The sequence below is a fragment of the Pseudomonadota bacterium genome (assembly GCA_016719885.1).
Lineage (GTDB): Bacteria > Pseudomonadota > Gammaproteobacteria.
Window position 1 is genome coordinate 1 of record JADJYF010000011.1, and the last position, 57,671, is coordinate 57,671.

The window sequence follows — 57,671 nt, forward strand, 5'->3', positions numbered from 1 at the left end:
CAGGTGCCGGCCTTGCGTTTGCCGTGGCCGGCGAGTTTCGGTTCACAGGGATTGGTCGGCGGCGGCGGCGGTTCGAGTGGCGCCACGCCGCCGGCGAGCTTGGCGATTTCCTGTTCGAGCTTCAACTTGCGCTGCTTGAGCGCGGCATTGTCGGCCCACACCGCGAAGGCACTGTCGAGCTCGCCGCGCGCCGCGACCAGCAGCGCATTGGCCTTGTCCTTGCTGGCGTCCTGCTTGTCGGCCTGCCACGCGGCGACGCCGGCCTTGCCTTCGTTGAAGCGCGCATCGAACTTGCCGACGATCTCCTTGACCTGCTTGACGCGCGCGTTGAACGCACCCTTCAAGGTTACGATCTCGGCATTCTCGGCTTCTTCCTTGGTGGCTTTCAGCAACAGGTCCTTGGCCACCGACAGCATGGCCTTGTCGAGCGCTTTCTTGATGTCGGGTGCGTAGCGCGAGGTGGGCGCGGCGAGCTTGACCGGTTCGATGGCGGCTATCGGCTGGTTGCCGGGGAAAAGATCCTTGGCCTGCTTGATGACCTCGTTGGCCGCCATGCCTTCGCTCTTCTTCAGTGCTTCGATGCGGGTCGCGATGTCTTGCGCCCAGCCGCTCTCGGCCTTGCTGAATTCGCCCGGATCGAGGATCTGCACTTCCGACACCTTGGCCAAGGCCTCGCCGATGTCGAAGTCGGGACGCTTGAGCATCTTCGCCAGTTCCTGCTTGTTGCCGTCGACGGTGTAGTCACGCACTGCGAGTTTGCAGTCCTGGCGTTGCGGCTGCAGATCGGCGCAGGCCTTGGCGAAGCGCAGCGCGGCGGCGTAGTCGTTCTTCGGCACCTGCTGGGTGGCGAGCTTGAGGTAGGCGCTCGCCAGCAAACGCGGCGCTTCGTCGCTGACGTAGGGGTCAGGCGTCTTGTCGGTTTCCTTGCGCAGGCCGTCGAGGGTCTTGGCGGCATTCGCGACATCGCCGGCCTTGGCCTGCGATTCGAAGGTCTGCTTCATGCCATCGATGCGCGCCAGGCGCGCCTGTTCCTGCTGCTCCTGTTCGAAGGCGTCGGTGGCTTCCTGCAAGGCGCCGCGTTCCTCGGCCAGCCCCGGTGCGTCGGGCGCGTAGCGGGCCGCGTCGGCGATCAGGTTGTTGCCCTCGGCGAAGCGTTCCTGCAGGCGCATCTCGCCGGCGCGCTCGACCAGCTTGGCGGCAATCTTGGTGCCGACCTCCTTGATCCACGGATCTTTCGGATCGCCGAACGCGGCGATGTTGCCCATGTGCTTGCGCACGCTGGCGCGCCACGCGCGATCGGCTTCGCTTTCCGCGAGCAGCTTGTCGATGGCGGCCTTGGCATCGGCCACCTGCTGCTTCTCGGCCGCCGCCAGCGCCTGCTTGCGCTTGCTCTCCAGGCTGTCGAGTTTGCCGAGCAGGGGCGCGGCGCGCGGCAGGTCCACCAGGGCGTTCTGGGTCAGCGCCACGGCTTCGTCCCAGCGTTCCGCGCCGGCCCATTGTTCGGCGGTCTTTTCGACCATCGTGGCGAGCTGGTTGGCGGCATCGTTTGTACGCGGATCGTCGGGATGGTCGGCGCGCAGGGCGTCCAAGGCCGCATAGGCGTCGCTGAAACCCTGGGCATCCTTGCCGAGGCCCGCCAGGCGCTTGCCGAATTCCGGCAGCGCCGCCTCGAAGCGCGCATGGCGCTTGGCCAGGGCCTCGGCGCGCGCCGCATCGTCGCCATTGCGCAAGGCCTCGGCCAGCGCGGCTTCCGCATCGAGCAGCGGCGCGACGCGGGCGCTAGGCGTGTAGGCGCGCGCGGCCTTCAGCGCGACGGCCGCGCCGTCGAACTCGCCCTTGTCGCGCAGGCTGCGCGCTTCGTGCAAACGCGCCAGCGCGAGCTGGTCGCGGGCGTTGGCGGTGGTGGCGTGACGCGCGGCGATTTCGCCGAGTTGCCTGAGCTGATCGTCGCCGTCGGGGTCGAGCTTGTTGCTGGCCACCGCCTGCGTGATGCCGTCGCGCAGGGTCGTCAACTGGGCGTTGAATTCATTGGCCAGGGTGCCGATGCGATCGTTGAGATCGCGCATGCCGAGCACGCGCAGCATGCCGCTGTAGTCACCGAGCATGAGGTCGCTGGCGTTCCAGTTGCGCGAACTCTCGAGCGCGGCGAGATCGCGCATGGCGCGCGGCTCGATATCCTTGCGCAGCTTGTCGAGCAGCTCGTTGCCGGGATCGAGGCGCGCGAGGTCGACCACCTCGTTCTGCACGGCAAGGTAGGCGGGCAGGCCACCCTTGCTGTCCAGCGCCTTCTGCACCGCGTCGACCGCGGCCAGCAGGCGTGCGGTGGTTTCGGCGCGTTCGCGCGCGCCGCCGATCTTGTCGGCGAGGTCGTTCAGGTACTTGTTGTCGAGGCCGAGCAGCTCGCGGCTCTGGTTGCTGAGCGCCTCGCCGTAATCGAAATGGTTGTCGGCCAGCGCCTTGTTGATGGCGTTGGCAAACGCGCCCGGCAGCCGCCGGTCTTTCAGCATCGGGTGCTTGGGATCGATCTTGGCGACCACCGCCATGGCATCGTAGATGTCGTCGCCATTGTCGCTGGGCAAGAGGCTGCCGTTTTCGAGCGCGGTGTTGAACTTGTCGAACTGCTCGGCCAGCACGCGGTTCTCGGCTTCGTCGATTTGCTCCTTCAATTGATTGAGGCTCGACGAATCGTGGTAGACGCTGTAGCCCTGCGCCTTGTCGAGGACCTGGCGCGCGCCAATGAAATCGTACTTGCCGGCGGCGACGTCGATGCGCGAGCGCACGCCGTTCTCGAAGTAGGCGAGGATCGCTTCCTTGGCCTCGGTGAGTATGCGGTCGCGCTTGCCGGAATCGAAGTCCGGCGCGTCGACGCCGGCCAGCACCTGCTCGATGTTGGCGGCACTGCCGCTTTTCGCCAGCTCGATGCGCTGATCGGTGTCGCGCTTGTCGAGCATGTTCATCATCGGCACCACGCCGACCGCGGCCAGCAGCACGGCGGCGGCCGGCACCATGACCAGCGGGTTCTTCCACGGCGAAGTCGCGCCTTCGAATTCGATCAGGAACTGCGCGGTGGTCTGGCTGCGCTTGTCGCGGGTGAAGGCGAGACCATGCTCGAGGCCGCGCCATTGTTTGCGCGTCAGGCCCTTGATCGGTTCGGCGACCAGTCCAGAGTCGCGGGCCTTGTTGGCCGGGATCTTGTTGAACGGGTGCTTGCCGGTCAGAAGCTCGTAGGCCACGCAGGCCAGCGCGTAGATGTCGTCGCGCGGGTCGGGCTCTTCGCCTTCCAGCATCTCGGTGCTGGCGTAGGCGGGCGTCAGGGCGCCGAGTTTGCCTGGATCGAATATCGTTGTTTCGCCTTCCGCCGCGCCGGGGTTCTTGACCGCGCGCGCGATGCCGAAGTCGAGCACTTTCATCTGCCCTTCCTTGGTCAGGAAGCAGTTGCCCGGTTTGAAATCGGAATGGACGATGTTGCGCTCGTGGGCATACACCAGCGCCGCGCCGAGGCCCTGCACCATCGGCAGCGCTTCGGCAAATGGCAGGCCGCCCTTGGGCCGCACCACTTTCTTGATGTAGTCGTTGAGCGGCTGGCCTTCGAGCAACTCCATGACCAGGAACGCCAGGCCATCCTCGGTCTGGTCGAAATCGTAGACGGTCGCGATATTGGGATGCGCGAGTTTCTGCTGGCGGCTCGCTTCGCGCTGCAGGGCGATGAAGGAATCGGGGTGCTGCTTGAAATCTTCGTTCAGCACTTTCAAAGCCACGCGCGGCTGCTTGTCCTTGGCGCGCACCTTGATGAGATCGCTGCCGAGGAACACCGAGCCCATGCCACCCACGCCCAGCACCGAATCGAGCTTGAAACGCCCGCGCAGCACCGCGCCGGGCTCGATGCGGGTCGGACTGGATGCGCTGCTCGGCGTCGACCAGTCGCCGCCGGTGCCGCCGGTCTGGCTGTCGCTGGTCGGCCACGAGGCCGAGGTCTGCGAACCGGTGTCGCCGGTCGGATCGAAATCGATGCCGGTGGTGGTGGAGGGCTGACTGTGGCCGGTGATCTCGCCGCTGGTGATGTCGAGGATCTCGGTGGCATCGCCCAGCGTCTGGCGCGCCCGCGCCACCATTTCGGTCACTTCGTGGCCGCCGAAGCGGGTGCTCTCGTCGCCGCCGAGGCGCGTCGCGTCGTCGTCGTGGCCGTCTTGCGCGACGGCGTCGTGCTGGGCCAGCGGCGCCGTTTCGATGCCCACCGTTACGCGGCTCTTCAGCGCCGCATAGGTGTCGGCGTCGATGATGCCGTCGACCACCGCCTGCTTGAGCTGGTCCATGATCGCGACCACCGCCTGCGGGCGTTTGGCCAGCAGCTTGTCGATGTTCCTGGCGACCGCATCGAAGTCGATTTCGCCGCGCGCCAGGCGCTCGAGGGTGGTCTTGAAATCAGCCATTGCCGCGATCTCCAGGCACGCACGGAACAGGCAAAGCAAACAGTGGATTCATGCGCTCACGTTTCCAGGGCTTGCGGCGCCGGCGGTTTCGTCGCCGTCGCGCCGCGCATCAATTTTCGGTGACCTTCACCACGCACACGCTGACATTATCCATGGCGCCTCGCGCCAGCGTCTGATCAATGAGCACGCGCGCCACGGTCTGTGGATCGGCGCCCGCCAGGTGCCGCGCGATCTCGTCATCGCCGAGGTGCTTGTCCAGTCCGTCGGAACACAACAGGAAACTGTCACCGTCTTCAATCTCGAGCAGATCCATTTCCAGCAGCAGGCTGTCGGTCACGCCCACCGCACGCGTCACCATGTTGCCGGACGGATGACCGGCCGCTTCGGCGCGCGTCAGCAAACCCTTGGCGATGAACAGCTCGATCTGCGTGTGATCGGTCGTGACCTGGCGCATGCGCCCGTCGCGCAGCAGGTAGCAACGACTGTCGCCCGCCCAGATCACCACCGCGTGACGGCCATGGATGAGCAGCACCACGACCGTGCTGCCACTGGTCTGGTTATGCGCGTTAGCGACCGCGAACAGCCGATCATTGACGTTCCGCACCGCTTCTTCGACGCCATCCACGAAATCCGGCAGCGTGGCGCCGATGTCGAGCTTGGCCAGCGAATTGACGATGAGCTGGCTGGCAAGGTCACCGGCCGAATGCCCACCCATGCCGTCGGCCACCACCCACAGACCGACGTCACCGCGATCGAGAATCGAATCCTCGTTGAGCTTGCGTACCTTGCCGACGTCGGTGATGGCGGCGGAGCGCCAGCGGAACGGCTCACTCATGGCGACTTGCCTGCGTCCGCGCACGGCGCGAAGCGGCGCGGCAGAGGGGGGGACGACCGAGGGGACGACAGTGGCGCACGCCAGGCTCGCGCGCTCACTCGTCGGACTTGAAATGCACGACTTCCTGGGGATTTTCGGAAAACGATCGTCCCAGGCTGATCTTGCCGCTGCCGCTCAAGGGCATTTCTTCGCGTCGCAGGAAGGCTTCGGTGTCGCCGCTCCACACGTAGGTGCCGTTGGTGCTCTGGTCGACGATGAAGAATTTGCCGCGACGAAACTCCAGGCGCACGTGCTGGCGCGAGGCCAGTGCCTCGGCGACCGGGATGTCGGCGGTCTTGCTGCGACCGAGCACCACCTGCGGACGCTCGTCGTTCATCACCACCCGCAGATCGTGGTAGGTGAGATTGAGGCAGGCGCGCTGCATCGGTTCGGGGATGACGCCGGTGGACATGCGCGTGACGTCGTCCTGCTGCCACAGCACCTCGTAGATGTCCATGGTCTCTTTCTTGCCCTTGACCGGCGCCCTGTCGATGAAACGCGTGCTGGCCTTGAGGATGGGCGGCAGTTCGTCGACCGTGGTCTGGGTGGTGATGATCTGGCCGCCATTGGACATCGAGGCCATGCGCGCCGCGACATTGACGGCGTCGCCGAACACGTCACCGGCGTCGAGGATGGTCGGGCCGTGGTGCAGACCGATGCGTACCGCCAGGGACATGCGGCCCTGGTTGGTCTGCACGGTGATCTCGTCTTCGAGCAGCTCATGCATCTCGCAGGCCGCGCTGACCGCCCGTTCCGGGGTGGGAAAGGTGCACATGATCTCATCGCCGATGGTCTTGATGACCGTGCCGCGATGTCGCTCGGTGACGTCCGTCAGCATCTCCAGGCAACTGGCGACCTTGGCCCGCGCCGGCCCATCACCGAGCAGCTCGTAGAGCCGCGTACTGCCGCTGATGTCGGCAAACATGATGGTCAGGTTGGTGGTTTTGGGCGCCATTCGTTGTCGTTGCCGTGGGGCCTTGAGTCCTTGTTGAGGGCACGTCGCGCGCGCCAACCGCGCCTGGGGGCGCTGGTTGAGGGTGCGCCGAAGTTTATGGAATAAGCTACTCAGCATCAACAAAATTTCTGTTTTGAGCAAGCGCCGTCACGGGACCGCCGCGCGCTTCGCCCGCGCGCGAATTGCCGGCTAGAATCCGGGCCCATCGTGGAATCGTCCGCCTATGGGAGCGTGTGACTTGAAAAAAACCTGTCGACCCCCGCCGCGCTGCTGCTCGGCGCCCTGTTGATCGTGGCCGGTGGCCTCGGTCAGCGCTACCTGCTCGGCACGGCGCCGGCTGTGCCCGCGCCCGCGCCCGAGGCCAAGCCGGCCGCGCCGACCGCGACCAAGGACGCCGCCCCTGGCCTGGATGGCAAGCTGCTCGGTGAAGTGCTGGCGATCGTCGACGCGCCGCGGCGCGGTGAAATCCTCGATTCCGCCGAGGTGTTCAAGCGCTTCGTGCACCAGGAGGCGCTCAACCAGGCGGTGCTCAAGGCCGCCTATGCCAACCAGGCCGACGCCAATCCGCAGATCAAGACGCTCATGGAGCGCGCTGGCCAGCGGGTGCTGGTCGAGACCTACCTGAACCAGGTGGTGCGCGCCAACCTCGACGCCAAGTTCCCGAGCGATGCCGAGGTGCGCGAGGCCTACGACAAGAACCCGGACGCGTTCCGCGTGCCGGAGCGGGTGCACTTGTGGCAGATCTTCATCCCGCTGGATGCGCGCGCCGACGACAAGGCGGTCAAGGCGGCGTGGTCGCGCGCCAACCGCGTGGCGGACGAACTGCGCAACAACAAGGGCGACTTCGGTGCGTTGGCCCGGCAGTACTCGGCGCATGAGGCCAGCCGTCTCAACGACGGCTATATGGGCCTGTTGAAGTCGGCCGAGCTGCTGCCGCCCATCGCCGAGGCCCTGAAGAAGCTCAAGCCCGGCCAGGTCAGCGAACCCATCGCTTCCGAGACCGGCCTGCACGTGCTGAAACGCGGTGCGACGGTCGGCGCCGAGATGCTGGACTTCGAGCGTGTGCGTGAACAGCTGCGTCAGCGCATGGTGCAGGAGGCGGTGGCCAAGGTGCGCCAGGCCGCCATCGACAAGATAGAGAAGGAATACCCGATAGATACGCCGGCCGCCGAGACCCTCGAAACCTGGCGCCAGGAGCTCAAGGCGCAGGCGGCGCCGGCCGCCGCCGAGGCGCCGCAGGCGGCCAAACCCTGAGGCGTGGCGGGCGACGGCGGCCGCTGCCCGGTCGTTGCTGCCCTTGAAAGGAGGTTGTTATACTCGGCGAGTCCCAGGGGCGCGGAACTAGGCCCAGTTATTCAGTGCGTTAGCGGGCTTATTGAAAGGTCTTATGCATATAGTGGGCGAGTCGAGGCGAGGGAGGGCGTTACGCTGCCTGCGCGCACTGTGCGTGGCGGGTCTCGTTGCGCGCGCCGGCCTGGCGTCCGCGATCCCCGCCGAGCTCGACGACGACGCACGCACCGCGCGCCCGGGCGCCGTGCGCCCTGCTTTCAATGACGCGTCAAAGTCCTCAACTTCCGACCCGACCGCCGCCGAGCTCGCGGCCGCCATGGCGCCCAACGAGAGCTCCCTCGCAGCGACGGTCAGTCTGCCCGACGCCGCCAAGCCCGGCGCCATTCGACCCGGCGACAAACCACGCGAAGTGCCACAGGCGCCGCCGCCGGAAACCCATTTCGAAGTGCCGGCGCTGGTCGACCGCCCGCTGGAAATCGACGACGGCGACAAGGTCGCCGTCAAACAATTCGTACTCGAAGGTGCCGTCGATCGTGCACGGCACGGCATCGCGGTCGCCGACGTGCAGGCCCTGGTCGATGCCAAGCTTGCCGAGCGGCCCGAGGGCTTCACGGTCGGACGTCTGCAGGAAGTGGCGGATGTCGTCACCAAGTATTACCGCGATCATGGCCTGATCCTGGCGCAGGCCTTCGTGCCGGTGCAGTCGGTCGACAGCGGCGAGGTCAAGATCCAAATCATGGAAGGCCTGCTCGGCGACGTCGTCACCGAAGGCAACAAGATGTACAAGCCCAAGGTGCTGGCCGCGCCGTTCCGCAAGCTCATCGGCCAGCCGGTCACCAAGGAATCGATCGAAACGGCGCTGCTGACGGTGTCCGACAACCCGGGCCTGTCGTCGTTCGGCGTGTTCCAGCCCGGCACGCGCGTCGGCACCGCCGACATCATGCTCAAGGTCCAGGACGAGAAGCGCTTTGAATCGGCGCTGCGCTGGGACAACCATGGCATCCGCGAGACCGGCCTCAACCGCCAACTCGGCCGCTTCGCGGTCAACTCGCCGCTCGGCATCGGCGACAAGTTCACCACCACCATTCAGCGTACCGTCGCGCCGCGCAACACCTGGTTCTACGCGCTCGATTACCAGGTGCCGGTGGTGCGCCTGTACGACACCCTGCTCGGCATCGGCGTGGACCGCAACCAGTTCGATGTCGGCGGTGATTTCCGCGACGCCAACATCCATAGCGACATCCGCAACTACAACATCTCGCTGACCAAGAATTTCGTGCGTAGCCGGCTGATGAATTTCAGCGCCACCTCGCGTCTCGCCAAGAAGCGCAGCGGTACCAAGGCCGACGGTCGCAAGCAGAACATCGACAGCCTGGTGGTGGCCTCGGGCGAATTCAATTTCGACAACGTCGACGCGCGCTTCGGCGGCCTGAACACTGCCAGCCTCGAGATCTCCCACGGCTTCAACGACCTGTTCGGCGCGATGGGCAAGGCCCCGGCGTTCGTGCCGCCGACCCGCCAGGGCGGCAACGGCAAGTTCGCCGAGGGCGATTTCAACAAGGTCACGCTGCGCATGTCGCGTTTCCAGGCGCTGACGCCCTTGTGGGACAAGCTCAAGAACCACAACATCCTGTTCACCACCGAGTTGATGTGGTCGCCGGACCTGCTGGTGCCGCTCGAGCAATACGACGTCGGCGGGCCCGACAACGTGCGCGGTTACCGGCCGACCGAGAAACTGTTCGACCGCGCGGTGTTCGGCTCGGTGGAGTGGATCATCAATGCGCCCTTCGTGTCCGACGTGCCGGCTTTCGGCAATCGCACCTGGGGCGAACTGGTGCAGGTGTCGTTCTTCTACGATGTCGCGTCGGGCTACCTGAACAGCGCGCTGACGCCGACCGAGCGCAAGGCCGAGAATTTCAACTCGGTCGGCATGGCGTTCTCGTTCAACAATCCCAAGGCATTTTCCACCAAGTTCACCATCGCCGCGCCGATCGGCAGCAGCCCGCGCCCCGAGGATACCGGCTGGGGACCGAAGTACTGGCTGGACTTCAACCTGTTCTTTTGACCGGGGGTGGAGCGTGCGGCGTCAGGACGAACGACGTGACTCCAAGCTCGGCAAGGCCGGTACATCGGCGCCGTGCGTGATGCGGGAATATGTAACGGACTGGCCGCCGCGCGTCGCCGACAATGACCGGCGTCGGGGGCCTTTGCAGGTGCGCGTGCCAGCGACGCGCGACAGACTGATTCAACACCTAAGACACGGCTTGCGCTTGCACGCGGGCCACGGACATTCGATCACGAATGCCGGGGAGGGAGCGACCGCATGAACATGCGCAATCACGATGCCGATATCACCGCGGCACGCTCGCCATTTCGCCTGAAGCCCCTGGTTCACGCCGTGCAGCTCGCCTTGCTGCCGGGCCTGGTCACGGCTTTCGCCAGCATCGACGCCGAGGCCGCGCCGAGCGGTGGCCAGGTGCGCGCCGGCAGCGCGCACATCAGCCACGACGCCGCCCATGGCGTCACCACCGTCAAGCAGAACACGCCGCGCACCGCCATCGACTGGCAGAGCTTCAACGTCGCCAAGGGCGAGCAGGTGCGCTTCAAGCAGCCGAACGCCAAGGCCGTCGCGCTCAATCGCATTTTCGATCAGAAGCCCAGCCAGATCTTCGGCCAGGTCAAAGCCAACGGCCAGGTGGTGCTGCTCAATCCCAACGGCGTGTTCTTCCGGCCCGGCGCGGAAGTGAATGTCGGTGGCCTGATTGCCGGTGCCATGCGCGTCGGCGTCGACGAATTCATGAGCGGCCGCTACGTGCTGAAGGCCGAGGACGGCAGCGACGGTCGTGTGCTCAACCAGGGCAGGATCACGGCCGCCGACGGCGGTGACGTGGCGCTGATCGGCAAGACCGTCGCCAACGAGGGCGCGATCGTCGCCACCGCGGGACGCGTGAACCTGCTGGCCGGCGACCAGACCACGGTCGATTTCGACGGCGATGGCCTGTTGCGTTTCAAAGTCGACAAGGCGGTGGTGGACAACGCCGCCAAGCTCGATGAGCAGATCAGCAACAGCGGTCAGATCAGCGCCGACGGCGGTCAGATCCTGATCACCGCGCGCGCCGCCGCCGGCGTGTTCGACCAGGCCATCAACAACGCCGGCGTGATCAAGGCCGGGCGCATCGAGAAGCGCGGCGGCAAGATCATGCTGGTCGGCAGCGGTCCGACCTCGTCGGTGCTCAATACCGGCAGCATCGATGCCTCCGCCGCCAGCGACACCGATGATGGCGGTCGTATCAGCGTGCGTGCCAACGTGGTCGACAATCGCGGCACGCTGGCCGCTGACGCCACGCACGGCCAGGGCGGCAGCATAGCCGTCGCCGCGGTGTCGAAGGCGAGCTTCAACGCGGGCAGCACGGTCACCGCCACCAGTACGCGCGGCAAGGGCGGAAGCGTGGAGGCGAGCGCCGCGCAGCTGGCATTCAATTTCGACGCGGCGGTCGACGTGTCGGGACACACCGGCGGCGGCACGGCACTGCTGGGCGGCGATCTGCATGGCGCCAATCCCGACATCGACAACGCCGAACGTGTGTTCGTCGGCAGCCAGGCCAGCATCAAGGCCGACGCCAGCGGCCACGGCGACGGCGGCAAGGTGGTGGTGTGGGCCGACGACAGCACGCGCTTCCACGGCAAGATTTCGGCGCGCGGTGGCGCGCGCGGCGGCGACGGCGGCCAGGTCGAAGTGTCCGGCAAACAGACCCTGGATTTCACCGGTGAGGTCGACACCAGCGCGCCGCGCGGCAAGGCCGGTGAACTGCTGCTCGATCCGAGCACCCTCACCATCACCGACGCGAATGCCAACACCGGCTCGCTGGACTCGAACATTTCCAACGCCGATGCGGACATCAGCGGTGACGCCGATGCCGGCGGCAACACCATCAGCTGGGGCAAGATTGACAGTCTCGCCGTCACCACCAACATCATTCTCGAAGCCACGGGCCTCGTCACCATCAACGACGTCACCGGCGGTGCGCCGGCGGTAACGACGACCAACAACGCCGTCCATCTCGATCTCACCACCGGCAGCCTGACCATCCGCTCGACCGGCGGCAACGTGGTGTTTGCCGATCAGAACGACATCATCGAGACCAAGGGCGGCGCGGTGACGCTCAGCGCGGCGAACGGCACGGTCACGGCCGGCGGCATCAAGACCAATGTCAGCGGCGGCAATGGCGCCGTCACCATCATCTCCGGCACCGGCGGCTCGTTCGGCGACATCACGACCGGCGGCGCACTGTTCACGGCCAACGTAGGCGCGGGCACCGCGACCCAGGTGGCCGGCAAGACTCTCATCGGTTCGACGGCGCTGACCAAGACCGGCCTCGGCGCGTTGACGCTCAGCGAAGCCAACAGCCATATCGGCGCGACCACCGTCAGTGCCGGCACCTTGAACGTCACCAACGCCGCCGGCCTCGGCACCACCAATGGTGGTACCACGGTGGCGAGCGGCGCGGTGCTGGTCCTCGACAACGTATCGATAGGCAGCGAAGCGTTGACCTTGGGCGGCGGCACCCTGCGTGCCCTCGGCACCGCCAATGTCGACGGCAACATCACGCTGACCGACAACAGCGCCATCGATGTGCCCGGCTCGGAGCTGATCTTGGGCGGCGTGATCAGCGGCGCGGGTTTCGGCATCGACAAGCAGGGCGCGGGCCGCCTCACGCTCAACAATACGAGTTCCTATTCCGGCACCACCACCATCACCGATGGCAGCATCTTCGCCGGTGTCGACGACGTGTTCGCCAACAGCATCTTGAATATCGCGGGAGCCGCCGCGCGCTTTGAGATGGAGACCACCAACCAGACCGTCGTCGGCCTGGCGGGCAGTGGTGTGGTCAGCAACGACGAGCCGAGCGCGAACGCCGTCACGTTCACCATCAACGGCGGCAGCGGCCAGACTTTCAGCGGCCAGTTCTTCGACAATACCGCCGACGACATCTCGGTGGTGAAGACCGGCGCCGGCACCCAGACCTTCGGCGTCGGCGCCTCCACCTACGCCGGCTCGCTGACCATCGACGACGGCACGCTCAGCATCACCACCGCCAACAGCCTCGGTGACGCGGTCGCGGGCACCACCGTATCGAACAACGGCACGCTGGATCTGAACAACCTCGCGCTCGCCAGCACCGAGGCCATCGACATTTCCGACAGCGGTATTGCCAATGTCGGCGCCCTGACTGCCACCGGCACGTCGAGCATCGCCGCCACCAACATCCTGACCATGGGCGCCGATGCCACCATCGGCGGCAGCGGCACGCTGACCTTGAACACCGCGCTCGACAACGGTGGTTCGCGCGCCTTGACCAAGACCGGCAGCGGTACCTTGGTGCTCGCCGCCGACAACAGCGCGGCCTTCACCAGCGCCACCGGCACCATCACCATCAACGCCGGCGCCATCAAGGTGACCGACGTCGGCGGCCTGGGCGATACCGTGGGCGGCACCACCATCGCCAACGACGCGCAGCTGGAATTCGCGCTGGGCGGCAACGCATCCGTCGCCGAGAATCTCAGCTTCGAAGGCAACGGCGGCGCCAATGGTGCGGCGCTGCTGCATTCGAGCGCCAACGTCCTGACCTTGACCGGCAGCCTCACGCTCACCAATGTCGGTCTGGCCAACGACGCCACCATCAGCGTGTCGAACGCCGGCGGTGTCATGTCGGTCGGCGCGATCAGCGACGGCGCGGCGACCCTGTCGTTGACCAAGGTCGGCAGCGGCGCGCTGCTCATGACCGCCGCCCAGGCCTACAACGGTGTCACCCACGTCAACGCGGGCACACTGCGCGCCGGCCTCGCCGACGTGCTCACGGCCGGCGCCGGTCTCGACCTCGGCGCCACCGGTGTCTTCAATCTCGCCGGATTCGATCAGTCGCTGGCCAAGCTCGACGGCGCGGCCGGCGCGCTGGTCACCAACGACGTCGGCGGCACGGCCGACATCGCGACCCTCACCATCACCGGCGGTGGCGGCAGTTACGCCGGCGACATCACGGAAAACGGCAGCGATACCTTGTCGCTGGTCAAATCCGGCACGGGCACGCAGAGCCTGTCGGTGGCGAGCGGCAGCTATGACGGCGGCACCAGTATCACCGGTGGCACTCTCAGCATTCTCACCGAGGCGAGCCTCGGTACCGGCAGTGGCGCCACCACCGCCAATGGCGGCACCTTGGAATTGAACGGCGTCAGCCTGACCGGCAGCGAAACCATCCACCTCAGCGGCAGCGGCAACGGTGGCGTGGGCGCCTTGACCGGCATCGGTGCGGTGTCGGTGGAAAGCGGCAACAGCGTGGTGCTGGACGCCGATACTTCCGTGGGTGGCGCCGGCACCCTCACCATCAACGCCGTGATCAGCGAGAGCGGTGGCGCGCGCGCGCTCACCAAGCTCGGCGCCGGCACCGTGGTGTTGGGCGGCAACAATAGCTACACCGGCGCAACGACGGTCAACGCCGGCACCCTCGAAGCCGGCGCGGTCGACGTGCTCGACAACAGTAGTGGCGTCAATCTCGCGGTCAGCGGCGCGCGCCTGAATCTCGCCGGTTTCGATCAGACGCTCAAGAAACTCGATGGCGTGACGGGCACGGTGGCGACCAACGACGCCGGTTCGACCGCCGACGTGGCGACGCTCACCATCAATGCCGGCGGCGGCAACTTCGCCGGCAACCTGACGGAAAACGGCAGCGATGCGCTGACCCTGACCAAGTCCGGCAGTGGCACGCAGATCCTGTCGGGCAGCGGCAATACCTACACCGGCAACACCATCGTCAGCGGCGGCACCCTGCAGGCCGGCGCCGACAACGTGCTGGGCGCGGGCGACCTGAATGTTTCGCTTGCCGGCGCGACGTTCAACCTCGCCGGCTTCGATCAAACGGTCGACGAACTCGACGGTATCGCCGGCGCGATCGTCACCAACGATGCCGGCAACACCGCCAATACCGCCACGCTCACCGTGACCGGCAGCGGCACCTACGCCGGCGACATCACCGAGAACGGCAGCGATACCCTGTCGCTGGCCAAGACCACCGGCGGCATCCTGACCTTGTCGGTGGGCACCGGCACGTTCGACGGCGCGGTCACCATCACCGGCGGCGCGATCTCGATCACCACCGCCGCGAGTCTCGGTACGGCCACCGCCGGCACCGTCGTCAACGGCGGCACGCTCAGCCTCGCCAACTTCGCGCTCGCCAGCAGCGAGAGCCTGAGCCTGGCCGGCACCGGCGGCGGTTCCGGCGCATTGCAGAGCGGCGCCGGTGTGTCGTCCATTGCTGCCAGCAATGCCATCACGCTGACCGGCAACGCCACCATCGGCACCGCCGGCGTGTTGACCATCAACAGCGTGATCGCCGAAAGCGGCGGCGCGCGCACGCTGACCAAGAACGGCACCGGCCAACTCACGCTGACCGGCAACAACAGCTACAGCGGCGCGACCACCATCAGCGAAGGCACGCTTGCGGCCGGCGCCGCCGACGTGCTCGACAACAGCAGCGGCGTCAACCTGTCGGTGTCGGGCGCCACGCTCAATCTCGCCGGTTTCAACCAGTCGCTGGCCAAGCTCGACGGCGTGGCCGGTGCGGTCGTCACCAACAACGCCGGCAATAGCGGCGACACCGCGACGCTGACCATCACCGCCGGCGGCGGCAGCTTCAGCGGCGACATCACCCAGACCGGCACCGACGCCCTGTCGCTGGTGAAGTCGGGCACCGGCAGCCAGAGCCTGGCGGTGGTCACCGGCACCTACACCGGCACCACCACCATCAGCGGCGGCACGCTGTCGATTGCCACCGATGCCAGTCTCGGCACCGCGGCCGGCGCCACCACCGCCAATGGCGGTACGCTGAATCTGAATGGCATGGGTGTGACCGGTGGCGAGACCATCAACATCAGCGGCACCGGCAACGGCGGTATCGGTGCCCTGACCAGCACCGGCACGGCGGCCATCGAAGCGAGCGGCAGCCTCAACCTTGCTGGTGACGCCACCATCGGCGGCAGCGGCACCTTGACGCTCAACACCGCCGTCACCGAAAGCGGCGGCGCGCGCAGCCTGACCAAGACCGGCACCAGCAACCTGGTGCTCGGCAATGGCGCGAACAGCTACACCGGCAGCACGACCATCGCCCAGGGCACGGTGACGGCGGCCGCCGTCGACGTGCTCGACAACAGCGCCGGCCTCAATCTCTCGACCTCGGGCGCGAGCTTCAACCTCGCCGGGTTCGACCAGACCCTGACCAAGCTCGACGGCGTGGCCGGCACCACGGTCAGCAACAGCACCGCGGCGGTCACCGATGCCGCGACGCTCACCATCAGCGGCAACGGCGGCGTGTTCGCCGGCAATCTCACCGAGCCCGGCGACGACGTGTTGTCGTTCACCAAGTCCGGCGTTGGCACCCAGACCCTGTCCGGCAGCGGCAATACCTTCAGCGGCCCGGTCACCGTCAGCGGCGGCGTATTGAAGGCCGGCGTTGCCAACGTGTTGGGCTTGAGTTCGGGGCTCAACATCAACAGCGCGGGCGCGACGTTCAATCTTGCCGGCTTCGATCAGTCCCTGCTGAAACTCGACGGCGTGGCGGGTGCGATCCTGACCAACGATGCCGGCAATACCGGTGACGCGGCGACTCTCACCATCACGGGCGGCGGCGGCGTGTTCGCCGGCGACATCACCGAGAACGGCAGCGACACGCTGTCCATCACCAAGTCGACGACCGGCACCCAGACCTTGTCGGTCGGCACCGGCAGCTACGACGGCGTCACCACCGTCAGCGGCGGACGTCTCATCGTCACCAGCGCCGCGAGTCTCGGCAGCAGCAGCGGCGGCCTGGTGATCAACAACGCCGCCAATGCCGGCGCGACCCTGGAACTCGGCACGCCAGGCGGCACCAGTTTTGCCGATACCTTGACCTTCAGCGGCGGCAACAACCCGACCCTGCTGCAATCGACCGGCGGCACCACCACCTTCACCGGTGGCATCGTCATGAGCAGCGACGGTACCGCCGACATCGCCCAGGCCGGCGGCACGCTGGCAGTGACCACGGTCGGCATCTCGGGCGCCGGCACCTTGACCAAGACCGGGCCGGGCACGCTGCAACTCGGCGTCGCCACCACGCTCGGCGGTTTGAACCTCGCCCAGGGCGTGCTCGCCATCGGCCTTGCCAATGCGCTGGCGGCTTCGACCGATCTCACGCTCGCGGCCGGCACAACCTTCAACCTGCACGGCTTCAACCAGACCATCGCATCGTTGTCCGGCAACGGCATCGTCACCAACGACGACACGGTCGGCGGCAGCAACGCCGCCGCGACCCTCACCATCGCCGCCGGCGGTGGTTCTTTCACCGGCACCATCAGCGAGTCCGCTGACGACGTGCTGTCGCTGACCAAGTCCGGCACCGGCACCCAGACGCTCGCCAGCACCAACAGCTACACCGGCCTCACCACGGTGTCCGGCGGCACGCTGGCGGCGGGCGCGGTCGACATCCTGACCAGCACTTCGGGCTTGAGCATCACGGCCGCGGGCGCCAGCTTCAACCTCGCCGGTTTCGACCAGTCCCTGAGCGCGGTCAGCGGTGTGTCCGGCGGCATCGTCACCAACAACTCGACGGCCGCCAACGACAGCGCCACCTTGACCATTACCGGCAACGGCGGCAGCTATGCCGGCAATATCACCGAGTCGGCCGACGACGCGCTGTCGTTCACCAAGTCCGGCAGCGGCACCCAGACCCTGTCCGGCACCAATACCTATACCGGCGCCACCACCGTCAATGCCGGCACCCTGCAGGCCGGCGCGGTCAACATTCTCGGCGCGACCTCGGGCCTGACCTTGAACGGCGCCGCTTCGACCTTCAATCTTGCCGGCTTCGACCAGCAGGTCGGCAAGCTCGACGGCGCGGCCGGCACCATCGTCACCAACAGCGCCGGCAACAGCGGCGACATCGCCACGCTGACCATCACCGGCGGTGGCGGCAGCTTCGCCGGCGACATCACCGAGACCGGCAGCGACACGCTTTCGATCACCAAGTCCGGCAGCGGCACCCAGACCTTGAGCGTGGCGACCGGCAGCTACGACGGCGCCACCAGCGTCAGCGGCGGCACGCTGTTGATCACCACGTCCGCCAGTCTTGGCAGCGCCAGCGGTCAGACCACCGCCAGCACCGGCACCCTCGATCTCGGTGCGCTGGCGCTGGCCAGCAGCGAGACCATCAACCTCACCGGCAGCGGCGCCGGTGGCGTGGGCGCGCTGACCGGCAGCGGCTCGGTGGCCGCCAGCAACGCCATCGTCGTGACCGGCACCGGCGCCATTGGCACCACCGCCACCTTCACCGTCAACGCCGCCATCGGCGGCAGCGGCACGCTGAGCAAGGTCGGCAGCGGCACCCTGGTGTTGAGCGGCAACAACAGCTACAGCGGCGGCACCACGATCGCGGCCGGCACGCTCACCGCCGGCGCCGCCAACGTGCTGGACAACAGCTCGGGCGTCAGCGTCGCGGCCGGCGCCACGCTCAACCTGGCGGGCTTCGACCAGACCGTCACCAAGCTCGACGGCGTGGCCACCAGCGTGGTGACCAATGACGCGGGGGGATTGGGCGACATCGCCACCTTGAGCATCAGCGGCGGCGGCGGCAGCTATGCCGGCAACCTCACCCAGAATGGCATCGACGATTTTTCGGTCACCAAGTCCGGCACCGGCAGCCAGAGCTTCGCGGTGGTGAGCGGTACCTATGCCGGCGCCACCACCATCAGCGGCGGCACGCTCAGCATCAGCACCGCCGCCAGCCTCGGCTCGCTGACGGGCAACACCACCGCCAACGGCGGCACGCTCGACATCAGCGGCTTTACGCTCGCGACCGGCGAGGCCATCAGTCTCAACGGCACCGGCAACGGTGGCGCGGGCGCGCTGACCGGCACCGGCACCGCCGCCATCTCCAATGCCCTGACCCTCACCGGCAACGCCAGCATCGGCGGCACCGGCACCTTCACCGTCAACTCGGTGATCTCGGAAAGCGGCGGCGCGCGCAGCCTGACCAAGAGCGGCGCCGGCACCGTGATCCTGGCCAATGGCGCCAACACCTACAGCGGCGCGACCATCGTCGCGCAAGGCACCCTGCAGGCGGGCGCCGTCGACGTGCTCGCCAACAGCAGCGGCCTCAACCTCAACGCGTCGGGCGCGAGCTTCAATCTCGCCGGCTTTGATCAAAGCATCGCGCGCCTGGATGGCGCGGCGGGCAGCATCGTCACCAACAATGCGGTGGCGGTCGGCGACGCCGCGACCTTGGCCATCTCCGCTGGCGGCGGCAGCTATGCGGGCGACATGACCGAAAGCGGTGGCGACACCCTGGCCCTTACCAAGTCCGGCAGCGGCACCCAGACCCTCAATGTCGGTACCGGCAGCTACAACGGCGTGACCCTGGTCACGGGCGGTACCCTGCGCGTGGCCTCGACCGCCAGCCTCGGCACCACGGTCGGCGCCACCACCGCCAACGGCGGTACGCTGGACGCGGCCTTCAGCGGTTCCTCCAGCGAAAACCTGGTGCTGAACGGCAGCGGCGACGGCGGCGCGGGCGCGCTGATGGGCAGCAACACCGGCACCTTCTCCGGCACGGTCAGCCTGGCCAGCGCGGCCAGCATCAGTGTCGACAACGGCGCGGCCGGCAACATCGACTTCACCTTGAGCGGCAATATCAGCGGCGCGGGCGGCAACACGCTCACCAAGCTCGGCCCCGACACCCTGGTGCTGTCCGGCAACAACAGCTACGCCGGCGACACCCAGATCGATGCCGGCGTGCTGAAGCTCGGCGCCGCGAGCGGCGTGGCGAGCGGCAGCGCGGTGCACATCGCGGTCGGCGCGACCTTTGACGTCAACGACCAGTCGGCCAGCATCGGTTCCCTCGGCGGCGGCAGCGGCACGCTGGATCTCGGCCTCGGCTCGCTGGCGGCGAGCGACGACGTCGACCTGACCGGCATCACCGTGGTGTTTGCCGCGGCCGGCAGCGGCAACCAGACCCTGCGCGCCGGCAGCGACGGTAGCGGCAGCCTGACCGTCGATGCCCTGAGCAAGTCCTCGACCGGCAACCTCACCCTGATCGGGCCGACCCTCATCGACATCAACGGCGACGTGGCGGTCAATGCCGGCAACCTGTCCATCAACAACGCCTTCAGCGCGGCGGGCGATCTGGTCGCCAGCGGCAACGTCTCCCTGAGCGGGCTTGGCAGTCTCGATGGCGCGGCGACGCAGAGCATCGACGCCCAGGGCGGCACGCTCACCACCATCGGCCTGACCAAGACCGTCGGCGGCGCCGGCAATCTCAGCCTCGGCGGTGGCACCGCCATCAGCGCCAGCGGCGACGTGGCGGTGCAGACCGCCGGCGGCGACCTGCTGGTGGCCGACAACATCACCACCGACAGCAACTTGAGCGCCGCTCACGACGTGGTGTTCCAGGGCGCCGGCACCAGCACCTTCAATGCCGCGGGCGTGCAGACCATCACCGCCACCAGTGGCGCCGTGCGCGATACGGCCGGCGCGGTGCTGGCCAAGAGCGGTGGCGCCAACCTGGTGCTCGACGCCGGCAGCGCGGTGGGCGTGAACACTGGCAACGCCTTGGGTGTAGCGCTGACGGGCGGCAGTGGATTGGAACTGGTGTCGGGCGGCGATGTGTTCGTGACCTCGGCGTCCAGTCTCACCATCGCGGGGCTAGCCACCGGCGCCGGCACCGATGACACCGTCGACATCCGCACCAGCGGCGCTAGCGCCGCGCTCACGATGTCCGGACCCTATACCGACGTTGTCAGCGACGACGTCACGCTGGTCGCGGCGCGCGACCTCAATTTCGATACCAACCCCCTGACCGTCGGCACGCTGGACGCGAGCTTCGGCCAGGGCGGCACTTCGTCGGACTTCGACATCGACCAGGCGGTGAGCGCGACCACGCCGGGCGGTTTCAGCGTGAGCGGCGGCGCCGGCGCCAACGACCGTATCGACGCCTCCGACATCGGCGCCGATCTCGGCTTCACGCTGACCGCCCTCGATACCGGCAGCGTCGGCGACGGCTTGGTGATCGATACGTTTTCCGGCGTCGAGAGCCTGCTTGGCGGTGGCGGCAACGACACCTTGGCGGGCAACTTCAGCTTCACCGTCAGCGGCGGGGACTCGGGCACTGCCTCGTCCCTCACCGGCGGCTGGTCGCAGATCGAGAACCTCGCGGGCAGTGCCGGCGCCAATACCTTCAACCTCGCCACCGGCGGCAGCCTGAGCGGTGGCATCGATGGCCTGGGCGGCACCGACACTTTGAGCTACAGCACGCGCGCCGCCGCCATCACCATCGACTTCTCGACACTGACGGCGCCGGACATCGCCGGCGGCTTCGCCAACATCGAAACCTTCGTCGGCGGCAGCGGCACCGGCGATACGCTGGTGGGCGCAAACAACGCCAGCAACTGGGCCGTGACCGGCGCCAACAGCGGCACCATCGACGACACCACCGTCGGCGCGCCGGGCTCGGTGGAGGTGAATTTCTCGAGCTTCGAAAACCTGCAGGGTGGCAGCGCCGCCGACAGCTTCACGCTGGCGGCCGGCGCCGCGGTCAGCGGCGACATCGATGCCGGTGGCGGCATCGATACCTTTGCCTTCGCCAGCCGCGCCTCCGCGGTCACCGTCAACCTGCAGGCCGGTACCGCCGCCGACAGCAGTTCGACCTTCGCCAACTTCGATGGCTTCGAAAGCTTCACCGGCAGCGCGGCGGCGACCGACAAGTTGGTCGGTCGCAACCAGCAATCGGACTGGCAGTTGACCGCGAGCGGCGCCGGCAGCATCGACGACACGCCCAACGGCGCGCCCGACGGCACCCCGGAATTCACGTTCACCGCCTTCGAGAACCTGCAGGGCGGCAGCGCCGTCGACACCTTCACCGCCGCCACCGGCGGTGCGCTGAGCTTCGGCCAGCTGGCCGGCGGCGCCGGCAACGACGTCTACAACATCCTGTCCAACGCCGGCAGCAGCACGGTGCTGACCGCCAACCTCGTCGGCGAGGCCGACAACGACACGGTCAACTTCGGCCTGCACGAAAACGCGCCGCCGACCAACCCCAGCGCCAATGAATTTTCGCGCCTGGTCGGCAGCATCAATCTCGGCGCCGGCACCGATACGCTCGATTACAGCGGCTCGGACCTGGTGCTGGTCAACGCCGTCACCGATAACGATTCGGGCAGCGGCCAGGCCGGTACGGTGCGCGATGCCAGCACCAACAATCCGCCCAACCTCGCCCTCATCAGCGGCAGCTATCTCGATGTCGACGCGGTGGTCGGCAACGGTACGCAACTGCAGGGCGCCGACGTCGAAACGGTGTGGGTGATCACGGGCAACGGCCGCGGCCGTTACGGCAATACCTTCGCCACCGCCACCACCACCTTCGAGAACTTCAGCATTCGCGGCGGCAACAAGCGCGACGTGTTCATCTTCAAGCAGGAAGGGCCGTCCAACACCACGCCGCAGCTGTTCGCCGGCATCGACGGCGGCGACTTCGTGGCCGGCAACGCCACCACCCACAATTTCATGCTCGGCAGCGTCGGCGCCGATCAGTTCGCGGTGACGGGCGCCGACGCGGTTTCCATCACCTTGAGCGGCGGCAGCGGCATTGCCACCACCGACGCCATCAACATCAACAACATCGGCGACGCGGGGCTCGCGCTCACCAGCGGCTTCAACGATACCGGCAACGACACCGTGACGGTGCAGGCCGGCCGCACCTGGGCGGGCAACCTGTTGACCAACGGCGGCAACGACAGCGTGACGCTGGGCGACGGCGCGCGCGTGGCGGGCACGCTCAACCTCGGCGCCGGTAACGACCTCGTCGACGCGAGCGCCTATACCGGCGCCATCACCGCGCAGATCACCGCTGCCACCGCCGCCGGCATGAGCGCTTCGACCAGCACCATCGCCGGCGACTTCTCCGGCGTCGAGACCTTGAACCTCGGCAGCGGCAACGACGTGGTGACCATGGGCGCGGCGCCGACCGGCAGCGCCTCGACCATCAACATGGGCGCGGGCGGCAGCGATGAATTGCGCTCGCAGGTCGACGCCACCTGGGTGCTCAGCGGCGATGGCGCCGGCGAATTGCGCGGCGTGCCGGGCACGGCCAGCGATCAACTGACCTTCAGCGGTGTCGACGATCTCACCACCACCGGTAACGGCGTGCTGAGCGTGCCGGGCGCGGCGGCCTCGGTGAGCGGCAACGTCACGGCCGACAACCTCGGTTTCGGCCAGGCCAGCGTCGATGTCGGCGCGCTCGGCCTGCGCGTGGTCGGCAACATCACTCACAACGGGCCGCTGAGCTTGAGCGCCAGCGGCGGCGGCGATCTCAGCGTGCGCGGCAACGTCAGCGTCGATGGTGCGTTCAGTTCGAGCGTGGCGGGCGGTACCGCCACCTACGGCAGCGTCACCACCAGCGGCGCCGATCAAAGCTACCAGGGCGCCACCGTGGTGCGCGGCGACATCAGCGCCCGTGACATCCGCTTTGCCGACGCCGCCGATCTGCGCGGCGTGGTGAGCGGCCGCAACATGAATTTCGATGGCAACACCACCATCGGCGCCAACCTCAGCGGCCAGGATCTGCATTTCAACGGCCCGCTCACCGTCACCAACGAAGTGGTGCTGCGCTCGTCCAGCAACATCTTCGATTTCAACGACGAAGTGTCGTCCGACACCGGCGTCACGCTCAGTATCGTGCCGACCGCCAACACCGACATGTTCGTTGATCTGGAAGACGGCGCCGGGCATGTCGCCGCCGACCGCTTCGAGAACTTCAAGGGCACGCTGACCATCGGCGGCCAGTTCACCCCGGCCCCGGACGGCGATGTGCTGAACGGTTCCCTGGCTTCGGCGCCGGCCGACTACATCACCGTGTCCGAATCGCTGGTGACGGGCGGCAACCTGGTGCTGGTCGGCAGCACGGTGGATTTTTCCACCGGCAATAATATTTCGGTCGGCACCGCCACGCCGGGCAGTGGCACGATCGTGGTGATGGCGCTGGGCGACAAGGTGCAGGCCGGCAACGACGGTCTGCCGGGCGGCGTCGATCTCGGCAATATCACCGCGCCGACCGGCGGCAACACCGTGACCTTCACCGGCGCGCAGGTGATGCTGGCGGCGACCAACGAGGTGCAGAACTCGACCAACATGATCATGGATCTCGATGGCGGCGAGGTGCTGGTCGCGCAAGGCGCGCGGGCCACCAAGACGCGTATCGATTTCAACGTACGGTCACGCGCGCAAGCGTCCGCCACCAATGTCACCGACACCGGCCTGGTCGCTTCGCTGACCGCGCTCGGCGCGCCCACCAACCTGTTGCAGAACACGCGCGCGTCCTTCCCCAATCCGGCCGCCATTCTCACCATCCTGCAGGCGGTGACCTTCGTCGATTCCTCGCTGTTCGAGGAAGACCTGTCGCTGTTCGGCGTGATCGGTGACGGTATCGCCAAGCGGCTGGACCAGTGCGAAGGCGCCGAGGGCTGCGCGCCCAACGTTACCGAAGAGCAATTGGCGGGGCTGATTGCCGGCCTCGAACAGCGCATCGACGCCATCCGCAAATCCATCGCCAGCGGCGAGACCGCGCAGGCCAAGGGCGAGACCCTGCTCAGCCAATACCAGGCCGAGCTCGCCAGCTACCGCGACTACCAGTCGCAGCTGCACGCCTATCTCGAGAAGCAGCGCAGCGAAGAGCAGGGCGGCGACGAGTTCGAGGACGTGTTCGAGGCCGAGGAGACGCCCGACGCGGCGGGCGACAAGCCGGCCGACGCCGCCGCCACGGAGGCCGCGCCGGCCAGCGACGATGCGCCGTCGCTGGAAGAGGGCAGCGAAGACCTGTTTGCGCCGCTCGAGGACGCACCCGCGCCGGCCCAGGCCGCGCCCGAGGATGCGCCGGCGGACGTCGACGAAGGCTTCGAAACCCTCGACGAAAGCCCGGCGCCGGCCCCCGCGGCCAGCCCGGCTCCCGCGCCTGCCGCGCCGGCTACGCCCGCGCCAGCCAAGGAAGACGCGGCGCCGGCCGATGACTTCGAGGAACTCGAGGAGCTGCCCGAACCGCAACTGCTGAACGAGATGACGGCGCCGGGCGCCGTCAACCAGATTGCCGGACTGGTCAGACTGGACGCCCAGGGCGCCGTGGCCTGGAGCGGCGACGTCATTCTTCCCACCCTTCATCGCCGGTATTGATATGTCCGAACCCTTGCTCCCGCTCCTGTATCGCAACATCACCGCGCTCAACCGCGAGCGCCACGCCGACTGGTACATCGATGCCGACCATGGCTACTCGTTTGCCGCGGGCACCAATTCCATCTACCTCGCCGCCAGTGAATTCGCGGTCGCGGCGCGCGAGTACGCGGTGGTGTTCGCCCGCGACGGCAACGGCGTGGCGGTGCCGACAGTGCTGCTCGGCATCGCCACTGACCAGAATCTCCTGATCGGCGCGGACGGCGCCTGGCTCGGCAACTACGTGCCGGCCTACCTGCGCCGCTACCCCTACATCCTGGCCAATACCGACACCCAGCCCGACCAGTACACGGTCTGCATCGACGAGACCTACAGCGGTTTCAATACCGCCAAGGAGGGCGAGCGCCTGCTGGCGGAGGGCGGTGAGCAGAGCCCCTACCTCGCCAACAGCGTCAAATTCCTGCAGGACTTCCTGCTCGCGACCCAGCTCACCAGCCGTTTCTGTGAAGCGCTCGTCAAGGCCGACCTGCTCGACTCCACGCAGGCGAATATTTCACTAAACTCGGGGGGTACCTACTCGCTGAGCGGCTTTTTCTGCGTCACGCGCGAACGGCTGCTGAAGCTGAGTGGCGAGCAACTGAAGGAATTCATGGACCAGGGCTACCTCGACCTGATTTATCTGCACATGCACTCGCTCTCGAATCTCGACAAGCTCATGCAATTGGTTGACACTCCGAGCGATGCACCCAAGGCCCGCGCCAAGAAGCGCGGCGCCAAGGAATAAACGGCCAGGGAGTCGGGAAAAGCAGCGATGGCTATCGGCGCGGTAAGGCAGAGCGGGGCAGCGGACAGGGCGCTATCGGCGTCCTATCGCCGTTTCACCGCCGATGCGCCGCGCGACGAGCGCGCCAGTCTCAAGTCGAATTTCTACGTGCGGCCGGTCGACGAGGCGGCGCGCGAGCGCTCCCGCACCGGCAATTCGCCGGCCGCCCTGCTCGGCGCTCTCATCGAGCGCATGGGCGGCGCGGTCGACTCGCGCTCCAAGGGTAGCTACGTCAACCTGAGGGTCTGAGCGCGCGCGGCGCTCACTGCGCGCGCGAGGTGCTCTCCGGCACCGTGCCGTACTTGCCGATCAATTCCCGCGACAGTTTGTCCGCCTGCACCAGTTCGTCGTCGCGCATGACCGACTTGGCATGGTCCAGCGCCGCAATCGCCTTGTTGCTGCCGAGGTGCACCGCCACGCTGTACCAGCCGTAGGCGTACTCCATGTCCCTGGGCACGCCCTGGCCGTTCTCGTACATCGAGGCGAGACGGAACTGCGCATCGTTGACGCCTTTCTCGGCGGCCTTGCGATACCACTTGGCGGCGGCCTTGGCATCCTTCTCGACGCCTTCGCCGCGTTCGTACATGCGTCCCAGGAAGTACTGGGCATAGGCATGGTTGTTGGTCTCGGCGAGCGGCACGAAGGTCTTCAGCGCGATATCGAATTTGCCGGCCATGAGCGCCACCACGCCGTCGTTGAAGTCGGCGTGGGCGTCGGCCGCGAACAGCAGCAGCACGGCGGCCAGCAAAGTTTTCCTGCATTGCATCGTGGGTCTCCAGCGCCGTCGAAGTGCGCGGCGCCCCGGCATGTTAGCGAGAAGTCGCGGCCCGCCCAAGCCTTCGCACGCGGGCCCACGAAGCGGGCCCAAGGCGCGGGGCCGATGGTAGACTAGCCGCCCTTCGCAAGCTCGAGCGACTTATCCGATGGCTGGAAAAACCCTTTTCGACAAGCTCTGGCAATCCCATCTCGTGCGTGAATTCGAGGATGGCTCGGCGCTGATCTACATCGACCGCCACATCGCCCACGAGGTCACCACGCCGCAGGCCTTCGAAGGCCTGGAGATGGCCGCCCGCCCGCTGTGGCGCGTGACCGCCACCAAGGCGGTGTCCGATCACAACGTGCCGACCGAGGACGTCACCAACGTCAAGGATCCGATAGCGCGCCTGCAGCTCGACACCTTGTCCAGGAACTGCAAGACCTACGGCATCCTGCATCACGATGTCGGTGACATCCGCCAGGGCATCGTGCACGTCACCGGTCCCGAACAGGGCTGGAGCCTGCCGGGCATGACCATCGTGTGCGGCGATTCGCATACCGCCACCAACGGTGCGCTCGCGACCTTTGCTTTCGGCATCGGCACCTCGGAAGTCGAACACGTGCTCGCCACCCAGTGCCTGGTGTTGCGCAAGGCCCGCAACATGCGCATCACCGTCAATGGCGCGCTGAAGCGCGGCGTGTCGCCCAAGGATCTCATCCTGCACATCATCGGCGTGATCGGCACCGCCGGCGCCACCGGTCACACCATGGAATACGCCGGCCCGGTGATGCGCGCGATGAGCATGGAAGGGCGCATGACGGTGTGCAACATGTCCATCGAAGCGGGCGGACGCGCCGGGCTCGTCGCCTTCGACGACATCACGCGCGATTACGTGAAGGGGCGTCCCTACGCCCCGCAGGGCGCGGAATGGGATGCGGCGCTTGCCCAGTGGCAGGACCTCAAATCCGACGACGATGCGGTGTTCGACAGCGAAATCGTCATCAACGGCGAAGACGTGCAACCGCAGGTGTCGTGGGGCACGTCGCCGGAAATGGTCGTGGCCATCAACGACGTGGTGCCCGATCCCGAGGCGGCCGGCGACGAGACGCGTCGCATCGGCATGCGCAATGCGCTGAAGTACATGGACCTGACCCCCGGCACGCCGATCACGTCGATCCCGGTCGACAAGGTCTTTATCGGCTCGTGCACCAATGCGCGTATCGAAGACTTGCGCGCCGCCGCGGAAGTGGTGAAGGGCAGGAAGCGCGCGGCCAGCGTCAAGGCGGCGCTGGTGGTGCCGGGCTCGGGGCTGGTCAAGCAGCAGGCGGAAGCGGAAGGCCTGGACAAGATCTTTCGCGAGGCCGGTTTCGACTGGCGCGAACCGGGCTGCTCGATGTGCCTGGGCATGAACCCCGATCAACTCGAACCGGGTGAGCGCTGCGCGAGCACCTCCAATCGCAATTTCGAAGGCCGCCAGGGCCGCAATGGCCGCACCCACCTGGTGAGCCCGGCGATGGCCGCGGCCGCTGGTATCGCCGGTCACTTCGTCGACGTCAGGGAGATTTGATCCATGCAGGCATTTACGCAATTGACTGGGCTCGTGGTGCCCATCGACCGACCCAACGTCGACACCGATGCGATCATCCCCAAGCAGTTCCTGAAGTCGATCAAGCGCACCGGCTTCGGCCCCAACCTGTTCGACGAATGGCGCTACCTCGACAAGGGCGAACCGGGTCAGGACAACAGCACGCGTCCCTTGAATCCCGATTTCGCGCTCAACCAGGCGCGCTACCAGGGCGCCGAGATCCTGCTGGCGCGCGACAACTTCGGCTGCGGCTCCTCGCGCGAGCACGCGCCGTGGGCGCTTTACGACTTCGGCATCCGCGCCCTGATCGCGCCGAGCTATGCCGATATCTTCTTCGGCAACGCATGCAAGAATGGCCTGTTGCCGCTGACCTTGCCGGAAGCAGTGGTCGACCAGCTGTTCAATGAAACCGAGGCCAGCGTCGGCTACCGGTTGACGGTGGATCTCGCGGCGCAGACCGTCACCACGCCGGGCGGCCAGGTGTTCAAGTTCGACTTCAAGGCCGATTTGAAAGAGCGCCTGCTGCACGGCCTCGACGACATCGGCATTTCCTTGAAGTACGCCGCCGACATCAAGGCCTACGAGGCGAAGAAGCAAGCCGAGGCGCCCTGGCTGTTCCGCTGAGGTCCAGGCGTCGTCTGTGCGCATGCGCGCCGGCGCCGTTCAGGGCCACTGTGCGGTTGAATTCGCGCCGCCCGCCTGATTCAACCTGCGCTGCGTCGGGTCGCTATACAGGGCAGCAGCCCGTGGCATCCATGGGCACCCCCAAGCCCCGGGCGCGACAGGACAGCATGCCGTTCATCACCCCCCATGTACCGACCTGGCCGGCGGTGCGCAGCTTTCTGATTTCGTGCTGGCGCGATCCGGACGCCGACGAATCCCTGCAGGCGCAGTTCCGCGGTCACCAATTCCAGGCCGCGTCGCGCAGTTGCCGATGTTTTCGCTGGTGCACCTTGCTGCTGGTGGGTGCCGCGCTGGTGGTGTTCGACGAATACGTTGACCATCCGCTGGTGATCGTATGCGCATCCGTCCTGTGCATGCTGGTCGCTTTCATCTACCTGCCACTGTGGCGCGCCTGGCAACAAGCCCGGCGGCACGCCGGTCTCCACGCGTACCGCGTGGGCGCTTGGCGCTGGCCTTGGCGCTGAGCGGCGTTGCGTTTTCCTGTCTGTCCATATACCTGTTCGACCTGGTCGAGGATCAGCGGCGCGTGATGATCGCGGCGGTCGTCGCGGCACTGATTTCGACCTGTGGCTGGATGTTCGCGAGCCTGCCGCTAGCCGCGCTGGCGTGGACAGTGAGTATGAGCACGGTCGTGATCGTCGGAATTGCCACGTTGCAGTGGCAACGCTACGCACCATTGGTGCCGCTCATGGCCCTGTATGCCTTTGCACTTGCCGGCACCATACTTTTGACCTCGCGCCAGTTTCTGCAGCGGCTGCGCGCCGAGCATGCGCTCACCGAGCAGCATCAACTGGTCGGCCTGTTGCTCAACGATTTTGAGGAAAGTGCCAGCGACTGGCTGTGGGAAACCGACAGCGACGGGCGGCTGACGCGGGTCTCGCCGCGCCTCGCGCAAGTGACGGGCCTCGGCACCGATGATTTGCACGGCCGGGTGCTCAGCGACATGCTGGCTACACTGGCGCCGGAGGGAGACGCCGCGCTGCAGGATCGCCACAAACTCCTCGTCGAACACATGAATGGCAGTGTGCTGTTCCGCGACGTCAGCGTGGCGGTGCAATTGCAGGGCAAACGTCGCTGGTGGTCGTTTACCGCCAAACCCCTGCTCGATGCCACCGGTAAGACGTGCGGCTGGCGCGGCGTGGCGTCGGATGTCACCGACCAGCGGGAGCGCAACAACGAACTGGTGCCAGGCCAACCTCGATTCCTTGACCGGTCTTGGCAACCGTCATTTCTTCAATCGTCGCCTGGCGACCTTCTTCGCGACGCCGGGGCACACCAAGCCCTGCGTGCTGTTCGTGCTCGATCTCGACAACTTCAAGACCGTCAATGATTCGCTGGGCCACGCGGCGGGCGACGTGCTGCTGTGCGAAGTCGCGCGCCGTCTGCGCAGCCAGGTGCGTCGGGACGCGGTGCTGGCGCGCCTCGGCGGCGACGAATTCGCCCTGCTGGTGCCGGGCGTGTTCGAGCGCCAGGTCGCGCAGGGCCTCGGCGACCGCTTGCAGCAGGCGCTGATGGCGCCGTGCGTGATCAACGACCATCGCATCGAAGTGCATGCCAGCATTGGCGTCGGCTATGCACCGCAGGATGCGGACAACGCGCAGGACCTGCTCAAGATCGCCGACATGGCGCTGTACGCGGCGAAGGCCGCCGGACGCCGCACGCTGCGCTTTTTCGAACGTCACATGGAGGTCGAGGCGCGCGACAAGCTGGGCCTGTTGGCCGACCTCAGCGACGCGCTGCGCGAAGGGCAACTCGAAGTGCATTACCAGCCGCAGGTGCGGCTGCGTGACGGCGCCCTGATCGGCTTCGAGGCGCTGGTGCGCTGGCGGCATCCGACGCGTGGCATGGTGCCGCCGGTGCAGTTCATCGCGCTCGCGGAAGACAGCGGTCTGATCGTGCCGCTGGGACGCTGGGTGCTGGAGCAGGCCTGCCGCGATGCCGCGCAATGGCCGGGCGACAAGCGCGTGGCGGTGAACGTCTCGGCGGTGGAGTTCGAGCAGGCCGATATCCGCCAGGTGGTGCGCGAAGCGCTGCGAGTGAGCGCGCTGCCGGTCAAACGCCTGGAACTGGAATTGACCGAATCGACCCTGCTCGGCGACAGCGTGGCGGCCATCAAGCTGCTGCAGGATCTGCGCGACGACGGCGTGCGTATCGCGCTGGATGATTTCGGCACCGGCTTTTCGTCGCTCGCCTACCTGCGCAACCTGCCGCTCGACAAGCTCAAGATAGACCGCTCGTTCGTCAGGACGCTCGATGACGACGACAATGCCCAGAGTATCGCCATCGTGCAGGCCATCCACCGGCTGGCCAGCGCCATGGGGCTCGATACCATCGCCGAGGGTGTCGAAACCGAGGCCCAGCGCCTGGCCTTGAAACGCATCGGTTGTGGCCTCGGCCAGGGCTACCTGTTCGCCAAGGCCATGACCGCGGCACAGACCCTGGAATTCATCGAGGCCTACGACAACGACAACGTCGACCTGGCGATGACCATCGCGCATGTGAAAGCGCCGCCGCAGATCCTGGACCAGGACCTGCGGGTGGACGACCTGCGCATGACCATCGGCCGTCGCGGCGTGCCCTTGTCGCACTGGGCGGCGGCGACGGCGGCGCGCGGTTAGCGCACCCCTGTAGGTGCGAATTCATTCGCACATTGAAACTGGGAATGGACGCCGTGCCACGCCATTCAATGTGCGAATGAATTCGCACCTACAGGCACGAATCCGGCGTGGTCCGCTTCCTACGGACTGCCCATCGCCTCGGCATCCTTGCGCAGCTTGAATTTCTGGATCTTGCCGGTCGCGGTCTTCGGCAGATCGCAGAACACGATGGTCTTGGGCGCCTTGAAGTGCGCTAGCTTCTCGCGGCACCAGGCGATGATCTGCTTGTCCGTGACCGGGCCGGCGGTCGGCTTCAAGGTCACGAACGCGCAGGGCGTCTCGCCCCACTTGTCGTCGGGACGCGCCACCACCGCCGCTTCCAGTATGTCGGGATGCTTGTACAGCACTTCCTCGACTTCGATGGAGGAAATGTTCTCGCCGCCGGAAATGATGATGTCCTTGGAGCGATCCTTGATCTGGATGTAACCGTCGGGATACATCACCGCCAGGTCGCCCGAATGGAACCAGCCGTCGGCCAGTGACTCGTCGGTGGCCTTCTTGTTCTTGAGATAGCCGCGCATCACGACATTGCCCTTGAACATCACCTCGCCGAGCGTTTCGCCGTCGCGCGGCACCGGCTGCATGGTCTCGGGGTCCAGCACCTCCAGGTCTTCCAGCACGTGGTAGCGCACGCCCTGGCGGATGAGTTTCTCGGCGTAGGCTTCTTCGTCGAGCGCCGCCCAGTCGTCCTGCGGCGCGTTGAATACCGCCGGCCCATAGACCTCGGTGAGGCCGTAGGTATGGGTGATGTGAAAACCATTGGCTTCCATCGAGCGCAGGATGGCGGCCGGCGGCGCGGCGCCGGCGGTCATGACCTCCACCGTGTGTGGCAGCGGGCGTTTGTCCTCGGGGCGCGCGTGGATGATGAAGTTCAGGACGATGGGCGCGCCGCAGAAATGCGTGACCTTGTGCTCCGCAATCGCGTCGTAGATCGGCTTGGCGGCGATGCGGCGCAGGCAGATGTTGGTGCCGGCGAGGGCGGCGATGGTCCACGGGAAGGTCCAGCCGCAGCAATGGAACATCGGCAAGGTCCACAGGTAGACCGGGTGGTGCGTCATGTTCCAGGCCATCGCGCAACTGATGGCATTGAGATAGGCGCCGCGATGATGATAGACCACGCCCTTGGGGTTGCCGGTGGTGCCCGAGGTGTAGCACAGCGCCATCGCCTGCCACTCGTTGTCGGGCAATAGCCACGGATGATCGGCATCGCCCTCGGCGATGAAGTCTTCGTATTCCATCACGCCGATGCGATCGTGGCAGGGCGCATCGACATCGGCGATGTCGATGACCAGCGGCTTGACCTTGGCCATCGCCAGCGCGTCGCGCGTGACGTGGGCGAACTCGGTATCGACCAGCACCACCTTGGCTTCGCCGTGATCGAGTATGAAGGCGATGGCCTCGGCATCGAGACGGATGTTGATGGGATTGATCACGGCGCCGGCAGCCGGAATGCCGAACAGGCCTTCATAGAAGGCCGGGATGTTGGTCGCGATCACCGCCACCGTGTCGCCCTTGCCGATGCCGCGCTTGGCCAGCGCCGAGGCGAGCCGCCGGCAGCGCGTGAAGGTTTCCATCCAACTGAAGCGACGTTCGCCGTGCACGACGGCCAGGCGCTGCGGATACACCGCCGCCGCGCGCGCCAGCATGCTGAGCGGCGACAGCGGCACGTAGTTGGCCGGGACCTGGTCGAGATCCAGTTCATAGGGATTACGGGCGGCGTCGTTCATGCCGGGAGTTCCTCATGCGATGTTGATGCGCGCACCACGGTCACAGCTTGGGTGCGCGGCAGCGGGTAGTGGGATTCAGCGGTCCTGCCACTTGGGCGGACGCTTCTCGATGAAGGCGTTGAGGCCTTCCACACCGTCGGCGGCGAGCAGGTTGCACACCAGTTCCTCGGCGGTGCCGCGATAGGCGCTGTCGAGACCTTGGTTCACCTGGCGATAGAACGAGGCCTTGCCGAGGCGCACCGCGTATTGCGATTTCTCGGCGATGCGCAGCGCGAGGGCGCGAGTGCGTGCTTCGAGTTCGGCATCATCGACCACGTGGTTGACGAGGCCGATTTCGAAGGCGCGCGTGGCGTCGATGAAGTCACCGGTCAGCAGCATTTCCAGGGCATGCTTGCGCTGCACGACGCGGCTCAAGGCCACCGACGGCGTCGCGCAATAAAGGCCGTTGGCGATGCCGTTGGTGGCGAAGCGTGCGCTGCTGGCGGCCACCGCGAGATCGCAGCTCGCGACCAGCTGACAGCCGGCGGCGGTGGCGATGCCCTGCACCCTGGCGATCACCGGCTGCGGCAGCGCGACGATGGCCTGCATCATGCGCGAGCAGTCGGCCAGCAGGCGACGATAGAACGTCTCGTCGCGATGGGCATTCATTTCCTTCAGATCATGGCCGGTGGAAAAGGCCTTGCCGGTCGACGCCACGATCACGACCCGCACCTCGGCACTGGCGGCGATCGCCGCGAGGTGCTCGTTCATGGCGGCGATGACTTCGCTGGTGAGGGTGTTGTAACGACTGGGACGATCGAGCGTCAGGGTGGCGATGCCGTCGGCGAGCGCATAGCTCACGGCGGATTCGGGCAAGGGCTGCGTATGGCTGGCGGTCATCGTCGTGCTCCGGGGTCAGGCCGGTTATTGTCGAGGCGGGCCGAGGGCTTCGCAAGCGACCGGCGTGGCGATGTTATCCTGCCGCGCGGGCCCGGGCGGCCCGCGGATTTTCACCGGCCGGCGCTTTGCGCCGCCGATCACGCCATGCAGGGGAGACGAGCATGCAGTACCGCGACATTCTCTACCGGGTCGAGGATCCGGTCGCCATCATCACCATGAACCGCCCGGAGCGGCTCAACGCGTTCACGCGCACCATGCTGGCCGAGATCCGCCACGCGGTGGCGGCCGCCGAACGCGACCCGCGCGTGGTCGGCATCATTCTCACCGGCGCGGGCCGTGGTTTCTGTGCGGGCATGGACATGGCGGCGCTCGATGAGATCTCGGCCTCGGCCAGTCTCGACGGCGCCGAGGACCCGGCGCTCGCGGCGGCGCCGGGCGATGTCGCCATGGGCCCCGATTTCAGCATCGCGTATACCTACCTGCTGGCGGTGCGCAAGCCGGTGCTGGCGGCCGTCAATGGTCCCTGCGCGGGGCTCGGTTTCTGTTTCGCGGTGCTGTGCGACATGCGTTTCGTCGAGCGCCAGGCCAAGTTCTCGACCGCCTTCGCCGGCCGTGGCCTGGTCGCCGAGCACGGCGTGTCGTGGCTGCTGCCGCGCCTCATCGGCACGTCGCGATCGCTCGACATCCTGTGGAGCGCGCGGCGCTTCGATGGCGAGGAGGCGGACAAGATGGGCTTGGCCGATCGCCTGTGCGAGACCGGCGGCGCCGTCGAGCAGGCGCGCGAATACATCGTCAACCTGTCGAAGAGCGTGTCGCCGGCGTCGATGATGATCATCAAGCAGCAGGTCTATCGTCATCTCATGGTGACGCTGGGGCCGGCCATGGAAGAGACCAACCGGCTCATGGAAGAGAGTCTCGGACGGCCGGATTTCCGCGAGGGCGTGCGCTCCTTTCTCGAGCAGCGCGAGCCGGCCTTCAAGCGCGTGAGTCTGTAGCGCGACTACCGGATCGGGGGTATTTCTTCGGCGACCAGCGTGTGTCGTGCGCATTTCGCGCACGACACACGGCGCGAGGCTTGAGATGGATCAAGCATCGTTGCCATGATTGTGCGAGCGTCGCCAGAGCCGCGCTGGCCGTGATCATCGTCCGGTCGCGCCGATCTCGGCCATGCCACTCAATCAACGTCAGGGGAGTCACCAGCCATGCGCGTAGGCGCCACGATATTCAATCAAAATTATTCCGACTGGGATCGCTACGAAGCGGAAGAGCGCGGTGAAAAGGTTGCCGCCCGTCCGCAGCAATCCGACCGCGACATCTTCCTGGAAGAGCTCGACATCGCGCGCATCGCCGACGACACCGGCTTCGATGCGCTGTGGACCATCGAGCATCACTTCACGCCCTACACCATGGTCACCAACCCGCTGCAGTACCTGACCTACGTGGCGGGTATCACCAAGCGCGTCGATCTCGGCACCATGGTCACGGTGCTGCCGTGGCACAACCCGGTGCGCGTCGCCGAAGACGTCAACATGCTCGACACCTTCCTCGGGCCCAAGCGCGAGATCATCTGCGGCGTCGGTCGCGGACTCGGGCGTCGTGAATACGAAGGCCTTTCCATCGACCAGGGCGAGGCGCGCGAGCGTTTCGACGAATCGCTGCAGGTCTTGAACATGCTGCTCTCGACCGGCAAGTGCGACTTCGACGGCAAGCATTACAAGATAAAGGGCTTGAAGCTGCGTCCGCAGCCCGACAAGGACTTGAGCCCCAACCTGTGGTGCGCCGGCGGTACCGACGAGACGGTCGAAATCATCGCGCGTCACGGCGTGCGTCCGCTGGTCATTCCGACCACCAGCCTCGGCCTGTCGCTCGAGACCGCGCGCAAGTACGCACGTCTGCATGCCAAGGCCGGTTTCGCGCCGTCCAAGACCAAGCTCGCGCTGTGGACCTATGTCGCCGAGACCGAAGCCGAAGCGAAAGCCGGCGCCGAACAGTACATGGTGCAGTACGCCGATTCGGCGCTGCGTCACTACGAGCTGCGCGGCAGCCACCTCGGCAACATCAAGGGCTACGAGTCCTACGGTGCGATGCAGAAGGCGCTGGCCGCCGACCCGACGCCGTTCCTGCGCGGTTTCGTCGATTCCCATCCGTGGGGCACGCCGGATCAGACCATCAAGCGCGCCAAGGATCTCGCCATGCAGTTCGGCTGCGAGGAGATCATGTTCATCTTCAAGTACGGCGGCATGCCGATGAAGATGGCCGAGAAGAGCATGAAGCTGTTCGCCAAGGAAGTGATGCCGGCGCTGCAGGAATTGAATCCGCAGCCGATCGAAGTGCAGGACGCGGCCTGAGCCGCGTCGTCCTTCGGGGCATCCTTATATTTTGTGGGTCAGGCTTCAGCCTGACATTCAAGTCGCTGCAAAGCAGCAGTCAGACTGAAGTCCGACCCATAATGAATCTGGATTGGTACCCGCCGGGCCAGCGTGTCAGGCCTTGGCCGGCACCCTGCGCGGCGCCGCCTTCTCCAGACCCCGCGATTCCAGGTACTCGTCGTAGGTGCCCTTGAAGTCGATGATGCCCTGGTGGGTCATCTCGATCACCCGTGTCGCCAGCGACGACACGAACTCCCGATCATGGCTGACGAAGATCAGCGTGCCGGGATAATTCTCCAGCGCCTGGTTCAATGACTCGATCGATTCCATGTCGAGGTGGTTGGTCGGCTCGTCGAGCAGCAACACGTTGGGCTTCTCCAGCACCAGCTTGCCGAACAGCATGCGCGCTTCCTCACCGCCCGAAATCACGTGCACCGACTTGTTGCTGTCGTCCTTGGAGAACAGCAGCTGACCCAGTACCGCGCGCACGCGCATGTCGTCGTCACCCTTCTGGCGCCACTGGCTCATCCACTCGAACAGCGTCATGTCCTTGTCGAAGTCGGCGGCGCGGTTCTGGCGCACGTAGCCGACCTCGGCATTCTCGGCCCATTTCACCACGCCCTTGTCTGGCGCGACGTCGCCCGCCAGGCAATGCAGCAGCGTGGTCTTGCCGATACCGTTGGGGCCGATGATGGCGACGCGTTCACCGGCCGCGACCGCGAGATCGAAGCGCTCGAACAACGTCACGCCGTCGTAACCCTTGCCGAGCTTCTCGGCCTCCACCGCCAGGCGATGCAGCTTCTTGTTCTGTTCGAGGCGGATGTAGGGATTGACGCGGCTCGACGGCTTGACGTCCTCGAGCTGGATTTTTTCGATCTGCCGCGCGCGCGAAGTGGCCTGGCGGGCCTTGGAGGCATTGGCCGAGAAGCGGCTGACGAAGTGCTTCAACTCGTCGATCTGGGTCTGCTTCTTGGCGTTGTTGGCCAGCATGCGCTCGCGCACCGCGGTCGAGGCAATCATGTACTCGTCGTAGTTGCCGGGATACACGCGCAGTTCGCCGTAATCGAGATCGGCCATGTGCGTGCACACGCTGTTCAGGAAGTGGCGGTCGTGGGACACGATCACCATCGTGCAGTCACGGGTGTTGAGGATCTCTTCCAGCCAGCGGATGGCGTTGATGTCGAGGTTGTTGGTCGGTTCGTCGAGCAGCAGGATGTGCGGCTCGCCGAACAGGGCCTGGGCCAGCAGCACGCGTAGCTTCCAGCCCGGCGCCACCTGGCTCATGAGGCCTTCGTGCTGCTCGATCGGAATACCGACGCCCATCAACAGTTCGCCGGCGCGGGATTCGCAGGTGTAACCGTCGAGCTCGGCGAAGCGCACTTCGAGCTCCGCCACGCGCATGCCGTCTTCCTCGCTCATGTGTTCCATGGAGTAGATGCGGTCGCGCTCGGACTTCACTTCCCACAGCTGCTCGTGACCCATGATCACGGTGTTCAGCACCGTTGAGTCCTCGAACGCGAACTGGTCCTGGCGGAGCTTGCCGAGGCGTTCACCCGGGTCTATCGAAATATTGCCGTTGGTCGGCGCGAGCTCGCCGCCCAGGATTTTCATGAAGGTCGACTTGCCGCAACCGTTGGCGCCGATCAGGCCGTAGCGATTGCCATTGCCGAATTTGACCGAGACGTTTTCGAACAGCGGCTTGGCGCCGAATTGGATGGTGACGTTGGCAGTTGTGAGCACGATAGGATTCCGAGTGGGGCAAGCGTTGAACGATGGCCCGGCGCGACGCGGACATGGGCGCGGCCGGCGGGGTCCGGGCATTCGCGGCCGGGTCCGAGCGGGGCGCTCGGAGGCTGAATGCGGCGGTGCGACATCATACGCGTTTGAGGCCGCTGACGCTCCCCTTGGCGGCGCCCGGCCGGCGCCCCGCAATCTGACCGTGGTCAGCCGGCCCGCGCCGGGGCCGGCCTACCATGCGACGACCATGGTGGTCCCCAACCTCTCAAACGCCGCGCGCGCCCGGCATCCTGTAGTCCTTGGGCGGCGTCCAGCGCAGCGGTGCGTCGAGGGCCGCCAGCACCGCCGGGTCGCGGCCGTAGACGTCGCGCCGGAATTCCACCGTGCCGTCGGCGGCCGGGAAGGCCGTCAGGTAGAGCAGCATGATGCTCACCTTGCGCGGCAGGTTGATGCGCAGGTTGGCGCCCTTGGCGACGGCCTTGTCGATGGCCGCGCGGTTCCAGCGCGGGTCGTCACGCAGCACCTCCTGCGCCAGTTTCAGCGGGTCCTCGATGCGGATGCAGCCGGAGCTGAAGGCGCGCTCGGCAAGCTGGAACAGGCCACGGGTCGGGGTGTCGTGCAGGTAGACCGAGTGCACGTTGGGGAACATGAAGGCGACGCGTCCCAGCGGATTCTCGGGACCGGCCTCCTGGCGCAGGATCCAGGGAAAGCCGGCGCCGCGCTTGCGCCAGTCGATGGTCGTCGCGTCGACCGGCTTGCCGTCGAAATCGATGAGCCTCAATTTCTTGGTGGCGAGATAGCCCGGGTCGTGGCGCAGCTTGGGCAGGATGTCCTCCTTGAGGATGGTCGGCGGCACGGTCCAGCTCGGGTTCAATTCCACGTAGGACAGATGGTCCTTGAAGATCGGCGTCTTGCGGAATGGCTTGCCGACGATCACGCGCCCCGACCAACGCACTTCGCCGTGGTCGAGGTACATCGCTTCGAAGGCCGCGATATTGACCGACAGCGCCTCGGGCTCGAGATCGCGGAACACCCAGCGCACGCGTTCGAGATTGACACGCAGATCGTTGATGCGCGCGGCCAGCGATACGTTCATCACCGCCAGCGTGCCGCGTCCGATGGCGCCATCGACATCCAGACCGTTACGGCGCTGGAAGGCTCGCACCGCCTCGACCAGGCCCGCGTCGTAGACCGCGTCTTGCGGCGGCGCCACCGCCGCCACGTAATCACCGCTGGCGGCGAGGCGCGCGCGCACTTCGACGATGCGCGCATCGCGCATGTCCGGCTTCAAGGTCGGGCCACTTTTCACGCTCGGCCATTGCTCGCCGCGCTCCTGGCGCGCACGCAGATCGGCCAAGGCTTTTTTCAGCGCGCGGTAGTAGTTATCGGACGGGCGCAGCGCGGCCAGACGCTCGGCGAGCTTGTCGCTCGCGATCGAATCGCGCAGCCACGCCGTCGGATCGGTCTTGCCGAAGCTGCGCGAATAATTCCAGTCCGGATCGAGCGCCTCGGGATTGCATTTGCCGAAGCGCAGCGTGAAAGCGAGACGCGCCAAGGCCTCGGTCGCGATCAGTTCACGCGCGGCGGGCGGCAGGCTGTCGATCGACGCCAGCTTGTCATCGAGAAAATCATGCGGGTCGAGACCATCGCTGAAACTCTCGGCCACCGCCGCGCGCAACACGTCGAGTTGTTTGCGCGTCCATCGCGGCGCTTGGTCGGGCCCGGCATGGAGCGCGCGCAGGAAGGGCGTGGACCACAAGGTTTCGCCGGCGATTTGCACCTGCGGCGCATCGCCGGACAGCGCCAGCGCGATGTCCGACGGCGCGCCCATGGCGTGCGGTGATAACGTGAGAATGACGGCGACGCACAGAACGTAGAGCGCGCGCGTAACGGCGCGCGTGGAGATGGGGGCCTGCATTCGGACTTGATTGCTCCGGGTAAGGTTTGCTAATAGTAGCCCGGTTCGCGACCGAACCGATGAGGGGGAAGGGTGCCGATAGACAAATCGAAAGACGAGATGGGCACCGGGTCGCGCGTGATGTCGCGTCGTGGGTTTTTGCAATGGGGCGCAGGTGCGGCCGTGCTGTGCGCCGCGCCCGCGTGGGCCAAGGTGCCGTCGCGTCGTGCCTTGTCTTTCGAGCATCTGCATACCGGTGAACGCCTGTCCGTCACCTATTACGCCAACGGCGCCTACAACGATCACGCGTTGAAATCGATCAATCACCTGTTGCGCGACTTCCGCACCGCGCAGGTCTTCCCGATCCGTCGCCAATTGCTCGACCAGCTCTACCTCGTGCACGCCGCCATCGGCAGCGATGCGCCGTTCCAGATCATCTGCGGTTACCGTTCGCCGGCCACCAACGAGTTCCTGCGCCGCACCAGCAGCGGCGTCGCCCAGCGCAGCCTGCACATGGATGGCATGGCCATCGACGTACGCCTGCGCGATACCCGCACGCGCCACCTGCGCGATGTCGCGGCGCGCCTGAAGCTCGGCGGCGTCGGCTACTACGCGTCCTCCGATTTCGTGCACCTGGACATCGGCCGCCCGCGCCAGTGGTGATGCGCCCGCTGGTGGCCGTCGGCCACGGCGCGACCGGCCGATAAATCCCCGCACTTTCTCGCGTCGCTGGCCGCGGCGCGGATTCGATACTATCGACGCCTGATCTGCGTAACTCCGTGCGCCGCATGCGCCCCAGGGAGCTGACATGTTCGAAACCTTGCATTACGTGGCCGCGGACGGCGTTGGCGTCATAACGCTCAATCGCCCGGACCGTTTGAACGCGGTCAATGCCGCGATGGCCACCGAACTCGAAGCGCTCGCGCGCCGGCTGCGCGACGACGCCACGCTGCGCGCGGTGATCGTGACCGGCGCCGGCCGCGTGTTCTGCGCCGGCGCCGACATCGCGGCGCTCGACGCGCTGACCAATGCCGATGCCGCCTATCGCTTTCTCGAAGGCCTGCAGGTGGCGTTCAATGCCATCGAGGCCTTGCCCATGCCGACCATCGCGGCGGTGCATGGTCTTGCATTCGGGGGCGGCTGCGAACTGGCGCTGGCCTGTGATTTTCGCCTGCTCGGCCAGGACGCGCGCCTGGGCGTGCCGGAGATCAAGCTCGGTCTCTTGCCCGGCGCCGGCGGCACCCAGCGCCTGTCGCGTCTGCTGCCCGCCGCGATCGCGCGCCAGATGATCTACTTCGGCGAGCCGCTCGATGCCGACACCGCGCTCGCGCACGGCCTGGTCAACGCGGTGGTCGCCAGCGGTGAGGTGCTGGACGAAGCGCGGCGCTGGGCCGCGCGCCTTGCCGCGCTGCCGCCGTTGGCGCTGCGCTCCGCGAAACTCTTGGTGCATGGCGCGGCCTTGCATGGCCTGGCCTCGGGCATCGAAGCGGAACGGCAGGCCGTCAGCTACCTGTTTCAAACGCAGGACGCGCACGAAGGCGTGCGCGCCTTTCTCGAAAAGCGCAGCGCGCGGTTCCAGGGAAACTAGTCATGGATTTCGATTTTGACGACAGTGAACGGGCCTTCCAGGAAACCCTGCGTCGCTACGCGCTGGAAAGACTCGCGCCGGATTACGCGCGCTGGGATCACGGCGAGGCGGTGCCGCGCGAGCGCATCCGAGCCTTCGCCGAACTCGGCGTCACCGGCCTGCGCGTGCCCGAAGCCTATGGCGGCGTCGGCGGCAGCTACGTGATGGCCGGCATCGCCGCCGAGGAAATCGCGCGCGGTGATCACAACTTCACCATGTATTTGCAGCTCGGCGCGATCAGCGCCGACCTCATCGGCCAGTACGCCGAGGAGCGCGTGAAGAGCATGATCCTGCCGGGGATCGCCAGCGGTGAGACCTTGGTATCCTTCGGCCTGACCGAGCCGGGCGCCGGTTCCGACGCCGCCTCGATCAAGACCCGTGCCACGCTGGACGGCGACGAATGGGTGGTGAACGGTGAGAAAGCTTCCATCACCATGGCCGGCTACGCCGATTACTGCGTGGTGTTCGCGCGCATCGGCGCGGCGGGCGCCAAGGGCATAGGCGCGATCGTGGTGCCGCTGAATGCGCCCGGCGTCACGCGCCGCGTTTACGACAGCATGGGCGGTAAGCTCACCGGTCGCGGCTCGTTGTTCTTCGACAACGTGCGCGTGCCGCGCGATCACCAGCTCGGCGCCGACAAGTCGGGTTTCGCGCAGGCCATGGAGGCCTTCGATTACAACCGCGCCATCATCGCGCTGGCCTGCATAGGCACGGCCCAGCAGTCGCTCGATGAAACCGTGGAATTCGCCAAGCAGCGTCACACCTTCGGCAAACCGCTGGCGCGCCATGAAGGCTATGCCTTCCAGATCGCCGAACACAGCACGCAGTTGCATGCCGCGCGCCTGTTGGCCTACCAGACCCTGTGGCTGCGCGATCGCGGGCGACCCCATACCCGCGAGGCTGCGATGGTGAAATGGCTGGCGCCGCACGCGGCGGTGCAGGCCATCCACGGCTGCATGGTGTTGAACGGCTGGATGGGTTACGACAATTCCATGCCCTACGCGCAACGCCTGCGCGACGTGATTGGTCTCGAGATCGGCGACGGCACGCCGGAGATCATGAAGGGCGTGGTGGCGCGCGAGATCTTCGGCCGTGAATACATCTCCTACCGGTAGGCGCGCATGAATGGTTCTGAAGCACGCGCGCCGCGCGTACTGATCACCGGCGGCACGCGCGGCATCGGCTTGGCGGTCGCCGAGCGCTTTGCCGCCGGCGGCGCTGAAGTGCTGCTCAACTATCGACGTGACGACGCCACCGCCGAGGCCGCGGTCAGTGCCATCGTCGCGCGCGGCGGCCGCGCCCAGGCGCTGCGCGCCGACATCGGCGATGCCGATTCGGTCGACGCCATGTTCGAACGCATTCGTCACGACGGCGCGACGCTCGACGTGTTGGTCGCCAATGCCGCCGCCACCGCCTTCAAGCCACTGATGGAGGCCGGCACCCATCACGTGGCGCGCACTTTCGGCATCACCATCAGCGGCTTCCTGGCGCTGGCGCAGGCGGCCGCCGGCATGATGAGGGACGGCGGCGCGATGGTCGCGCTGTCGGGCTTCGACGCGGTACGCGTGATCGAACGACACGGCATACTCGGCCCGGCCAAGGCCGCCATGGAATCCATGGTGCGCTACCTCGCCGTGGAGCTTGCGCCGCGCGGCATCCGCGTCAATGGCGTCAGTCCCGGCTATATCGATACCCACTCGGCGCGTTTCTATGCCGGCGCGAAGTTCGAAAGCGAAATCGCGCCACGCTGGTGCGCGCAAACGCCGCTGGGCCGGCTCGGTCGGCCCGAGGAAGTGGCGACGGTGGTGGAATTCCTGTGCTCGGCGCAGGCGTCCTTCGTCACCGGCCAGACCTTGATCGTGGATGGCGGCCTGACCTTGATTTGAATGGTCGCGCGCCGCGCTTGACCTGTATCAAAGCCGCCCGGACGTTCAGCGTGTGCAATGCGTGCGAGCCTTTCGGAGAGCCGTTCATGACCACCCTCGCCTGGAACCCGACACTCGCTCTCGACGACGTCGTGATGGATCACACTCACGAGGAGTTCGTCGATTTGCTGAACGCGGTGGGGACAGCCGGACCCGCGGACATCGAGGCCACCATGCGCGCCTTCGTCGAGCACACCGAACAGCACTTTGCAGAGGAAGAGCGCTGGATGAAGGAAAGCGGCTTTCCGCCGCTGGGTTGTCACCAGAACCAGCACAACATGGTGCTGCAGGTGGCGCGAGAAGTGTGCGCACGCGTCGCCAAGGGCGAGACCACGCTCGGCGAGCCCTTCGCCAAGGCCGTCGCCGAATGGTTTGGCGATCACGTTTCGGTGATGGATTCCATCCTCAAGCAGTACATGGACATGCAGGGCTACACGCCGGTGATGCAGTCGCTGGCCGAGGAAACGCGCAAGAAAGCCGGGTGACGCCCAGGCCGCTGCGACATTGTGGGTCAGACTTCAGTCTGACTCTTCGTGTCGGTGCCTCGCATGTCAGACTGAAGTCTGACCCACAAGAGATCCCATCCCAGGAACCTCACTGCCGTCAGTCTTCCGGCAACGCAAACGCTATCACCGCATCCCCCAAGGCAAACTTGAACAGTGCGTGGCCGCCGGCCGCCACCGCCACGTATTGGCGGCCCTTGACGCGATAGGTGATGGCTGGCGCGTTGACGCCGGCGCCGGTCGCGAAACGCCACAGGCGTTTGCCGCTCCTGGCATCGAGGGCGATGAAGTCGCCGTTGCTTTCACCCGCGAAAACCAGACCGCCGGCCGTCGCCAGCGCGCCGGACATCACCGGCAGCGTGGTCTTGAGTTGCCAGGCAATCTTGCCGTCGTTCGGATTGATGGCGGACAGCGTGCCGGCGCGTTGCGCGTCGTTCTTGAAGCTCAGCACCGTGACGTCCTTGCCCGCCGCGTTCTTTTCCAACTGGTAGTGGCTGGCGTTGTCGGTGGCCGGCACGTACACGTAGCCGGTTTGCGGACTGTAGGCGCTGGGCGGCCAGTTGGCGCCGCCGGCGGCGCCCGGCAACACGTCGATGCCGGCGGCGGTGGCGCGCCGGAACATCACCTTGTCCTGCGGCACGAAGGCCTCGGAGCGCAACAGCGGTTTGCCGGTCAGGCGATCGAGGACGTACATCCAACCTGACTTGGACGCCGCCGCCAGCGCCGGCAGCGGCTGCTGGTCCGGGCCTTTCAAATCCAGCAACACCGGCGGCGACGAGGCATCGTAGCCCCACAGGTCGTGGGGCACCAACTGGTGATACCAGCGCAGTTTGCCGCTCGCGACATCGAGCGCGATGAGTGACGAAGTGTAGAGATTGTCGCCCGGCCGCTTGTCGTCCTCGTAGCCCGGCGAGGCATTGCCGGTGCCGAAGTAGATGAGACCATGGGCCGTGTCGATGGACGGCGTCGAATAGATAGAACCGCCGCCGGTCTTCCACGCGTCCCGATACCTGGCGGCATTGGCCCGTTCAGCGTCGATGTCGCGCGGCAGCGCATCGCCGAACGCGGTCTTGGCGACGAAGTCGCCTTCCCAGCCGCTCGCCGCCGTCGAATACCAGCGCCACACGAGATCGCCATTGTCGACGCTGTAGGCGCTGAGAAAGGCGCGCAGGCCGTCACGCACGCCGGGCCGCCCCAAGGTCGACGCGCTGTTGTGCTCGGCGTCGCTCAGCACCGCGCTGTAACCGGTGCCGCTGACGCCGACGAACACCTTGCCATCGTGGACCACCGGCGCCATGTTGCCGGCGAAGCGCGTGGCGCGATCGAAAGCCTCGTGATGCGCGGGATCGTAGTGGCGCAGCGCGGCGAGGTCGTCCGGGTTGCCGCTCATCGGGTCGACCACCGGGATGTCCCACACGAGTTTGCCGTCCCTGGCGTCGAGCGCGACGAGACGCGCATCGGCGGTGATCATGAACAGCCGGCCGTCGCTGAAGGCGAGGCCGCGGTTATGCGAGCCGCAGCACAGCTTGTCGGTGACGGCTTTATGCGTGTAGCGCCATTTCTCCGCGCCGCTCGCGGCATCGAGGGCGATGACGTGGTTGAACGGCGTGGTGACATACATCACGCCGTCGGCGACCAGCGGATTGGTGGGGAAGGTGCCGACGATGCCGGTCTGCATGATCCAGGCGGGCGTGAGTTTGGCGACATTGGCGGTCGTGATGTCGGCAAGCTCGCTGTAGCGCTGGTTGCCGAAGCCATGCCCGTAGGTCTGCCAGTTGTCCTGGTCGGGTGCGGCGTGATTCCGGCGCGCGTCGTCGGCCCGTGCATTGGCGCCGCCCAAGGCCACGAAAAGAACGAGCGCCATGCCGCTGAAGAGCTTGAACATCGGGATCCCCACCATGGAAAGACGGTGTGCGCACTCTAGCAGAGCAGGGCGCAAGTGCAGGAGCGGTCGGCCATTCCCCGAAACGGGGGCGGCGCACCGGGCGGCGCGGCGTAAAATGGCTGACGGCCTTACCCTGTAGGTGCGAATGCATTCGCACATTGGATTGGCCGCCCGTCACATTTCCAATGTGCGAATGAATTCGCACCTACAAGGAGAGCGTCATGACTTCATCCCTTGCCGCGCAGACCGCAGGCTCCGCCGACAAGTCCGGCTTCCGCTACGACACCAGCAAGGTCGAGTGGCACAAGTTCTTCACGCCCGGCACTTGGTACCGCATCCTGAATGTCGATGTCGCCGCGCGCACCGCCGACATGCTGGTCAAGTTCGAGGCCAACGGACAATGCATGTATCACCGCCATGGCTGTGCCACCACCACGCTGGTATTGGAAGGCGAGCTGCGCGTGCGCGAGCAGTTGAACGGCGGCGAAGTGCTGAAAGTGAAACCGGCGGGCAGCTATTCCCACGGCGGTTTCGGTGAAGTGCATATCGAAGGTGCGGGTAATGAGGATGCCATCATCTTCTTTGGCATGCGCAGCGACACCGATGTCATCTACGAATTCCTGAACGACGATTTGAGCCTGAAGCGCGCCGTCACCGTCGGCGATTTCCATCACGACTGGGTGACGAAGTGGCCGGGGGATGTGAAAGGATAATCCAGCAACAAGGAATCGTCGGTTGTGGGTCGGACTTCAGCCTGACATTGGACAACAACGCTAGCGCCGGGATGGACCTTGAATGTCAGACTGAAGTCTGACCCACAACGCTGCCTGCTGAACCACACTCCCGGCGACGCATCGCGTCGCCGGGAGTGAATGCCCTCAAGCCCTGACAAACCCCTCGTAGCCCTTGGCCGCTATGTCCGCGCATTTCTGCCGGTAGAGCGGGAAGCCGCCGGCGTAGAGCATGAATTTCTTCTTGCGGCCGGGGATGTTGTCATTGACGCCCATGAACCACGAGTTGACGGTCGGGAACAGGGTCGCGCGCGCGGTTTCGTCGACGTGGTCGGTCCAGGCGTTCTCGGCGGCCTGGGTCGGCTCCACGCGCTTCATGCCCTTGGCCTGCATGTCGGCGATGAGGTCCGTCAGCCACTCGACGTTCTGCTCTATGCAGCGCGGGATGTTGCAGAAAGTGGCGCCGTTGTTGGGTCCGACCAGGGTGAAGAAATTCGGGAAACCGGTGGTCTGCATGCCGAGATAGGTCTGCGGACCGTCCTTCCATTTCTCCTGCAGGCTCTTGCCGCCCACGCCGCGGATGTCGATGCGCGCCAGCGCGCCCGTCACCGCTTCGAAACCGGTGGCGTAGATGATCATGTCGAGCTCGTATTCGGCCGCCTTGGTCTTGATGCCCTTGGCGGTGATGCGCTCGATCGGCGATTCCTTGATGTCGACCAGGTGCACGTTGGGCTGGTTGTAGCACTCGTAGTAATTGGTCTCCATCGGCACGCGGCGCAGACCGAAGCCATGATCGGTCGGGATGAGCTTCTCGGCGAGCTTGGGGTCCTTGACGCGCGAACGGATCTTGCGCGCGATGAAATCGCTCGCGTAGTCATTGGCACGCTGATCGGTCAACACGTCGCGGAAGGTGCCGAGCCAGATGCCGAAGCCCGGCGAGTTGTAGAGCTTCTCGAAGAACGCCTCGCGTTCCGCATCGCTCACTTCCAGCGCCGAGCGCGGATCGTTCTTGTGCAGGAAGTTGCCCATCGACTCGCTGCACTGCTTGAAGATCTGGTCGTAGGTGGCGTGAATGGTCTTCTGCGTGTCGGCGTCGATCTTGCTGTTCAACAGCGGTGCGCACCAGTTGGGCGTGCGCTGGAAGACGAACAGCTCGCCGGCGCTCTTGGCCACTTCCTGGATGACCTGCACACCGGTCGCGCCGGTGCCGAGCACGCCCACGCGTTTGCCGTTGAAGGGAATGTTGGCCGGGCCATGGCCGTTAGGATCGCGCGGCCACATGCCGGTGTGATAAGCCTCGCCCTTGTAGTCGGCGACGCCGGGAATGTTCGGCATCTGCGGCGCCGACAACGGCCCGGTGGCGGAGATCAAAATGCCGGCCGAAGCCTTGCTGCCGTCTTCGAGTTCGATGGTCCAGCGCGTGGCGCTGTCATCGAATACCGCCGACTTGACCCGCGCGTGGAAGGTGATGTCCTTGCGCACGTCGAGCTTGTCGGCGACGAAGTTGAGGTACTTCAAGGTCTCGGGCTGCGGCGCGAAGTGTTCGCTCCAATCCCATTCGTCGAGGATTTCCTTGGAGAACGAGTAACCGTAGGAATAGGACTCCGAATCGAAGCGGCAGCCGGGATAGCGATTCCAGTACCAGGTGCCACCAACGCCGGAGCCGGCTTCGAAAACGCGGACCGAAAGCCCGAGCTTGCGCAGCTTCCAAAGTTGATACATGCCGGATATGCCGGCGCCGATGATGATGACGTCGTATTGCTGGTTGGACATGGCGAAAGACCTCCGTATGAAGCTGGACATCGCGTGCGACTGCCACGCGCGTGGTGTGACGCGGGCGCAGGCGAGGCGCGCCGAGGTCACAACAGTGGCTCGATGGTAGGTGCCGTGCCGCGAGCAGGCTTGACCTGGGTCATGGGAATCTCTTGGCCTGTCATGCCATCGCGCGGCCATTACCCCCGATGGTGGGTGAGATCATGCCTCAGTTCGTTGGCTAACGCGTTTCAACGGACCGTGTAACGATGCAAGGACGCGCACTATCGCCGTGACGACTCGGCAGTGACCTCGAGGCCATGGTGTAATGCGCACCCCGCTGACCAGCGAATCGCCGTTGAAAGGAATGCAAACATGTCGAGACAATTGCTGCGCAAATCCGTGCCCACATTGATGGCGGGCGTTTGCCTCCTTGCCCAAAGCGCGTGGGCCGAGCCCGCCAATCGCGCCAGCGTCGAAGCATGGTTGAGCGCGCCGCCGCCGGCCGACATGCCGGCGCCGGGCACGCAGGTGAGCGGCGCCGACCTGGAAAAGCTGCGCAGCCTGTTGCCGCCGGGCTATTTCGAATTCATCGCCGACGGCGACGTGCCGATCGAGATCGAGGCCAGCGGCGATTACTCGCCGTCGCCCGACTACCAGCAAGTGACCGCCGCCAATGCCGGCAAGACCACGCTGCGCGCCGGCGGTGGCCTGGAAGGTTACGTGGCGGGGCAGCCGTTCAGCAATGAACAGATTGCCGCGGCAACGCCCGATGAAGCCGGCTACATGGTGGCCTGGAACAACGTGCATCGCTGGCAGTATTACGGCTACAAGGTCGACGCCATGGACATGATCTACGTCGACCCGACCGCGCCCGGTGTCAGCGGCACGCGCGTGCCGGGCATGGAGGGCGGCGGCAATGTGCAGCGTTCCATGGTGCAGACCTATCACCGCGTCTATCTCAACGGCCTGGCCATGCTGCCGACCCAGGGTTATCGCGTGAAGGCGGCCGACGCCGACAAGCGCCTGTTCAAGGATTACATCTCCTTCAGCGCACCGTTCGACGTCAAGGGCACGACCTTCGTGGTGGAGCGCTCGCTCGATCCGGCCGAGGAAGACCAAGTGAGTTCCTACCTTCCGAAAGAGCGTCGCGTGCGACGACTGTCGGCGCAGGAGCGCGCGGACAAGTTCATGGGCTCGAACTGGACGCTCGACGACTTCGAGGCGTTCTCAGGGCGAGTGATGGATTACGAATGGGTGTACCGCGGCAAGAAGGCGATTCTGCACGTCACCGATTCACGCGAACCCAAGCTGCGCTTCGGCGGCAAGCAGAGCAACGTGTTCAACGACCGCTGGCAGGTGCGCCAGTGCCACGTGGTGGAATTGAAGCCGCGCTGGAGCGAACATCCGGTCGCGTCGAAATACCTGTTCGTCGACGACCAGACTTTCAATGGCCTGATGTCGATGGTCATCAACCGCAAGGATGAACTGTGGCGCGTGTTCATGCCGGCCTACCAGAAGGCCCCCGCCGACAACAGCACGCCGGCGCTCGTCAACGAGACCTCGGTGCTGCGCTGGCGCGGCGCGATCGGTCTCGACGTGCTCGACAGCTCCACCAGTCTCGCCATCGCGACCACGCCGACCGAGATCCCGACCATGACCGATAAGCAGATCGAGCGGAAGTTCTCGATCTCGAATCTGAGCGGCGGCCGCTGAGGGCGGCAAACCGGGAATGAGCGCTGTAGGTGCGAATTCATTCGCACATTGAAGGGACGCCGCGGCGCTCGGCCACGCCCCTTGATGTGCGAATGAATTCGCACCTACAGGTCGGTATTCAGACCCGGAAGTAGTCGAAGAAACGGATGTTCGGCGGACCGGCCATCATCGCGCCGAATTCCACCATGTCGCCGCGCTCGGTGCGCCACGCCAGGTATTTTTCATAGTCCTGGCGGCTGTCCCACTGTTCGACAATCATGATGCCGGTCGGGTCTTCCTGGTTCTGGATGACGTGCAATGTCACGCAGCCGGGGAATGACCGGGTATCGGGCAACACGCCTTTCAGCCACGCGCGCACTTTCTCCACGCAATCGGGCTTGGCACTGAATTCAAGTATCACCTGGCAGCTCATCGTCGTTCGACCTCTCTGTGTGATGGGATGCGGGGGCGCGGCAGCGCCTATTTCGCCACCATGCGCTTGGCGACTTCTTCCAGCATGACCTCGGTCGCGCCACCGCCTATCGACTGCACGCGCGCATCACGTGTCATGCGTTCGATGGCCGACTCGCGGATGTAACCCATGCCGCCGTGGAACTGCAGGCAGTCGTACATCACCTCGTTGACCAGGGTGCCGGCCAGCGCTTTCACCATCGACACTTCCTTGGTCACCTGCTGGCCTTGCGCGTCGCGCCACGCGGTGTTGAAGATGAGGGCGCGGCAGGCTTCGACCTGGGCGCTGCGCATGGCGAGGCGCTGACGGATGGCCTGCTTGTCCCACAGCGGCGCACCGAAGGCCTGGCGCTGGGTGGTCCATTCCAGCGCGAGTTCAATCGCGCGCGCCGCTTCGCCCATGGATTGCGCGCCGAGCACGATGCGTTCGTTCTGCAGGTTCTTCATGAGCGAGTAGAAGCCGCGGTTCTCCTCGCCGAGCAGGTTGTCGAGCGGGATGCGGCAATTGTCGAAATGCAGTTCCGCGGTGTCGCTGGACAACCAGCCATGCTTCTTGAGCGGCCGCGCGACTGTGAAACCGGGTGTGCCCTTCTCGACGATGAACATCGAGATGTCGCGGTTGCGCCCCGGCGCGCCGGTCTTGGCGGCGACGAAATAGATGTCGCCGTGCACCCCGTTGGTGATGAACATCTTGGCGCCGTTCAATACCCACTCGTTGCCCTCGCGGCGGGCGCTGGTGCGCATGCCGGCGAGGTCCGAGCCCGCATCGGCCTCGGTCATGGCCACCGCGGCCACGCGTTTGCCGGCGATGATGTCGGGCATGTAGCGTTCCAGCTGCGCCTTGCTGCCGGCATGATGCAGATGCGGGCTCGCCATGTCGGTATGCACCAGCACCGTCACCGCGTAGCCGCCGTAGCTCGAGCGCCCGAGCTCTTCGGCCAGCAGCGCCGTGGCCAGCGTATCCATCTCGCTGCCGCCGTATTGCGCGGCGTAGCGAATGCCGAGCAAGCCCAGGCTGCCCATCTCGCGCATGATTTCGCGCGGCACCATGCCGGCTTCTTCCCAGGCGTCGGCCTGCGGCAATACGCGGTCGGCGATGAAGCGGCGCAGGGTGGTGCGCAGCATCTCGTGTTCTTCAGTGAAATAGGGCCAGGCGGCGTTGCTGAGATCGGCGCTCATCGAAAACTCCAAGACTTGCAATTCGTAAAAACGTCGGGCAGTGTCCGGGCGCATTCACCTCCGTGTCAATCGCAGCCCCGCCTCGACCATGAAGAGCCGCATCGACCTTCGTTCCGAGACATTCGCGCGCAACGCCGCAGGCTACGCAAGCCTGGTGGCGCAATTGCGCGAACGCGTGCGCTGGGCGATGGCAGGCGGCGGCGAGAAACTGCGCGCACGTCATCTCGAGCGCGGCAAGCTGCCGGTGCGCGATCGCATCGACCTGCTGCTGGATGCCGGCAGTCCGTTTCTCGAGTTATCGGCGCTGGCCGGCTATGGCCTGTACGGCAACGAAGTCCCGGCCGCCGGCGTGGTGACGGGCATCGGCCGCGTGAGCGGCGTGCCGTGCATGCTCATCGCCAACGACGCCACCGTGAAAGGCGGCAGCTTCTTCGCCGAGACCGTGCGCAAGCACGTGCGCGCGCAGGAAATCGCCTGGGAAAACCGCCTGCCGTGCCTGTACCTGGTCGACTGCGGCGGCGCCTACCTGCCGGAGCAGGACCGCGTGTTTCCCGATTTCGGCCACTTCGGCACGACCTTCTATCACCAATGCCGCATGAGCGCCGACGGGCTGCCGCAGCTGTCGGCGGTGTTCGGCGGCTGCACGGCCGGCGGCGCCTACATTCCTGCCCTGTCCGATGAATCGGTGATGGTCGAAGGCACGGGGCGCATCCACCTCGGCGGTCCGCCCATCGTCAAGGCCGCCATCGCCGAAGTGGTGGACGGCGAAACCCTGGGCGGCGCGGCCATGCATGCGCGCGTGTCGGGCGTCACCGATTATCTCGCCGTCAATGAACACGAGGCGCTGGCCAAGCTGCGCGACATCGTCGCCCACCTCAACTGGCCGCGTAGCGGCCATGCGGCGCGCCAGCCGGTGCGTGCGCCGCTATACGACGCGGCCGATATCGGCGGCATCGTCGGCACCGATCTCAAGCAGCCCTACGATGTGCGCGAAGTCATCGCACGCCTGGTCGACGCCAGCGAAATGCAGGAATTCAAGCCCGAATACGGCGCCACCCTGGTCACGGCCTTCGCCCACATCCACGGCTACCCGGTCGGCATCCTCGCCAACAACGGCGTGTTGTTCTCGGAATCGTCGCTGAAGGGCGCGCATTTCATCGAGCTGTGCAACCAGCGGCGTATTCCGCTCGTGTTCCTGCAGAACATCACCGGTTTCATGGTCGGCACCGAGGCCGAACGCGGCGGCATCGCCAAGCACTCGGCCAAGCTGGTCTATGCCATGGCGACCGCGCGCGTGCCGCGCTTCACGGTCATGATTGGCGGCAGCTACGGCGCCGGCAACTACGGCATGAGCGGGCGCGGCTTCGCGCCACGCTTCCTGTTCACCTGGCCCAACAGCCGCATCGCGACCATGAGCGCCGATGTCGCCAGCAATGTGCTGCTGGATCTGCGCCGTGGCTCCTTGAAGGGCGATGCCGACCCCGCCGCCCTCGCCGAGCTCGAAGCGCAGACGCGTGCGCAATTCGAGGCGCAGAGTGATCCGTACTACGCGACCGCGCGACTGTGGGACGACGGCATCATCGAGCCCGGCCACACCCGCGACGTGCTCGGCATCTGCCTGGAGCTGGCCGACGCCAGCACGCCGCGCTTCGAGGGCGTGAGCCCGGTATACCGGATGTGAGCGCCATGTTCAGCCGCCTGCTCATCGCCAATCGCGGCGAGATCGCCTGCCGCGTGATCCGCTGCTGCCGCAAGCTCGGCATCCATGCCATCGCGGTCTATTCCGACGCCGATGCCAGCGCCCGCCACGTGCGCGAGGCCGACAGCGCCGTGCGCATCGGTCCGGCCGCCGCGCGCGATTCCTACCTCGATGCCGGCGCCGTGCTGCGCGCCGCCGTCGAGAGTGGCGCCGAAGCTATTCATCCTGGCTACGGCTTCCTGTCGGAAAAGCTCGAATTGCTGGACGCCTGCGCCGCCGCCGGCATCGTGTTCATCGGCCCGCATCGCGACGCCATTGCGCGCATGGGCTCGAAAATCGAGAGCAAGCGCCTGGCGCGCGCCGCCGGCGTGGCCTGTGTGCCGGGCTACGACGGCGACGAGCAGGGCGACGCGCGGCTCGCCGCCGAGGCCGATGCCATCGGCTACCCGCTCTTGATCAAGGCCAGCGCCGGCGGCGGCGGCAAGGGCTTGAAACGGGTGGACAGCGCCGCGGATTTCGCGCGTCAGCTCGCCACCGCGCGCGCCGAGGCGCGGGCCGCGTTCGGCGACGAGCGCATGTTGCTCGAGCGCTGCATCACGCGGCCGCGTCACCTCGAAGTGCAATTGCTGGGCGACCGCCACGGCGGCCTCGTACATCTGTTCGAGCGCGAATGTTCCATCCAGCGCAACTACCAGAAGGTCATCGAGGAAGCGCCGGCCAACCACCTGCACGAGGCGGTTAGGGCGCGCCTGTTCGAGGCCGCGCTGGCGCTGGGCCACGCCATCGGCTACGACTCGGCCGGCACGGTCGAATTCGTGCTGGACGCGGAGCGCGGCGACGAGCCCTATTTCCTCGAGATGAACACGCGCCTGCAGGTCGAGCATCCGGTCACCGAGCTGACCACCGGCATCGACCTGGTCGAAGCCCAGATCCGAAGCGCGCTCGGCGAGCCGTTGGCCTTTGGCCAGGCCGACATCCGGCGCCACGGCTGGGCCATCGAGGCGCGCATCAACGCCGAAGTGCCGGAGCGCGACTACCAGGCGTCTTTCGGCCCCTTGCGCGGCTATGCCGAGCCCGAGCTGGCCGGGCTGCGAGTCGACAGCGGCATCGACGCGGCCAGCGAAGTCACGCCGCATTACGATTCCATGTTGGCCAAGCTCATCGCCTTTGCCGGCACCCGCGCCACGGCCGCCGAGAAGCTGGCTCGCGGCATCCGGCAGTTCCGCATCGAAGGCGTGGAAACCAACCAGGCGTGGCTGGCGGACCTGCTCACGCTGCCGGCCTTCAACGATGTGCTGACCACGGGCTTCCTGGCCGGGGCGTTTGCCGGCGGCTGGAGGCCGAGTGCGAACCGGCTGTGCGAGCGCCTGGGCGCGGCGGCCGCGGCCTGGTATTTCGACGAAGCCGCCCGCCACGGCTCCGACCGGCCGCTCGATGCCGGGCAGGCATTCCGCCTGACGGCCAGCGCTGGTCGCGCCGCTCGCTATACCCTGGCGGTGGGCGAGGGGGACAGCCGCCGCGAGCTGGCGCTCGAGTGCCTGGCGGCCGACCGCGTCGACGCCCACATCGACGGGCAGGCGTTCTCCTACCAGGCGGAGGAGGGCGGGCGCCTCCTTGTCGCCGGCAAGCGCCTCTACCGCGCGCATCGCGTGGGCGGCACCGTGCACCTGTGGTGCGAAGGCCATGGCACGACCGTCACGGTGACGTCGGCGCTCACGGCTCGCGCCAGCGACGTCGGCCATGGCCAGGCGGGCAACGATGTGCGCGCTGAACTGCCCGGCATCGTCACCGGCCTGCTGGTCGGCGTCGGCCAGGCCGTCACCACCGGCATGCCGGTGGCCGTGCTCGAAGCCATGAAGCTGGTGCACACCCTGACCGCGCCGCGTGATGGCGTGGTGGCCAGCCTCGGCGTCGCGGTCGGCGACACCATCCAGGGCGGCACGGTATTGGTGCGCCTGGCGCCGGTCGACGAGTGATTCCCGCGGGCGCTTGGCCCGTTTCCACCCCAACTCCCAGCCTCACCCTCTGCCGTTCCTGCTCGAACGTCCCAGGCTTCCTTTGTTCGAATTTTCTTTTTATTTTCCCGTTCGGGATTTTCACAAGGCGTCTTAGCCCCGGCGCAGCGACTTTCTGGCGACAGGCCGACTGCTAATGTTCCCGTACGGGAATAAAAAATTCTCGGTAGGCGAGAATTTCCAATGATTCAGCTCTTACGCGATTTATGAATCGATTGTCACTCGCGGCGACAAAATTGATCCCGCTGCGACTATCGGAGCCTCGCTCCTGCCCCGGGGCGCCCGCTCCGCACTCCGCTCGCCCTCGATGGTCCCTACCCGTTGGGGGGATGGCCTAGGCGCGGGCAAAAGTCGCATGTTTGGCGCTGCATGCATTCCTCGCGAGCGGGGAGTCGATGGCGCACTGCCGTCGAACGCCGGTGGGATGCCCTTCGCATCGAAAAGGGGGAGACACGCGCCATGGCTCTAGACCTCGATTCCATCGATATCCACACCCCACGCCTCTACGCCGAGCAGGGCTATCCCTGGCAGGCCTGGGACCTGTTGCGCGAGCACGCGCCCATCCATTGGTACGAGCGCGACGACGTGGAGCCGTTCTGGGCCATCACCCGCCATGCCGACGTGATGACCGTGTCCGGTCACCCGCGCGTGTTCATCAACGGCGGGCCGCGCCTGCGCCTGACCTTGAAGCACGAGGTGGAACTCGGACGCGGCGGCGTCGACGCCTTCGGCGCCGCCCGCGGTTGGGATCCGAACGAGCCGCCGGATCTCGTGTTCATGGACGACCCGCGGCACCGGCAGGTGCGCAAGGCCTCGAGCGGCGCTTTCACGCAGGGCTGCATGCGTGGCATGGCGGCCCACTTCGATGCGCTGGCCATGCAGTTCACCGACGAATTGCGTGCCAGTCTCGAGGCGCGCGGCACGGTCGACTTCGTGCGCGAACTCGCCTGCAAGCTGCCGCTGGCCGCGACCGGCGAGATCATGGGCCTCGCGCCCGACGACTGGCGCCAGATCCTGGTGTGGTCCGGCGCGGTGCTGGGCGAGATCGAAGCCGAGCACATGCTGCCCGGCGAGACCGTGGTGCAGGCGTCCGAGCGCCAGTCCAACGAGTTCCGCGGCTATCTCGAAAAGCTCATCCACGAGCATCGCCAGCCGGGCGGCGGCCCGTCGGATTTCATCAATCGCCTGGTCAATGCCCGCGTGCAGGGCAAGCCCATGAACGATCAGCAGCTGATTGGTTACCTGTTCGTGCTGATCGCGGCCGGCAACGACACCACGCGCAACGCCACCGTCGGCGGACTGGTGGCCTTGCTCGAGCATCCCGAGCAGCGCGCGCGCCTGTGCGCCGACCCCTCGCTCATCGGCAGCGCGGTCGACGAGATCCTGCGCTGGACTTCACCGGTGGTGTGTTTCCTGCGCACCTGCACCGAAGACTTCAAACTCGGTGGCACCACCATCCGCGCCGGCGACACGGTGTGCATGTTCTACCCGTCCGCCAATCGCGATGCCGCGGTGTTCGATGACCCCTACCGCTTCGACATCGGACGTACGCCCAACGATCACATCGCCTTCGGCTACGGTGCGCATTTCTGCATCGGCACCAACCTCGCGCGTGCCGAACTACGCTCGGCGTTGAAGGCCTTGCTGCCGCTGCTGCCGCGCCTGGAGGTGGCCGGTCCCGGCCACCGTATCGCCAACACCCATGTGTCCGGCTTTTCCAAACTGCCCGTCAGGCTCGTGGCCTGAGAGGAACGCTCGATGATGAATTTCCTGGCGCGCGGCGCGGCCGCGCTGTGTGTCCTCATGTCCGCGACGGCGACGTCGGCGGCGACCAGCGGCGACGGCGCCGAGACCACCTACCTCGCGCAGTGCGCGGCCTGCCATGGCGTGCATCTCGGCGGCGCCTACGGCCCGCCGCTGTCGGGCAAGGCCTTCGTCGACAAGTGGCAGGGCCAGGGCGCGGCCGCGATGCGCGATCTCATCGTCGCCAGCATGCCGCCGGCCAAGCCCGGCAGCCTCGATCTCGCCAGCGCCACCGGGCTCACGAATTTCATCGCGCGCCACAACCGCATGGCCGGTCTTGATGACGTCGCTGCCGCACGGCCGGTCGCCGCGGCGAGCAGCGAAGGCGGCGCGGCCTCGGGCGGCGCCGGCGATCCGGGGCGCAACGAAGATGCCGCCTACCGCGCGGCCAAGGCCGCGCGCACCGCGCTGCTGGCGGGCATGACGCCGGTCACCGAAGCGATGCTGCGCCAGCCGCGCGACGAGGACTGGTTGAACTGGCGGCGT

General features: G+C 66.3%; 34 protein-coding genes (1 of these 34 running past the window's edge). 22 read left to right on the plus strand and 12 right to left on the minus strand.

Annotated features, from left to right (window positions below):
- The 3 genes from IPM80_12440 to IPM80_12450 all read right to left on the minus strand — a co-directional run.
- A partial coding sequence (locus tag IPM80_12440) for a serine/threonine protein kinase (GenBank protein ID MBK8959211.1) occupies positions 1-4,430 on the minus strand: 4,430 nt, incomplete at its 3' end.
- Positions 4,431-4,539: 109 nt separating this feature from the next.
- On the minus strand, positions 4,540-5,232 hold the full coding sequence (locus IPM80_12445) for a serine/threonine-protein phosphatase (GenBank protein ID MBK8959212.1): 693 nt from the start codon (positions 5,230-5,232) through the stop codon (positions 4,540-4,542).
- A 127-nt stretch (positions 5,233-5,359) separates the two neighbouring features.
- Positions 5,360-6,259 (minus strand): adenylate/guanylate cyclase domain-containing protein, encoded by a 900-nt coding sequence (locus tag IPM80_12450; GenBank protein ID MBK8959213.1) that lies wholly within the window; start codon positions 6,257-6,259, stop codon positions 5,360-5,362.
- Positions 6,260-6,544: 285 nt separating this feature from the next.
- Here IPM80_12450 and IPM80_12455 point away from each other — a divergent pair, with 285 nt between their 5' ends.
- The 5 genes from IPM80_12455 (at position 6,545) to IPM80_12475 (ending at position 25,857) form a co-directional block, all read left to right on the plus strand.
- Complete coding sequence (locus tag IPM80_12455) at positions 6,545-7,513, plus strand: peptidylprolyl isomerase (GenBank protein MBK8959214.1); 969 nt, start codon at positions 6,545-6,547, stop codon at positions 7,511-7,513.
- Positions 7,514-7,706: 193 nt separating this feature from the next.
- Entirely contained in the window at positions 7,707-9,614 is a 1,908-nt protein-coding gene (locus IPM80_12460; protein ID MBK8959215.1) for a ShlB/FhaC/HecB family hemolysin secretion/activation protein, read from the plus strand.
- 258 nt (positions 9,615-9,872) lie between these two features.
- Positions 9,873-24,788 carry an autotransporter-associated beta strand repeat-containing protein gene (locus tag IPM80_12465; GenBank protein MBK8959216.1) on the plus strand — a complete coding sequence of 4,972 codons (14,916 nt, stop codon included), beginning with the start codon at positions 9,873-9,875 and terminating at the stop codon, positions 24,786-24,788.
- Position 24,789: 1 nt separating this feature from the next.
- On the plus strand, positions 24,790-25,569 hold the full coding sequence (locus tag IPM80_12470; protein MBK8959217.1) for a SapC family protein: 780 nt from the start codon (positions 24,790-24,792) through the stop codon (positions 25,567-25,569).
- Positions 25,570-25,596: 27 nt separating this feature from the next.
- The gene (locus IPM80_12475; protein ID MBK8959218.1) at positions 25,597-25,857 is read left to right on the plus strand and encodes a hypothetical protein; all 261 of its coding nucleotides are present in this window, start codon (positions 25,597-25,599) and stop codon (positions 25,855-25,857) included.
- Between the two features lie 13 nt (positions 25,858-25,870).
- On the opposite strand, the gene IPM80_12480 is transcribed toward IPM80_12475, so the two are convergent.
- The gene (locus IPM80_12480) at positions 25,871-26,374 is read right to left on the minus strand and encodes a sel1 repeat family protein (protein MBK8959219.1); all 504 of its coding nucleotides are present in this window, start codon (positions 26,372-26,374) and stop codon (positions 25,871-25,873) included.
- Positions 26,375-26,531: 157 nt separating this feature from the next.
- Between IPM80_12480 and leuC the strand changes: the two genes are divergently transcribed.
- The 4 genes from leuC (at position 26,532) to IPM80_12500 (ending at position 31,252) form a co-directional block, all read left to right on the plus strand.
- Positions 26,532-27,932, plus strand: a complete 1,401-nt coding sequence (gene leuC / locus IPM80_12485) for a 3-isopropylmalate dehydratase large subunit (protein ID MBK8959220.1) — start codon at positions 26,532-26,534, stop codon at positions 27,930-27,932.
- Between the two features lie 3 nt (positions 27,933-27,935).
- Positions 27,936-28,574, plus strand: a complete 639-nt coding sequence (leuD, locus tag IPM80_12490; protein ID MBK8959221.1) for a 3-isopropylmalate dehydratase small subunit — start codon at positions 27,936-27,938, stop codon at positions 28,572-28,574.
- A 167-nt stretch (positions 28,575-28,741) separates the two neighbouring features.
- The gene (locus tag IPM80_12495) at positions 28,742-29,098 is read left to right on the plus strand and encodes a hypothetical protein (GenBank protein MBK8959222.1); all 357 of its coding nucleotides are present in this window, start codon (positions 28,742-28,744) and stop codon (positions 29,096-29,098) included.
- Between the two features lie 741 nt (positions 29,099-29,839).
- Positions 29,840-31,252: an EAL domain-containing protein gene (locus IPM80_12500; protein ID MBK8959223.1), complete on the plus strand. Its 1,413-nt coding sequence runs from the start codon at positions 29,840-29,842 to the stop codon at positions 31,250-31,252.
- A 119-nt stretch (positions 31,253-31,371) separates the two neighbouring features.
- Here IPM80_12500 and IPM80_12505 read toward each other — a convergent pair whose 3' ends face one another.
- Together IPM80_12505 and IPM80_12510 are read right to left on the minus strand one after the other, a co-directional pair.
- Entirely contained in the window at positions 31,372-33,018 is a 1,647-nt protein-coding gene (locus IPM80_12505) for an acyl-CoA synthetase (GenBank protein MBK8959224.1), read from the minus strand.
- Positions 33,019-33,093: 75 nt separating this feature from the next.
- Positions 33,094-33,897 carry an enoyl-CoA hydratase gene (locus IPM80_12510; GenBank protein MBK8959225.1) on the minus strand — a complete coding sequence of 268 codons (804 nt, stop codon included), beginning with the start codon at positions 33,895-33,897 and terminating at the stop codon, positions 33,094-33,096.
- Between the two features lie 161 nt (positions 33,898-34,058).
- Here IPM80_12510 and IPM80_12515 point away from each other — a divergent pair, with 161 nt between their 5' ends.
- Together IPM80_12515 and IPM80_12520 are read left to right on the plus strand one after the other, a co-directional pair.
- Entirely contained in the window at positions 34,059-34,892 is an 834-nt protein-coding gene (locus IPM80_12515; GenBank protein ID MBK8959226.1) for an enoyl-CoA hydratase/isomerase family protein, read from the plus strand.
- Between the two features lie 207 nt (positions 34,893-35,099).
- Complete coding sequence (locus IPM80_12520; protein ID MBK8959227.1) at positions 35,100-36,245, plus strand: LLM class flavin-dependent oxidoreductase; 1,146 nt, start codon at positions 35,100-35,102, stop codon at positions 36,243-36,245.
- 135 nt (positions 36,246-36,380) lie between these two features.
- Here the strand turns inward: IPM80_12520 and IPM80_12525 are convergent, their stop codons facing one another.
- Together IPM80_12525 and IPM80_12530 are read right to left on the minus strand one after the other, a co-directional pair.
- Positions 36,381-38,006 (minus strand): ABC-F family ATPase, encoded by a 1,626-nt coding sequence (locus IPM80_12525; GenBank protein ID MBK8959228.1) that lies wholly within the window; start codon positions 38,004-38,006, stop codon positions 36,381-36,383.
- Between the two features lie 262 nt (positions 38,007-38,268).
- Entirely contained in the window at positions 38,269-39,921 is a 1,653-nt protein-coding gene (locus IPM80_12530) for a L,D-transpeptidase family protein (protein MBK8959229.1), read from the minus strand.
- 120 nt (positions 39,922-40,041) lie between these two features.
- Between IPM80_12530 and IPM80_12535 the strand changes: the two genes are divergently transcribed.
- The 5 genes from IPM80_12535 to IPM80_12555 all read left to right on the plus strand — a co-directional run bounded on the left by IPM80_12535 (position 40,042) and on the right by IPM80_12555 (position 43,937).
- The gene (locus tag IPM80_12535) at positions 40,042-40,563 is read left to right on the plus strand and encodes a DUF882 domain-containing protein (protein ID MBK8959230.1); all 522 of its coding nucleotides are present in this window, start codon (positions 40,042-40,044) and stop codon (positions 40,561-40,563) included.
- Positions 40,564-40,708: 145 nt separating this feature from the next.
- The gene (locus tag IPM80_12540) at positions 40,709-41,488 is read left to right on the plus strand and encodes an enoyl-CoA hydratase/isomerase family protein (GenBank protein ID MBK8959231.1); all 780 of its coding nucleotides are present in this window, start codon (positions 40,709-40,711) and stop codon (positions 41,486-41,488) included.
- Between the two features lie 2 nt (positions 41,489-41,490).
- Complete coding sequence (locus tag IPM80_12545; protein MBK8959232.1) at positions 41,491-42,642, plus strand: acyl-CoA dehydrogenase family protein; 1,152 nt, start codon at positions 41,491-41,493, stop codon at positions 42,640-42,642.
- 6 nt (positions 42,643-42,648) lie between these two features.
- Positions 42,649-43,413, plus strand: a complete 765-nt coding sequence (locus IPM80_12550) for an SDR family oxidoreductase (GenBank protein ID MBK8959233.1) — start codon at positions 42,649-42,651, stop codon at positions 43,411-43,413.
- Positions 43,414-43,499: 86 nt separating this feature from the next.
- Positions 43,500-43,937 carry a hemerythrin domain-containing protein gene (locus IPM80_12555; protein MBK8959234.1) on the plus strand — a complete coding sequence of 146 codons (438 nt, stop codon included), beginning with the start codon at positions 43,500-43,502 and terminating at the stop codon, positions 43,935-43,937.
- Between the two features lie 118 nt (positions 43,938-44,055).
- Here the strand turns inward: IPM80_12555 and IPM80_12560 are convergent, their stop codons facing one another.
- Positions 44,056-45,840 (minus strand): PQQ-binding-like beta-propeller repeat protein, encoded by a 1,785-nt coding sequence (locus IPM80_12560; GenBank protein MBK8959235.1) that lies wholly within the window; start codon positions 45,838-45,840, stop codon positions 44,056-44,058.
- A 221-nt stretch (positions 45,841-46,061) separates the two neighbouring features.
- Between IPM80_12560 and IPM80_12565 the strand changes: the two genes are divergently transcribed.
- Entirely contained in the window at positions 46,062-46,553 is a 492-nt protein-coding gene (locus tag IPM80_12565; protein ID MBK8959236.1) for a hypothetical protein, read from the plus strand.
- Between the two features lie 165 nt (positions 46,554-46,718).
- Here the strand turns inward: IPM80_12565 and IPM80_12570 are convergent, their stop codons facing one another.
- Positions 46,719-48,344, minus strand: a complete 1,626-nt coding sequence (locus IPM80_12570; GenBank protein MBK8959237.1) for an NAD(P)/FAD-dependent oxidoreductase — start codon at positions 48,342-48,344, stop codon at positions 46,719-46,721.
- 354 nt (positions 48,345-48,698) lie between these two features.
- Between IPM80_12570 and IPM80_12575 the strand changes: the two genes are divergently transcribed.
- Positions 48,699-50,039: a DUF1329 domain-containing protein gene (locus tag IPM80_12575; GenBank protein ID MBK8959238.1), complete on the plus strand. Its 1,341-nt coding sequence runs from the start codon at positions 48,699-48,701 to the stop codon at positions 50,037-50,039.
- Positions 50,040-50,157: 118 nt separating this feature from the next.
- Here the strand turns inward: IPM80_12575 and IPM80_12580 are convergent, their stop codons facing one another.
- Together IPM80_12580 and IPM80_12585 are read right to left on the minus strand one after the other, a co-directional pair.
- Positions 50,158-50,439 (minus strand): antibiotic biosynthesis monooxygenase, encoded by a 282-nt coding sequence (locus tag IPM80_12580; GenBank protein ID MBK8959239.1) that lies wholly within the window; start codon positions 50,437-50,439, stop codon positions 50,158-50,160.
- A gap of 59 nt (positions 50,440-50,498) precedes the next feature.
- Positions 50,499-51,668, minus strand: coding sequence for an acyl-CoA dehydrogenase family protein (locus IPM80_12585; GenBank protein ID MBK8959240.1), 1,170 nt, complete (start codon positions 51,666-51,668; stop codon positions 50,499-50,501).
- Positions 51,669-51,756: 88 nt separating this feature from the next.
- On the opposite strand from IPM80_12585, the gene IPM80_12590 reads away from it, so the two are divergent.
- The 4 genes from IPM80_12590 to IPM80_12605 all read left to right on the plus strand — a co-directional run.
- Positions 51,757-53,349 carry a methylcrotonoyl-CoA carboxylase gene (locus tag IPM80_12590; GenBank protein MBK8959241.1) on the plus strand — a complete coding sequence of 531 codons (1,593 nt, stop codon included), beginning with the start codon at positions 51,757-51,759 and terminating at the stop codon, positions 53,347-53,349.
- A 5-nt stretch (positions 53,350-53,354) separates the two neighbouring features.
- Entirely contained in the window at positions 53,355-55,343 is a 1,989-nt protein-coding gene (locus IPM80_12595) for a hypothetical protein (protein MBK8959242.1), read from the plus strand.
- 498 nt (positions 55,344-55,841) lie between these two features.
- Positions 55,842-57,128: a cytochrome P450 gene (locus IPM80_12600; protein MBK8959243.1), complete on the plus strand. Its 1,287-nt coding sequence runs from the start codon at positions 55,842-55,844 to the stop codon at positions 57,126-57,128.
- A 12-nt stretch (positions 57,129-57,140) separates the two neighbouring features.
- A protein-coding gene (locus tag IPM80_12605) for a PQQ-binding-like beta-propeller repeat protein (protein MBK8959244.1) crosses the window boundary here: on the plus strand, positions 57,141-57,671 show its start. 1,572 nt of this gene lie beyond the right edge of the window; only the first 531 of its 2,103 coding nucleotides appear in the window; the start codon lies at positions 57,141-57,143; its stop codon lies off the right edge, out of view.

Coding starts and splice junctions, on each gene's coding strand:
- IPM80_12450 (MBK8959213.1), bottom strand. CDS start 6,259: ATGGCGCCCAAAACCACCAACCTGACCATCATGTTTGCCGACATCAGC.
- IPM80_12465 (MBK8959216.1), top strand. CDS start 9,873: ATGAACATGCGCAATCACGATGCCGATATCACCGCGGCACGCTCGCCA.
- IPM80_12470 (MBK8959217.1), top strand. CDS start 24,790: ATGTCCGAACCCTTGCTCCCGCTCCTGTATCGCAACATCACCGCGCTC.
- IPM80_12475 (MBK8959218.1), top strand. CDS start 25,597: ATGGCTATCGGCGCGGTAAGGCAGAGCGGGGCAGCGGACAGGGCGCTA.
- IPM80_12480 (MBK8959219.1), bottom strand. CDS start 26,374: ATGCAATGCAGGAAAACTTTGCTGGCCGCCGTGCTGCTGCTGTTCGCG.
- leuC (MBK8959220.1), top strand. CDS start 26,532: ATGGCTGGAAAAACCCTTTTCGACAAGCTCTGGCAATCCCATCTCGTG.
- leuD (MBK8959221.1), top strand. CDS start 27,936: ATGCAGGCATTTACGCAATTGACTGGGCTCGTGGTGCCCATCGACCGA.
- IPM80_12495 (MBK8959222.1), top strand. CDS start 28,742: ATGCCGTTCATCACCCCCCATGTACCGACCTGGCCGGCGGTGCGCAGC.
- IPM80_12505 (MBK8959224.1), bottom strand. CDS start 33,018: ATGAACGACGCCGCCCGTAATCCCTATGAACTGGATCTCGACCAGGTC.
- IPM80_12510 (MBK8959225.1), bottom strand. CDS start 33,897: ATGACCGCCAGCCATACGCAGCCCTTGCCCGAATCCGCCGTGAGCTAT.
- IPM80_12515 (MBK8959226.1), top strand. CDS start 34,059: ATGCAGTACCGCGACATTCTCTACCGGGTCGAGGATCCGGTCGCCATC.
- IPM80_12520 (MBK8959227.1), top strand. CDS start 35,100: ATGCGCGTAGGCGCCACGATATTCAATCAAAATTATTCCGACTGGGAT.
- IPM80_12530 (MBK8959229.1), bottom strand. CDS start 39,921: ATGCAGGCCCCCATCTCCACGCGCGCCGTTACGCGCGCGCTCTACGTT.
- IPM80_12535 (MBK8959230.1), top strand. CDS start 40,042: ATGTCGCGTCGTGGGTTTTTGCAATGGGGCGCAGGTGCGGCCGTGCTG.
- IPM80_12540 (MBK8959231.1), top strand. CDS start 40,709: ATGTTCGAAACCTTGCATTACGTGGCCGCGGACGGCGTTGGCGTCATA.
- IPM80_12545 (MBK8959232.1), top strand. CDS start 41,491: ATGGATTTCGATTTTGACGACAGTGAACGGGCCTTCCAGGAAACCCTG.
- IPM80_12550 (MBK8959233.1), top strand. CDS start 42,649: ATGAATGGTTCTGAAGCACGCGCGCCGCGCGTACTGATCACCGGCGGC.
- IPM80_12555 (MBK8959234.1), top strand. CDS start 43,500: ATGACCACCCTCGCCTGGAACCCGACACTCGCTCTCGACGACGTCGTG.
- IPM80_12560 (MBK8959235.1), bottom strand. CDS start 45,840: ATGTTCAAGCTCTTCAGCGGCATGGCGCTCGTTCTTTTCGTGGCCTTG.
- IPM80_12565 (MBK8959236.1), top strand. CDS start 46,062: ATGACTTCATCCCTTGCCGCGCAGACCGCAGGCTCCGCCGACAAGTCC.
- IPM80_12570 (MBK8959237.1), bottom strand. CDS start 48,344: ATGTCCAACCAGCAATACGACGTCATCATCATCGGCGCCGGCATATCC.
- IPM80_12575 (MBK8959238.1), top strand. CDS start 48,699: ATGTCGAGACAATTGCTGCGCAAATCCGTGCCCACATTGATGGCGGGC.
- IPM80_12585 (MBK8959240.1), bottom strand. CDS start 51,668: ATGAGCGCCGATCTCAGCAACGCCGCCTGGCCCTATTTCACTGAAGAA.
- IPM80_12590 (MBK8959241.1), top strand. CDS start 51,757: ATGAAGAGCCGCATCGACCTTCGTTCCGAGACATTCGCGCGCAACGCC.
- IPM80_12595 (MBK8959242.1), top strand. CDS start 53,355: ATGTTCAGCCGCCTGCTCATCGCCAATCGCGGCGAGATCGCCTGCCGC.
- IPM80_12600 (MBK8959243.1), top strand. CDS start 55,842: ATGGCTCTAGACCTCGATTCCATCGATATCCACACCCCACGCCTCTAC.